A 55239-nucleotide genomic window follows, 5' to 3' on the forward strand; every position below is an offset into this window, starting at 1 on the left:
GGGTTTTGGTCCGGAGTGGGGCGGATTGCGCTTTCGCTATTCCTCCCTGTGCCGTAGGCATGGGGAGGGGGACCGCCGAAGGCGGTGGGGGGGCGGCTGCGTTGCGTTATTGCCCCTCCGTCAGCCGCTTTGCGGCTGCCACCTCCCCATGGCCTTTCGGCCACAGGGAGGATTGGGTTTTGGAGGTTGGGGTGCGGCAGACTTCTAAGGCTGTGGTGAAGGTGGCGCGGGGGCTCAGGCGGGTTATGTCGCCGCCGGAGGTTTTGCTGTGGCAGCGGTTGCGCTTGCGGCCTTGTGGGGTGAAGTTTCGGCGGCAGCATCCGGTGGGGGCCTATGTGGCGGATTTTTATGCGCCCGACGCGCGGATGATCGTGGAGGTGGATGGATTGGCGCATGATCATCGGGCGGAGCGGGATGCGTTGCGCGATGACTGGCTCAGGGGGCAGGGGTTTGTTGTGGTTCGGGTGGCAGCGGTCGATGTGTTGAAAGATGTCGATGCTGTGATCGACGGGGTGGTTCGGTTGATTTTGGCGTCGCGTTAGGGGCCCCTCCACCACCGCTTCGCGGCGGTCCCCCTCCCCATCGCTACGCGACAGGGAGGATTGGCGTACTCAAATCCTCCCTGTGCCGAAGGAATGGGGAGGGGGACCACGAAGTGGTGGAGGGGCGGACTTCTACGCGCCGTTCGCGGCGCTGAGGATCGCCCGCACACTCGCCGTCGCGACGTCGGTGTCCAGCCCGCAGCCGAACAGGCTTTTCCCGTCCGCCGTGCGGCATTCGACGTACGCCGCGGCCTGCACATTGCTGCCCTGGCCGATTGCGTGTTCGCTGTAGTCGACGATGTCGAGCAGCGGGCCGCCGCTCTCGGCGAGCGCGGCGACGACGCTGCTCATCAGGCCGTTGCCGCGGCCGCTGACGCTGCGTTCGGTGCCGTCGATGGTGAGCTTGCCGGCGAAGATGCGGTCGGCGCCGCTGTGCGTTTCGGCCCAGTCGACGAGCTGGAAGCGCTTGCCGCTCTCGGCGAGATAGGTGCGCTCGAACGCCTGCCAGATGTCGTCGGCGCCGAGCTCGCGGCTCGTTTCGTCGGCGACGGCCTGGACGACGTGGCTGAAGCTTGCCTGCATCTTCTTGGGCAGTTTCAGGCCCTTGTCCTGTTCGAGCACCCAGGCGACGCCGCCCTTGCCCGACTGGCTGTTGACGCGGATCACCGCTTCGTAGCTGCGCCCCAAGTCGGCGGGGTCGATCGGGAGGTAGGGGACTTCCCACTTCTCGTCATTCTGGCGTTCGCGCGCGGCGAAGCCCTTCTTGATCGCGTCCTGATGGCTGCCCGAGAAAGCGGTGTAGACCAGCTCGCCGCCATAGGGATGGCGCGGGTGGACGGGCAGGTTGTTGCAATATTCGACCGTCTGGATGACCTCGTCGATGTTCGAGAAGTCGAGTTCGGGGTCGACGCCCTGCGTGTACATGTTGAGCGCGACGGTGACGAGGCAGGTGTTGCCGGTGCGCTCGCCGTTGCCGAACAGGCAGCCCTCGACGCGGTCGGCGCCCGCGAGCAGGCCGAGCTCGGCCGCCGCGACGCCGGTGCCGCGGTCGTTGTGGGTGTGCAGGGATATGATCGCGCGGTCGCGGTTCGGCAGGTTCTTGCCGAAATATTCGATCTGGTCGGCGTAGATGTTCGGCGTCGCCGCCTCGACCGTCGCGGGCAGGTTGAGGATGATCGGGTTTTCGGCGGTCGGCTGGAGAATGTCCATCACCGCCTCGCAGCAGGCGATGCTGAAATCGAGCTCGGCGGTCGAGAAGGTTTCGGGGCTGTATTCGAAGCGCCAGTTCGTTTGCGGGAGGCGCGCGGCATTGTCGCGGAGCTGCTTCGCGCCCTCGATCGCGATCGCCTTGATCTCGTCCATCTCCATGCCGAAGACGATCTTGCGCCACGCGGGGCTGACCGCGTTGTAGACGTGGACGATCGCGGTCTTGGCGCCCGCGAGGCTGTCGAAGCTGGTGCGGATCAGGTCGGCGCGGCTCTGCGTCAGCACCTGCGGCGTGACGTCGTCGGGGATGCGGCCCGAGCGGACAAGGTTCTGGATATAGTCGAAATCGGTCGCGCCGCTGGCGGGGAAGCCGACCTCGATCTCCTTGAACCCGCTCTTGACGAGCAGGTCGAAGAAGCGGGTCTTCTTTTCGGCATCCATCGGGTCGATCAGCGACTGGTTGCCGTCGCGCAGATCGGTGGAAAGCCAGATCGGCGCCTGGGTGGTGACGCGGGAAGGCCATTCGCGGTTCGCCAGCGGAACCTGCGGGAAGGCCGAATATTTGACCGAGGGGTCGCGGAGCATGGTCATGGGTTTGGAACTTCTTCTGCTGTCGGTTGCTATGCTGTGTCGATCGGACCCTTGAGCGGGTGGCCGCGACTAGCGCGCAGCCAGTGTCACGCCCAAGGGCGTGTAAGTCGCAGAAGAAGAAGGGCGTTGCCGCGCATGGTCGATCCCATGATGCAAAATGCCCTGCGATGCAAGAGGGAGGAGCGGAAATTTCGGGGGGTGGATGCGACATCCACGTTCGTCGTTCCTGCGCAAGCGGAACCCGTTCTTCACCTTATCTTCGCGCCTTTGCGCCTTTGCGTGAGATTTTTCCGGTTTCACGCAAAGGCGCAAAGGCGCGAAGAAAGGGGGCTGGCGCGCGTGTCCGGCCGCCGGCTCGGATGCAGCGCTACCGCGCCGGTTCTTTGTTTCGCTGGGTTCCCGCTTTCGCGGGAATGACGAGGGGTTTGTGGCCTTATTGTTTCTCGAACGCCGCGTGGATTTCGAGTTCGACTTCGTCGCCGACCATCGGGACGCCGAAGCCGAGGCCGAAGTCGCTGCGGCGGATCGTGGCTTCGGCCTCGAAGCCGACGGTCTGCTTGCCGCCCATCGCGCCGGCGCCGTGGAAATCGACGTCGAGCGTCACCGGACGGGTGACGCCGTTGAGGGTGAGGTCGCCGGTGACCTTTGCCTCGTCGCCGTCGTCATCGAGGACGACGCGGGTCGAGACGAAGCGGGCGTCGGCGGCGGCGGGGCCGAAGAAATCAGGCTTGGCGCCGTCCTTGCCGGGGCGGAGCAGGTGGCCGGTGAGGCCCGCGCTCGCGGTCGTGACCTTGGCGATCGGGATCGTCACGTCGACCTTGGCCGCGGCGGGATCGGCGGGATCGAGGACGAGCGTGCCGGTGACGTCGCCGAAAATGCCGGTGTAGTTGCTGAAGCCGAGGTGATCGAGTTTCCAGACGACCATCGTGTGATTGGGATCGGCGGCGTAGGTGCCCGCGGTGACGCGGCTCCGGTCGGGGGCGCCGGGCGCGCTCGCGGGCGGCTGGGCGATGACGGCGGGCACCGCGATTGCGGCGAAAACGGGGGCGAGCACGATAGCGGCGAGGGGAGCGAAACGGCGCATGGGGGAACCTCCTGTTTGGGGGAGGCGCAGGCTAGGCGAACGACGGGGGCAGCGTCAATTCTGTGCGGCGGCGGCGGTGCCCTTTTTCGCGGCGCCCATCGCGCGGCGCTCGGCGAACCACTGGCGGAGCGCGGCGGCGGTGCAGCCGGTGTAGCCGTAGCTGCCGACCGGCGAGCAACTGTTCGGGCGGCTCGCGGCGGCGGCGCCGTAGCTATTGCCCTCGACCGCCGAAGCCCAGGAGCCGCCGCCGACCGAGGTATCTTCTTCCTTGTGGCGCAGCGCCTTGGGGACGCGATAGCGATCGGATTCGGGCTGCTGCGCGCAGACGACGATCTCGTCCTCCTTCGGTTCGGGGCAGGGTTCGTTGCCGTAGGTGTAGAGCACCGACACGCGTTCGGGGGGAGAGCCGGTCTGGGCCAGATCCTCGTCCTGCGCGTGCGCCGGCGCGGCGCCGGCCAGGGTGGGGGCGAGGAGGAGAAGCCAAAACGGGGCGGGTCTTTTCATCATGTGCATTCCCTGACGACCGTCCCCTGCGGGCCGGTATAGGCGGCGAAGATGAACCTCAGCCGAATTGGGGGCATCGGTAGACATTCCCGCTTCGTCATCCCGGGCTTGACCCGGGATCCCGCTTTTTCGGTGCCTGGCATATCCGGGTAGCGGGACCCCGGATCAAGTCCGGGGTGACGAGAGAAAATGGGGGCAGTGCTATCGGAGATCGTCGAGCGACGCTCCTATCGCTCCCCACACCTGCACCAGTTCGTCGGGCGTGATGCAATAGGGCGGCATGACGTAGACGGTGTTGCCGAGCGGGCGGAGGAGGACGCCGCGGTCGCGGTAAAATGCGATCAGGCGGGGAGCGAGGGTCGAGAGATAGCCCGAATCGGGAGCGACGATGTCGAAGGCGGCGATGGTGCCGAGGCGGCGCGGATCGGCGACGCGCGGGTCGGAGGCGAGCATGCCGAGGTGCGCGGCCTGCGCGTCGGCGAGGGCGTCGATGCGTTGCTGGACCGGCTCGTTGCGCCAGATGTCGAGATTGGCGACTGCGGCGGCGCAGGCGATCGGGTTCGCGGTGTAGCTCGACGAATGATAGAAGGTCTTCGCGCGGTCAGTCGAGAGATGCGCGGCGAAGATCGGTTCGCTGCACAAGGTCACCGCAAGCGGGATCGCGCCGCCGGTCAGCCCCTTCGACAGGCAGACGATATCGGGGATCACCCCCGCCTGATCGCAGGCGAAGCGCGTGCCGGTGCGGCCCCAGCCGGTCATCACCTCGTCGGCGATGAAGAGGACGCCATGGCGGGCGCAGATCGCGCGCATTTCGGCGAGCACCCATGCCGGATAGATCAGCATCCCGCCCGCGCCGAGGATCAAAGGCTCGACGATGAAGGCGGCCGGCTTTTCAGCGCAGGCGGCTTCGAGCGCGTCGAGCGCGGCCTGTTCCATGCCTTCGTGCGGGAAGGGAATGGTGCCGACGTCGAACAGCAAAGGCTGCCACGCGCGGTTGTAGACGCCGCGCTCGCCGACCGACATCGCGCCGATCGTGTCGCCGTGATAGCTGTGCTCCATCACCAGGATGCGGCTGCGCGCCTCGCCGATGTTGAACCAGTAGCCGAGCGCCATCTTGAGCGCGACCTCGACGCTGGTCGAGCCCGAGTCCGAGAAGAAGACGCGGGTGAGCGGATCGGGGGTGATGCGGATCAGTTCGGCGGCGAGCGTTTCGGCGGGTTCGTGGGTCCAGCCCGCGAAGATGAGCTGGTCGAGCTTTTCCGACTGGTCGCGGATCGCGGCCATGATGCGCGGGTGGGCGTGGCCGTGGGTCGTGACCCACCAGCTCGAGATGGCGTCGATCCAGGATCGGCCGTCGGCGCCATAGAGCCGCGCGCCCTCGCCGCGGGCGATCAGCGGGATCGGATCGCCGAGGCCGTGCTGAGTGAAAGGGTGCCAGATGGGGGAGGTCGCGCTGTCGGTCATGATGCGCCCCTACACAAGTTCGCGGCGCGGGCGAAGACTGGACGAAGACCGGGCGTCCGATTGCGCCGGTTTGCACCATCCGGCGTATCGCGGACACGGCGGGCCGGATCGCCGCTTCCCTTTTCCCGGAGCCTGACCCTAGGCCGGATGAAGGGGGGATGAGGATGCAGGAGCGAGGTTCATGGGCGCCCTTCCGGCCGGCAACGGAAACATATCGCGCGACGCATCTCCGCACGGCGCATCTCCGCACGGAGGGGCGGCGACCGCCGCCGATCTCGCGCTGGGTCTTCAGCTCTGCCGCGCGGGCCTGTTGTCGCTGACGCGGCTGCAACTCGCGGTCGAACGCGGCGACCGGCCGCGCGTGATGGAGGCGGTCGACGATCTGCACGCGCTCGATGTCAGCATCGGACGCACGGTCGACGCGCTGCCGGTCGCGCCCGCCGACGAGCGGCTGGCGGCGGTCGCGCGGCGCCTTCAGGAAGAGAAGATGGCGCTGGCTTTCGAGAAACTGGCGCTTGCAAGCGGCGTCAGCGGGCCGGCGCTGTCGTCGGGACCGTCGCGGCGCGGCGGGAGCGGTGCGGCACGGGACGCCGAAGCCGTTGCCGATTGGCCGGTTCGGGAGCGCCGGATGGCCGGACGATGGGCGGGCCATGCGCTGCGGGCTGCGGTTTTCCTTGCGGTTGCTGCGGGGACAGTCGGGGTGCTGGTGGCGGCGCTTTAAGAGGGCCGAGCGGTGTGATTCAGATTTCGAGCGCTTTCGCTTTGCTCCAGGGGCGGCTGAAACCTGAATCCCCATAATCCCTACTATGGTGGAATCAAAGTAACTGTCATCACCGTCACCCCGGGCTTGACCCGGGGTCCCGCTTCCTTTCGCGCACGGAGCGAAGAAAAGCGGGATCCCGGGTCAAGCCCGGGATGACGAAATCAATGAACCGAACTTCGGATTCAGCGACTGGCGCGGCGCGGCCGTTCAGGCCGATATCGGGAAGGTCGGCCAGGTGCCCGTGATCGCCGTCCCGTCGAACAGCAGGATATCGCCGAATTGCAGGAAGACGGCCTCGCTCTGGTTGGGGCGGAAGAAGACGCGGTCGTCGGGTTTCAGCGCGACATGGGTCGATCCGGTCAGCATCTCCTGATTGCTCGACCGGCCGTAGAGGTTGCTGAACTGCAATCCCGGCGGCGACACCGGGGTCGCGAGCCAGTGGCCGCCGTAGATGAAGAAGGCGCGCGCGGCATTGGGGTCCAGGAAGGTCAGCGGCCCGGTCAGCCATTCGTTGCCGGGCAGTTCCATGCGCTTCGCCTTGATCACCGGCGTGGCGATGAAGCTGGCGGGGACGTGGCGGGCCAGCGAGGGGAGGTCGAAATCGGCGGGCTTGACGAAGGCCGATCCCACCGACACCTCGTTCGCGGCGGTGCCCTGTGCATGGCGCGCATAGGTCGGGCTGCCCGCGCCGTTGAGCGTCAGCGTCGCGGGATCGACGCCGAGCTTCTCGCGCAGCACGCCGGTCGCGGTGCGATAGAGCGCCTGCGACGCGGCATAGGCCTCGTCGGGATCGCTCATCTTGGGGACATGGGCGTCATAGCCCATCAGGCCGCTCACGGTGACATGCGGGAAGGTGCGGGCGAGGTCGACCGCCGCCGCGAGCGATTGGCCGTCGGCGAAGCCGCCGCGATGGAGACCGACGTCGATCTCCATATTGGCGCGCAGCTTCGCGCCGCGTGCCGCGGCAATGTCGGCATATTGCTTCAGCCGCGCGGGCGTGTCGATCAGCCACTGGATGCGGCCCGCCGCCTCGGCGCCGAGCTTGTCGACGATTTCGGCATATTCCATCGCGGGCAGCGGCTTGCCGAGCAGCAGGTCGGCGCCCTGCCGCGCGGCCATGATGTCGAGCATCGCGCCGTTGAACACCATGAAGCGGTTCGTCGCCATGCCGCGCGCGACATGGTCGATCAGCCCGGTCGCGGGCAGCGACTTGACGACGACGCGCAGCGGCAGATTGGCGGGCTTCAGCGTCGCGCGCGCCGCGGCGATGTTGCGGTCGAGCCGCGCCTGGTCGATCACGAGCACCGGATGCGCGATCCCCGCCTTGCGGAGCGCCGCCGTCAGCGCGAGGAAATAGGCGTCGTGGGCGCCGCCATGATCGCTCTTGCGCGAGGCGAGCACCGCCGCGCCGCCGACGACCGCGAGCCCGCCGCCGACCATCGCCGCTCGGCGGGTCCAGCGTTTCGTCCGTCCAGTGTCAGCCATCGAGGAAGATTCCCTTCAGATAATCGTTGAGCATCCGCCCTTCGGGGTCGAGCGCGCGGCGCACCTCGCCCGCGTCCTTCCAGCGCGGATAGAGCGCCGCAAGGTCGCGCGCCTTCAGGCTGTGGAGCTTGCCCCAGTGTGGGCGGCCGCCGTGGCGGCGGAAGATCGGCTCGACGATGCTGAAGAAGAAATCATGGTCCTCGCGGTAATAGGCGTGGACCGCGATCGACCCGCTCTCGCGCTGGTAGAAGGGCGACAGCCAGGCGTCATCGGGTGCGATCACGCGCACCTCGATCGGGAAGAAGACGTCCTTGCGATGCTCCTCGATCGCGGCGATGACGTCGCGCAGCGCCGGAATCTGCGCCTCGATCGGCAGATGATATTCGCATTCGTTGAAGCGCACCGGCCGCTCGTTCGACAGCAGTTTCCAGCCTTCGTCGACCATCTCCTCGGGCGGAACCTTCGCCATCTCCTCGGCCGCGAGCTTGCGGCGCAGCGAGGGGGCGAATTCGAACCAGTCGCGAAGCTGTTTGAGGCCCATCAGCGTTTCGGTGTCGGCGTCGGGGCCGCGCGGCTTGACCGGCCGGTCGGTGATGTCGTTGGTGATCACCGCCGAGTGGCCGGTGAAGGGCAGGACATAGAACTCGACGTTGCGGTGCTTCTGGCGCAGCGCCGGCCAATCCTCCAGAACCTCGTCGGTGGGGCGCACTTCGGTGCGCTTGAGGATGCGGTGAAGCGGCTGGTTCTGGAGCGTGACCTGCGTCACGACGCCGAAAGCGCCGAGCCCGACGCGCGCGGCGTTGAACACCTCCGGGCGATTGGCGGCGTCGCAGTCGATGATCTCGCCCGACGGAGTCGCGATCCGCATCGCGACGACCGACCCGTGCACGGCCTGGATGCCGCGTCCGGTGCCGTGCGTCGCGGTTCCGATCGCGCCCGCGATCGATTGCTTGTTGATGTCGGGGAGGTTGATCATCTCCTGCCCGACCGCCGCGAGCGCGGGGCCGAGGTCGGCGAGGCGGGTGCCGCCGCGCACCGTTGCCTGATTCTTCGCGGCGTCATGGCCGACCAGCCCCGCCATGCCGTCGAGCGTCACCAGCGTGCCGTCGGTCGGCACCAGCGCGGTGAAGCTGTGCCCCGATCCCACCGGGCGCACCGGCGCGGGGGCTCTCGTCAGGATGGAGAGCAATTCCTCTTCGCTTTTCGGCGCGCCGCGCTTTTCGGGATAGCTGTGCGCGATGCCCGACCAGTTCGACCAGAGCAGGTGCCCCTTGGCGTCCTGCGTTGCCAGCGCCGCGGGCTCGCGGTCGCGCAGCCAGTTGCGTCCCGCCAGACCGCCGGCGCCGATCGCGCCGATCCCGATGACGCTGCCCCCCGCGATCAGCGCGCGCCGCGTTACCTTGCCCATCAGTTCCTCCCCGCCATGAAGCGAATAAGCGCCTTATAATCATCGGGCGTGCACGAAAAACACTGCCCGCCCGCCGGCATTCCACCCAGGCCCTGGACCGCGCTGGCGAGCAGCGCCTCCTCGCCCTTCGCCCAGCGCTTGTCCCACTGGGTGCGGTCGCCGGTGAGCGGCGCGCCGGTGTCGGCGACCGTATGGCACGACTTGCACGCCTGGTCGTAGAGGCCCGCGATGCGCGCGTCGGCGGGCTTCAGCGCCGCGCTCTCCTCGGGCGTCAGCGGCTTGGCCGGCGGCGGCTCCGACTGGCACGCCGCCAGCAGGAGTGCCGCAGGCAGAAAGCGGAGCGCGCCCTTGAATTTCGACATTTTTACATCCCCAGGCCTGTTATAGCTATTACTATATTATAGTATTTGCTATAGCGGTGCAACGCTCATTCCGATCCGGGTAAGGCGATGTGCTAGGCAGGATGGGGCGAATGAGGATGGAAGCATGGTGACGAAATTGAAGCCGAAGGATGTGCCGCCGGGCAAGCGCAAGCGATCCACCCGCGAGAAGCTGCTCGATACCGCGGGCGAGCTGCTTGCGGAGTTCGGCATCGACCGCGTCACGACGAACCTGATCTGCGAGCGCGCCGGGGTCACGCCGCCCGCGCTCTATTATTATTTCGCCGACAAATATGAGGTCGTCGTCGCGCTCGGCAAAAGGCTGATGGACCGCCAGAACGAAGCGCTCGAACGCTGGCTCGACCGGCATCTGGACGGCGGCATCCGCGCCTATGCCGAAAACACGCTGGAATTGTTGCGCGAAACCGCCGAGATCACCGAAGCCGAACCGGGCGGCATCTGGATCGAGCGCGCGCTCCATTCGAGCCCGCGCCTCGAACATGTCCGGATCGAATCGCACCGCTATGTCACCGACAAGCTGACCGATGTCTATGCGGCGATGCTGCCCGGATATCCGCGCGAGCGCATCTGGCTGCGAATGCGGATGCTGGTCGAGTTCGGCTATGTCGCCACCGAATTGCTGCACGCGGAAAGCGGCCTGGAGCGGGAGGCCATATTGGCCGAGACGGCGCAGATGCAAAGGCTTGCGACGCTTGAGCTGCTGCCCCTAACGGAAATCGGCTGAATCAAAGCCTGCGGCGAAGGCCTCGGCGAGTCCCGCGGGCGTCAGCGGATCGACGATGGGCAGGCGGCCGAGACGGCGGACGCCGCCGAGCTGGGCGACGATCGCCTCGCTGTCCTCGACCGCGTCGCCGAGGAAGGCGATGCCGTGGATCGCGGCGCCCCGGCGCCTGAGCGCCTCGATCGTCAGCAGGCTGTGGTTGATCGTGCCGAGCCCGGTGCGCGCGCAGACGATGACCGGGATCTGCCAGCGCGCGAACAGGTCGGCGTAGAGCAATGTGCGCGTGACGGGGACGAGGACGCCGCCGGCCCCCTCGACGATCAAGGCGCCATCGGGGGGCGTCAGGGCGTCGGGGTCGATGGTCACGCCGTCGATTTCGGCGGCGAGGTGCGGCGAGGCGGGGGTGACGAGGCGGTAGGCTTCGGGGCGCACGGAAACGCCCGCGAGGCGCGCGACGATTTCGCTGTCGGTCTCCTCTTCGAGGCCCGACTGGATCGGCTTCCAATAGGGGACGCCGAGCGCGCCCGCGAGCGCGGCGGCGAAGATCGTCTTGCCGATGCCGGTGTCGGTGCCGGTGACGACGAAGCGGGTCATGCCTCTGCCATCGCGGTGGCGAGCGCGCCGGTCATCGCATCGATCTCGCGTGGCCCGACGTTGAGGGTGATCGCGATGCGGAGGCGCGCGCTACCCTCCGGCACCGTCGGCGGGCGGATACCACGAACGTCGAAGCCCGCGGCCTGGAGCGCGGCGGCGATCCGCATCGTGCGGCCGTTGTCGCCGATGACGACCGGGATGATCTGGCTACCGCTGGCGGGAAGGCCGAGCGCGGCGAGGCGGGTTTCGGCATGGCGAATGAGGCCGTGGAGCCGCGCGGCGCGTTCGGGCTCGTTCGCGACGATTTCGAGCGCCTGGCGGACGAGCCACGCCGTCAGCGGCGACGGCGCGGTCGAGAAGATGAAGGGGCGGCCGCGGTTGACGATGAAGTCGCGGACGATCGCCGGGCCGCAGAGCAGCGCGCCTTCGCAGCCGAGCGCCTTGCCGCAGGTGTGGAGGGTGATCAGATTGTCGCGGCGGCCGAGGTCGTGCGCGAGGCCCTGCCCCGCGGGGCCGTAGACCCCGGTGGCATGGGCTTCGTCGACGACGAGCACCGCGTCGTGGCGGTCGGCGACCGCGGCGAGATCGGCTAGCGGGGCGCGGTCGCCGTCCATCGAATAGAGGCTTTCGACCGCGATCCACGGCGTCCCGCTGCCGCCGCCGCGCCGCCAGCGTGCGATGATGTCGTCGAATGCCTGCGCGTCGTTGTGGCGCGCATCGACGCGCCCGGCGCGGCCGAGCTTCATCCCGTCGTGCGCGCTCGCGTGGATCAGTTCGTCATGGACGACGAGGTCGCCGCGCTGCGGCAACGTCGCGAACAGCGCGGCGTTGGCGGCGAAGCCGGTCGGGAAGAAGAGCGCCGCTTCGCTGCCGTAATGGCGCGCGGCATGGGCTTCGAGCGCCTCATGCTCCTCATGATTGCCGCGCAGCAGGCGCGAGCCGCCCGAGCCCGCGGGAAGCCCGCGCTGAAGCCCCGCCGCCAGCGCTTCGCCCAGCGCGTAGGAGCCGGCGAGCGCGAGATAGTCGTTCGAGGCGAAATCGGCGCCGGTGCGGGGCGCGAGCGCGCGGCGGCGATCGGCGGCGGCGAGCGCGTCGAGGTCCTTGCGGTGGGTATGAAAGGGGGAGATGGTCATTCTGCGTCCCTGTCCGTCATTGCGAGCGAAGCGAAGCAATCCAGAGCGGTTTGCGCGACTCTGGATTGCTTCGCTTCGCTCGCAATGACGAGTTTACCGGTTGAGCCCGTTGCTTCCCAAAGCCTGCCGCTCTTCGGCGGTCAGCCGGTGCGGCGGAGCGATGGGTTCGAGCGTTTGCGGATCGAAGAGCGCGGCGCGGCGGCGGTCGCCCGAGACGATGTCCTTGATCGCCCGCACGGCGAAACGCGACATCAGCGTGCCCATGCGCATCTTGCGCAGGCTGCTGGTGTCTCCGACCGCATCCTGAAGGAAAAGATGCCCGCCCGGCGGACCGAGCAACCGTTCGTGCGCCGCGGCGTCGCAGGCGGCGAGTTGAACCGTGATGAAGGGCAGCTTGCCGTTCGCATAGCTGTTGAACAGCGGCATCCGGCAGCATCCGGCATACCAGCGCAGCGTCGGCTGATCGGTCAGATGGACGCAGGCGAGCCGGTCGCGGCCCGACGCCAGCCGCATCCGCGCGCATCGCGTCTGATACAGCGCGGTGCCGCCCTGTGCATCGAGCACCCGCGCGTGGCCGAGATAATGGACGAGGTTTTGGCAATCGGTGCAATGACATATGACGTGATCGCCCTCGGCTCCGATGGTCAGCGTTCCGGAAACGGCGCCGCATTCGCAGGCGAAGGGGAGGTCGGACGGCATGGTCCGATCCTAGCCCCTTGCCCGCGATTGCGGAAGCCGGTGATCGCACGCGACGAACTTCCGATCCTCCCTGTGCCGCAGGCATGGGGAGGTGGCAGCGCCCTTCGACTGCCTTGGCAGGCGCTCAGGATAAACTGCGCCTTTGGCGAAGCGCTGACGGAGGGGCGATGACGCGACGTCGCGGCCCCTCCACCACCGCTTCGCGGCGGTCCCCCTCCCCACGGCTTCGCCGCAGGGAGGATTATTCGGTCAGTTGACCGCCTTGTCGACCAGCTTGTTCTTGGCGATCCACGGCATCATCGCACGCAGCGCGGCGCCGGTCTGTTCGATCGGGTGCGCGGCGGCGGCCTTGCGGCTCGCCTTCAGCTCGGGCTGGCCGGCCTGGTTGTCGAGGACGAAATCCTTGACGAAGCGGCCCGAGGTGATGTCGGCGAGGACGCGCTTCATTTCGGCCTTGGTTTCGTCGGTGATGATGCGCGGGCCGGTCTTGATGTCGCCGTACTCGGCGGTGTTCGAGATCGAATAGCGCATGTTCGCGATGCCGCCTTCATAGAGGAGGTCGACGATCAACTTGGTTTCGTGGAGGCACTCGAAATAGGCCATTTCGGGGGCATAGCCCGCCTCGACCAGCGTTTCGAAACCCGCCTGGATGAGGTGGGTGACGCCGCCGCAGAGCACGGCCTGTTCGCCGAACAGGTCGGTCTCGCACTCTTCCTTGAAGGTGGTCTCGATGATGCCGCTGCGGCCGCCGCCGACGGCGCTGGCGTAGGAGAGGGCGAGCGCCTTGGCGTGGCCGTTGCCGCTGTTGCCACTGGCTTCCTGCGCGACCGCGATCAGGCAGGGGACGCCGCCGCCGCGCTGATATTCGCTGCGCACGGTGTGGCCGGGGCCCTTCGGCGCGACCATGAAGACGTCGATGTCGGGACGCGCCTCGATCAGGCCGAAATGGATGTTGAGGCCGTGCGCGAAGGCGAGCGCGGCGCCGGGCTTCAGATTGTCGGCGAGGTCGTCATAATAGATTTTCGCCTGATGCTCGTCGGGGGCGGCGATCATGATGACGTCGGCCCATTCGGCGGCTTCCTTGTTCGACAGCACCTTGAAGCCCGCGCCTTCGGCCTTCTTCGCGGTCGCCGAACCGGGACGGAGCGCGATCGCGACCTCGCGCACGCCGCTGTCGCGGAGGTTCTGCGCATGGGCGTGGCCCTGGCTGCCATAGCCGAGGATGGCGACCTTCTTGTTCTTGATCAGATCCTGGTCGGCGTCGCGATCGTAGTAAACCTGCATGTCTTTCTTCCCTATTCTTCTTTCGTCACCCCGGACTTGATCCGGGGTCCCGCTTTCCACCGTTGCTGAGCGGGACCCCGGATCAAGTCCGGGGTGGCGACGATTGAAACCCGATACCTAAACTCTAAAGCGCCTCCGCGCCGCGGGCGATGGCGACGACGCCGGTGCGGCCGACCTCGACGAGGCCGCATTCGCGCATCAAGGCGATGAAGCGGTCGACCTTGTCGCTGTTGCCGGTGATCTCGAAGATGAAGCTGGTCAGCGTCGTGTCGACGACCTTGGCGCGGAAGACGTCGGCCATGCGCAGCGCCTCGATGCGCTTGTCGCCGGTGCCCGCGACCTTCACCAGCGCGATCTCGCGCTCGACATGCGCTTCGTGGTCGGCAAGGTCGACGACCTTGTGCACGGGAACGAGGCGGTCGAGCTGCGCGATGATCTGGTCGATGATCGGCGGCGGGCCCGAAGTGACAATGGTGATGCGCGACAGCGCATGGTCGGCGGTGATGTCCGCCACCGTCAGGCTTTCGATATTATAGCCGCGCGCGGTGAACAGGCCGGTGATCTTGGCGAGCACCCCGGCTTCGTTGTCGACGGTGACGGCGAGCACATGGCGTTCGCCCGCTTCGGTGGTGATTTTCATGATTCCTCCCCGGAACGGGGAGGGGGACCACCGAAGGTGGTGGAGGGGCACCCTCGCCCAAATGCTGCTTCATGGGGCACGTGCCCCTCCACCATGCTTCGCATGGTCCCCCTCCCCCGGTGGGGGAGGATCGCTTCGTTTTTCATCATCACACCAGCGCTTTCGCTTCGTCGTCCATCGTGCCGGTGACGTCGCTCGGCTGGAGGATCATGTCGGTGTGCGCCGCTCCCGACGGGATCATCGGGAAGCAATTGGCGAGCTTCGCGACGCGGCAGTCGACGATCACCGGACCCGGCGTGTCGAGCATCGTCTGGATGCCGTCCTCGAGCTCGCCAAGCGTGTCGATGCGCAGGCCCGTCCAGCCATAGGCCTCGGCCAGCTTGACGAAATCGGGCAGGCTGTCCGAATAGCTGTTCGAATAGCGGCTTTCATAGGTCAGTTCCTGCCACTGGCGGACCATCCCCATCCATTCATTGTTGAGGATGAAGATCTTCACCGGCAGGCGATATTGCGCCGCGGTGCCCATCTCCTGAATGTTCATCTGGAGCGAGGCCTCGCCCGCGATGCAGACGACGAGGCGATTGGGGTTGCCGATCTGCGCGCCGACCGCGGCGGGGAAGCCGTAACCCATCGTGCCGAGCCCGCCCGAGGTGAGCCAGCGGTTGGGGGCCGAGAAGCCGAAATGCTGCGCCGCCCACATCTGGTGCTGGCCGACCTCTGTCGTGATGATCGGGTCGCGGCCGCGCGTCGCGTCGAACAAGGCCCTGACCGCGCGCTGCGGCATGATCTCGGCGGCAGCGTCCTTCTTTTCGGGGAAGTCGAGGCAGCGCGCCGCGCGCCAGCCGTCGATGCGGCGCCACCATTCGCCATAGTCGCGCGCCTTGTGGCCCTTGTCGGCCCACGCCGCGACCAGCGCGTCGAGCGCGCGCCCGGCGTCGCCGGCGATCGCGAGGTCGACGGGGACGATCTTGTTGATCGAGCTGCGGTCGATGTCGATGTGGATCTTCTTCGCCTCGGGCGCGAAGGCGTCGAGGCGGCCGGTCACCCGGTCGTCGAAGCGCGCGCCGACCGCGATGATCAGGTCGGCGCGGTTCATCGCCATGTTCGATTCGTACGTGCCGTGCATCCCGAGCATCCCGAGCCACTTCGGATCGTCGGCGGGGAAGGCGCCGAGCCCCATCAAGGTCGAGGTGATCGGCGCGCCGGTGAGCGACACGAGCTGGCGCAGCGCCGCGCTCGCGCCCGGCCCTGCGTTGATCACGCCGCCGCCGGTGTAGAAGACCGGGCGCTCGGCCGCGGCGATCATGTCGATCGCGGCGGCGATCGCGCCCGCGTCGGGCTCGATCTGGGGGCGATAGCTGGCGTGCTGGATGATCTCGGGCACCGAATAGGTGCCGGTCGCGACCTGCACATTCTTCGGAATGTCGATCACCACCGGGCCGGGACGGCCGTGGGTCGCGATGTGAAACGCCTCGTGCAGGATCGGGCCGAGCCGGTCGGGGTCCATCACCAGATAATTATGCTTGGTGCAGTGGCGCGTGATGCCGACGGTGTCGCATTCCTGAAAGGCGTCGGTGCCGATCAAGGTCGTCGGCACCTGGCCGGTCAGCACGATCATCGGGATCGAATCCATCAGCGCGTCGGTGATCCCGGTGACCGCGTTGGTCGCGCCGGGCCCCGAGGTGACGAGCACGACGCCGGGCTTGCCGGTCGAGCGCGCATAGCCCTCCGCCGCGTGGGTCGCCGCCTGTTCGTGGCGGACGAGGATGTGCTTGATCGTCGGGTGCTTGTAGAGCGCGTCATAGATGGGAAGGACCGCGCCGCCCGGATAGCCGAACACCGTGTCGACCCCGAGGTCGACCAGCGCCTGAACCACCATGTCGGCACCGCTCATTTCCGTCACGACGAAACTCCTTTCAACAGCCGTAAGGCAGCGCTTGTGCGCTGCAACAGGGCTGCGGGCAATAGGTGCATGATTCTATCTTGTCAACAATCTATCACGTAATATTATTGCTATTTTATTGATAGAATCGATGTTTAATGATTCTTCGTGACGCGGCCAATCGGGGGGGGGCTGGTGGCGGAACCACGTATATTGGCGCTTCGCATATTGGCGGGTCGCGGCCTGCGCCTGCGCGAGTGCTTCGTCCCTGCTGATCGCGCCCGCCAGATGGGCCGCGATCTGCGGCACGCCGATCGCGCGCATTGCGGGCAGATCGGGGTCGAGGCCGCGCGCGAGCAGCGCTTCGACTTCGGCGACCGCACCCCGTTCGAACATCTGGACGAGGCGCGCGTCGCAGCGGGCGCGCAGGTCGTCGCGCGGCGGGAGGAGGATCATCGGGGTGAGGGCGATGTCGTCGGCGATGCCGCCTTCGCGCGCGCGCTGCCAGTCGGCGAGGGGGCGACCGGTCGAGCGGACGACTTCGAGCGCGCGGGCGACGCGGGTGGCGTCGGCGGGGTGGAGCCGTGCGGCGGCTTCGGGGTCGGCTGCCGTAAGCGCGGCATGCGCCTCTGCCACCGGGAGGGCACGAACCTGCTCGCGGATTTCGGGGTCGATTGTGGGCACCGGAGCGATGCCGAACAGCAGGGTGCGGATGTAGAGGCCGGTGCCGCCGACGAGGATGGGGGTGTCGCCCGCGGCGTGCGCGCGCGCGATCTCGCCGCGCGCTTCGGCGGCCCAGCGCGCGGCGTTGCACGCCTCGGCACCATCGACATGACCGAAGAGGCGGTGCGGCACGCCCGCCATCTCGGCCGCCGTCGGGCGCGCCGACAGGATGGCGAGGTCGGCGTAGACCTGGCTCGCGTCGGCGTTGATCACCACCGCGCGTCCGCAGGCTTTTGCGAGCGCGACCGCCAAAGCGCTCTTGCCGCTGGCCGTGGGTCCGGCGATAAGTGCGACGGGCGGCCGCCCGCGAACGGAAGAGACAGAAGGAGAAGCCATGTTCGTTGCCACGCTGATAGCAGCCGGAAAGCTCACCGACGAGGTGGTTCGCGAAGCGATCGACCGGCTCGACATGACGGGGCACGATGTCGGCGCGCCGCACTGGATCGACGAGCATGATGCGGCCGACATTTTCTTTCAGGGCAGCCTGGTCAGCGCGCGCGCCGAACTGGCGAAGATGGACCATGGCGCGCTCGACATCGTCGTCCAGCCGTTCGGCGACCGCACCAAGAAGCTGATCATCGCCGACATGGATTCGACGATGATCGGCTGCGAATGCATCGACGAACTGGCCGATTACGCCGGGATCAAGGATCAGGTCGCGGCGATTACCCAAAGGGCGATGCGCGGCGAGGTCGATTTCCGCGGCGCGCTGACCGAGCGCGTCGCGCTGCTGCGCGGGCTGGGCGAGGATGTGCTGACCCAATGCCGGATGGAGCGCGTCCGCCTGACCCGCGGCGCGCGCACGCTGGTCCAGACGATGAAGGCGCATGGCGCGCATTCGGTGCTGGTGACGGGCGGCTTCACCGCCTTCGCGGGGCCGGTGGGCGAAGCGATCGGGTTCGACCGGATCGTCGCCAATGAATTGCGGATCGAGGGCGGCAAGCTGACCGGCACGGTGAACGAGCCGATCGTCGACAAGGATGCGAAGCTCGAGACGCTGAAGAGCGAGGCGGCGAAGCAAGGCCTGCCGCTCGCCGAGACGCTGGCGGTCGGCGACGGCGCGAACGACATTCCGATGCTGACCGCGGCCGGGCTGGGCATCGGCTATTACCCGCACGCCGCGGCGGCCGAAGCCGCCGACGCGGTGGTCCGCCACCACGACCTGACCGCGCTGCTCTGGGCGCAGGGCTATCCGCGGCGGAGTTGGGTGCTGGGGTAGGACTGGAGCGGCAGGTTTCGAGCGGTAGTGGACTTACCTTGCATCGTCATCCCGGACTTGATCCGGGATCCATTCTCTCAGCGCCGGATGAATGGATCCCGGATCAAGTCCGGGATGACGAGAGTCTGAAAATCGCGCTCAGCATCTCCTAACTTTGTCATCCCCGCGAAAGCGGGGACCCAGAGCGTGCGTCGGCTAACCCCACACTGGGTTCCCGCTTTCGCGGGAATGACGAAGGGGGGGAAAGGGCAACTCCCCCACCCCGAAGCTGACGGTGTGGGTACCCTCTATTATTGGCTCACCACCAGGCACGCCTGGCCGCCCTTGCGGACCGCGGCGCAGAGGCTTTCGGCGTCGGCCTTGCTCGCGAAGCCGGCGGTCTGGAGACGGGTGACGGTGCCGGCCTTGGCATAAACGGGCGTGCGCCCGGCGACGGCTGGATAGGATTTTTCGAGGCTTTTCCAAAGGCTGCGCGCGTTCGCTTCGACCCCGAAAGCGCCGAACTGGGCGCGCCATGGGCTGGTGCCGGCGTGGACGGCGACGGCGGCCTTGACGGGTTTCGGTTCGGGTTTCGGCTCGGGCTTGGGCGGCAGCTTGCCGCTTTCGGGCGGCGCGGCATAGGTTGTGCCGGGGGCGCCGCCCTTGGCTGCGGTAGCGGCGGCGGTCGCTTCGCTGGCGGCGGTCGCGGCGGCGACGGCGGCCGGGGTCGAGAGCGTCGGTGCGGGTTTGGCCGGGGCGATCACCGGCGGCGGCGTGTAGGTGGCGCCGGGGGTCGAGACGGGTAGGCTCGCGGTTTTGATCGGCGACGGAGCGGGCTTTGCGGGCTCGGGCGCGGCGGCGTTGACCGTGGCGAGGCGTGCGCGCGCTTCGTCCTTTTCGATCGCAGGCAGCATGGCGAGCCCCGCCTGCCGCTGGTCGAGCGGGATCAGATTGTCGAGCTGGACGAGCCGCGCCGAGGCGATGCCGAGCCCCGCGTCGCTCGCGCGCTTGGTCAGCGCATAGGCGCGCGGCCAGTCCTTCGTGGCATAGTCGCCGTTGAACATCGCGGTGCCGAGGACATATTGCGCGCGCGGTTCGCCGCGCGCCGCCGACGCCTTGATATAGGGCATCGCCTCGTCGCGCTTGTTCGCGGTGAAGAGGATGAGGCCGAGATTGTCCTCGGCCTGAAGATGGCCCTGCTTCGCGGCGCGGCGATACCAGCTTTCGGCCTGGCCGAGGTCGGCGGGAACGCCGCGACCGAGCTTGTAGGCCTGGCCGAGGTTGAATTCGGCGTCGGCGTCGCCCGCGACGGCGAGCGGGCGCCATTCGGCGACCGCCTGCTGATAGTCGCCCGCCTGCCAGGCCTCGACACCGGCCTTGACGTCGGCGTGCGCGGGCGCGGCGAGCGCGAGGAGCGGCAGGGCCAGGAACGCGGCGGCGCGGAAAGAAGGCATGTCGATTCTCCAATGACTTGCGGCGCGCGACGGGCGCCGGCAGTCCCCGGGACGGTGCCCTACCCATAAAGGGCTAACAGCGCGTTAGCATCATCCAGGGGCAAACCGACTCCGTGCCGGATCGGGACACAATGGTATCAACGGTCCGTTTACCATGGATGTGCGTGGATCGTTCACCTTCTTTTTATCATCGTTAACTCAATTTTAGCGCCCCGCATGGCATCCCGTCGCCGATTTCAGATTGTCGAGGGGGACATCAGTGCGCGTTTTGGCATTGGCTTCACAGAAAGGCGGGTCGGGCAAGACCACCCTGTCGGGGCACCTGGCGGTGCAGGCGCAGCTTGCCGGCGCCGGGCCGGTCGTGCTGATCGATATCGACCCGCAAGGCTCGCTCGCCGACTGGTGGAACGAGCGCGAAACCGACCTTCCGGCCTTTGCGCAGACCACCGTCGCGCGGCTCGCCTCCGACCTCGAGATCCTGCGCCAGCAGGGCTTCAAGCTGGCGGTCATCGACACCCCGCCCGCGATCACCATGGCGATCCAGAGCGTTATCGGCGTCGCCGAGCTGATCATCGTCCCGACGCGGCCGAGCCCACATGACCTGCGCGCCGTCGGCGCCACCGTTGACCTGTGCGAACGCGCGGGCAAGCCGCTGGTGTTCGTCGTCAACGGCGCCACCCCCAAGGCGAAGATCACCAGCGAGGCCGCGGTCGCGCTGTCGCAGCACGGCACCGTGGCGCCGATCACGCTGCACCATCGCACCGACTATGCCGCGTCGATGATCGACGGCCGCACGGTGATGGAGGTCGATCCCAACGGCCGCTCGGCCGAGGAAATCCGCCAGCTCTGGACCTATGTCAACGACCGGCTCGAAAAGAATTTCCGCCGCACCATCTTCTCCTCGCCGATGCCCGCGCAGCCGGGTTACGGCACGGTCCGCCCAATGGGCGGTGGCTTCGGCCGCCGCATCGCCGGCCAGTAAGGGGAGCGGAATGATGGGCGAACCCAAACCTCTCGCTTCGCTGTCCGCCGGACTGCTCGCCCGCAAGGGCGGCGCGCGTCCCGCGATGCGCCGCGCCCCGCTGGGCATGGGCGCCGCCGCGCCGATGACCGGTGAAGGCTATGACGACCTTGGCTGGAACGACATGGGCTATGACGTCGATCCCGATCAGAATGCCGCCGCCGAACCCGCGCGCATGGTCGACCTGAAGCCGCTGCTCGCCGGATCGGTGCTGACGCATAATGCGGAGGCCGAACATGCGGTCGAGGAGTCGGCGGGTCACGAACTGACCGATGCGCTCGCCGCCGGGTTCGAGCCCGAAGCGGCGCCGGAAGCGATCGACGTGCCCGAAATCGTGCGCCAGCAGGAATCCTTGCTCGACCGCGTCGCTGCGGTGGCGCGCAAGGTCGAGACGCGGCCCGCGCCGAAAGCGAAGAAGGAGCGCGCGCCGCGCGCGCTGCGGGCGCGCGAGAAGGCGGCCTTCACGCTGCGCCTCGACGCCGAGCGCCACCTGCGCCTGCGCCTCGCGAGCGCGGTGACGAACCGATCGTCGCAGGTCATCCTGACCGACCTGCTCGACGAATATCTGGCCTCGCTGCCCGAGATCGACGCGATGGCGAGCCGCTTGCCGGCGGCGCGGCCCGCGCGCCGGACACAGGCGTCCTGAACGAGATGGGGGGACTTTCGATGAACCGCAAATTGCTGAGGAACCTCGCGGTTTCGGGCTTCGCGCTGAGCGTCGTCACCGGATGCAGCGGGATGGCGAAGATGGCGAACGCCGCGCCCGAATCGAACCGCGCGCCCGCGCCCGCCGCGAAAGCCGCCGACAAGGCACGCGACGCGCTCGAGGCCGGCAAGCCGACCAAGGCGGTGGCGCTCGCCGAAGCCGCGGTCGCCGCGAGCCCGCGCGACGCGACCTATCGCGCGCTGCTCGGCCAGGCCTATCTGGGCGACGGGCGCTTTTCGTCGGCGACCTCGGCGCTGAGCGATGCGATGGAGCTGGGGGCGAAGGACGGCAACACCGTCATCGCGCTGACTCTCGCCTATATCGCGCAGGGCAAGAATGATCAGGCAAACGACCTGCTGAAGCGCAATTTCAACGTCGTTCCGGCGTCGGACATGGGGCTCGCGCTGGCGCTGACCGGCGACAGTAATTCGGCGATCTATATGCTGACCGAAGCCGCGCGGGCGCCCGACGCCACCGCGCGGACGCGGCAGAATCTGGCGCTCGCGTTCGCACTGTCGGGCCGCTGGGCACAGGCGCGCGTCCTCGCCGCGCAGGACCTGTCGCTCGACAAGGTCGAGGCGCGGATGCTCGAATGGTCGAAGCTCGCCGAACAGCCCGATGCCGGGATGCGCGTCGCCAGCCTGCTCGGCACCGCGGCGCGGGCCGATGCCGGTATGCCGGTGCGCCTGGCGCTGAGCAATTACAGCGGTACCGAAATGGCGGCGGCCGATGCGCCCGTCGAACTGGCAAGCGCCGACGCGCTCTCGCCCGTCGCCGACCCGGCGCCGGTCGCGGCCTTTGCGCCGCCGCCGCCCGTCGAGGCTGCCCCGGTTCTGGCCTCGACCGCGCCGAGCCCGATCCGCACCGTCGAACTGCCGATGCCGGCGCGCGACGAAAATGGCGTGGTGCCGGTCACCGAACTGCCGCAGCCGAAGCCGGCCGAGATCATCCTGGCCGACGCCAAACCCTATCGTGCCGCGCCGCGCGTCGCGGGCGACCATGTCGAGGCGATCCGCCCGGCGCAAAGGCAAGCGCTCGAACTGGCGACGAAGATCCTGCCGCGGGCGATGGCTTTCGACGCCAAAAAGCCCTCGGGCTGGGCGGTACAACTCGGCGCCTATGACAGCCTGGGCATCGCCAAGGAAAAATGGGGCGTGCTGAAGCAGCGGAGCGCGATGCTCGGCAATTATCCGGCGTCGAGCCACGCCGCGGTGGTGAACGGCCGCACCTTCTATCGCCTGACCGTCAACGGCCTTGCGACCCGCGCCGATGCGTCGAAGCTGTGCGGTGAACTCAAGGCCAAGGGGCAGGTGTGTTTCATCCGCCAGATGGGCGGCAGCGAAAGCATCCAGTGGGCGGCGGCGGCCAAGCCGGTGCGCATGGCGGCGCGCTGACCGAATTTGGGGGCCTCGCGCAAGCGAGGACAGGGGAGGGGCGCGGCTGCGGGGCCGCGCCCTTTTTCTTTTTGCGACAGGCAGTCGAAGGGCCACTCATCTATCGTCGCCCCGGGCTTGACCCGGGGCCCCGCTTTTTTCATTCATTGCCAATGGCGCGGGAAGGGCGAGGCGGCTGGGTCTACATCATGGCCGATCGGTATCGCGGCACGATGTATGTCGGTGTCACGGCGCAGTTGGCCGCGCGCATCCATCAACATCGAAAGGGCGAGGGCTCTGACTTTTGCGCGCGATATGGGCTGATCAGGCTCGTTTGGGCGGAGCGCGGTGACGACATCGTCGGTTGCATCGGATATGAGAAACGTCTCAAGCGCTGGCATCGCCAATGGAAATTCGACTTGATCGAACGCGCCAATCCTGACTGGCTCGATATGTTCGATACGCTGGCCTGAATCCGAAAGCGGGATCCCGGGTCAAGCCCGGGATGACGAAGGCAGGGAATGGGCTCCGAAAGATCAGCCGCCCGCCGTCACCGGTAACCGCGCCAGCGTCGCGACGAGTTGGGCCTGGCTGGTCGCGCCGGTCTTGCGGAAGATGCCCTTGAGCAGGAAGCGTGCGGCGTTGAGGCTGACGGCGCGGAGCGCGGCATAGTCCTGGAGCGTCTGCCCCGCCGCGAGCGCGACGGCGAGGCGCGCTTCGGCGGGGGTCAGGGCGAACCATTGCGCGACGCGGTCGATCTCGACCACCGGCGTCTCGCCCGGCGAACTGCCGAGCGTGACGACCAGCGCGGCGCCGAGCTGGACGCCGCCGATCTGTTCGGCCGACTGACGCGTGATGCGCGCAGCGAGCACCGGGCATTCGGCGCCGGACTCGTTCACGGCCTGAAAGGCGAGGCCCGCGGGCGCGGGGCCGGCGGCGAGGTCGAGCAGCTTCTTCTGGCTCGCGGTGTGGGTGAAGGCAAAGCGGTCGCCGCCAAGGCGGATGAAGCCCGCCTCTGCATAGCGCGCGGCGCGGCTGTTCATCGCGAGGATGTTGAGCTGTTCGTCGAGGCTGAAGATCGCGAAGGGTGCGGCGTCGGCGGCGGCGCGCGCGGCGCCCGCCGCAAGTTCGAGCGAGGCGATGCGGTCGCTGATCCGCATCGCGCGCTGGATATGCGGGGCGAGGATGCGCAGGCCGCGCTTCAGCTTCTCGGCATCGCGGTCGCCGGGGCCGGGGAGCATCAGTCCCAGCCGTTCACCGCCGCGCCGGTCGAGCAGCACCCCGATCAGCCGGTCGATGCCATAGGGTTTCAGGAAATTGCGAAAGAATTCGGACTCGTAGAATTCCTCGCGGGTCATGATGTCATAGCTGTCGACGACGCTGCCGTTCGCATAGCGCGGGAATTTGCGCGACCAGGGGTGGTTGCCGGCATAGACGGCGGTGTAGATTTCCTGGATGCCCGCGGCGAGCCCGGTCGCGGCAACGAAGCGCGCGCGCGGCGGGCTGGTGCTTTCCCACAGGATGAAAGCGGCCTCCCAGCGCAGCGGGCAGAGCGCGCCGGTGATGCGCGCGAGCGTGTCGTTCCAGCGTTCGGGATGCAGCACCGAATCATAGATGCGGCCGATCAACTCGTTCAGCACCTCCCATTCGGCGGCGGTGTCGGTATCGGGCGAAGGCTGTGGAACGGAATCGATCGGCACTGTCGTCCCCGGCTGAAAGGAGCGGCGGCGGGATTCGTCGAGGACGGCCCTTGGGCACCAAACAATGCGGCGGAAAAAAATGCAATGCTACCCGATCGGGTAGCGAAATTGTCTTGGTGATCGGCCAATCATCCGGGGCGACCCAAGCACGGGATGATCCACCATAATCGTTCCGTTTATCTTGAAGCCCGCCGGTTCGCCGACGGGCTTCTTTTTTGCCTATCGCGGTGCGGTCGCCGAACACCAGGTGAAGACGCGCTGATATTCCTCGCCGGGTTCGGCAATGAAGCTGCGCGGTCCTGTAACCTGCACGACGTCGGCCGCGTCGCCGAGCTTGTATCTGCCGCCGCCGAGATTCTTGACCGGCTTGATGGCATAATCACCGTCGATGTCCTGCCAATAAGCCGGCGTGATCACGATGCCGTCGTTCGCCGTTGCGCCCGCGCACTTCGTTCCGATGACGTAAAAGCCGAGCGGGACGGGGAGGCCCGCGACCATCTTCGGCTGGCCCCCGGGCGCCGCAGGGGCGGGAGCCGTCATCGCGGCCTGTTCCTCCCGGTCGCGTTCCTCCGGGCTCTTGCACGGCTTGCCGTCGTCGAACCAGCCGCCGTCGCCCGAATAATCCTTGCCCGACCAGCGCGCGCGGTGGAAGCAGAAGCCGGGACCGCCGATCTCGATATCGGGCCACGGCGAGCCCTTGCGCGGGACGAACATCGGAATGCCCGAGCTGTTGATCAACGGCTTCCAGCCGCTGCCGGTCCAGCTCACGATCGCAAATCCCCGCTCCGTGTTACCATAGCAATAAAGGCCGGAGTCGCTGACGACGACTTCGGGATTGCCGTCGCCGTTGAGGTCGCGGATCGACGGTTCGCTTGCAAACTGGCTGTCGTCGATTCCGGCGCTGCAGCCTTCCTTTGCCGAATCCGCATCGGCCGCCCAGACCTTGCCGAACTTCTTGAAGCCGGCCGTCTTCATGATCGCGTCATAGTCGCTTGCGGCAAGGCTGCTGGCCCGCATCGGCAGCGTCCAACCGGCGGGACCGCTCGCCGGTTTCGCCGCGACCGTGGCCGGAGCGCCGGGGGCGCCGTCGGTTGTCGCGGCATCGGCAGAAGCCGCTCCCTGATCGCCCGGTCCCGAACAGGCAGCGAGTGCCGCCGCAAGCATGCCGCTCAGGACGAGGCGGGAGAATTGGGTCGAAAAGCGCATGAGATTTCCCCTCGAATATCCAACGGCGCCGATTTAGGCGGTTGGGATGGGGCGTGTCTTCATGGAGTTCTCAAGAACTTCTAAAGCGTGGGATTGTGGAGGATCCATCCGTCCCTCGTCACCCCGGACTTGATCCGGGGTCCCGCTCTACACCGCTTGAAAGCGGGACCCCGGATCAAGTCCGGGGTGACGGAGAAAATGAAAATCCCTATGCACCCGATCAGCGTGCCCGATCAGCGGATGCGCTGGCCGCCCTTCCACAGCATCGTCGCGCGGCCCTGAACCGGCATGCCGTCGAAGGGGGTATTGCCTGCATAGGCCGCCATCTTCTTCGCATCGACCTGCCACGGCGTGCCCTCGTCGATCAGGATCAGGTCGGCTTCCAGTCCCGGCTCGAGGCGGCCGGCGTCGAGGCCGAGCAGCTTGGCCGGGTTGGCGGCGAGGAGGTCGAAGAGGCGGGCGGGGGTGACATGGCCGTCGCGGACGAGCTGAAGGCCCATCGCGAGCAGGGTCTCGGCCCCCGCCATGCCGGGCGCGGCCTCGGCGAAGGGAAGGCGCTTGTCCTCCGGCCCGCGCGGGTCGTGGCCCGAGGCGAGGACGTCGATCGTGCCGTCGGCGACGGCGGCGAGGCAGGCGTGGCGGTCGTCCTCGCTGCGCAGCGGCGGCGACAGGCGCGCGAAGGTGCGGAAATCGCCGATCGCGGTGTCGGAGAGGAAGAGATGCGCCGGGGTGATGCCACAGGTGACGCATAGGCCGCGGGCCTTGGCGTCGCGGATCAGGTCCAGCCCGCGCGCGGTGGTGACCTGGCGGAAATGGATCGCGGCGCCGGTTTCCTCGGCGAGCATCAGGTCGCGCGCGATCGCCATCGCCTCCGCGATCGCGGGCGCCGAAGCGAGGCCGAGCCGGGTCGCCATCTCGCCATCGGTCGCGACGGCGCCGACAGTCAGCCCTTCGTCCTCGGCATGGGCGATGACGGTGAGGCCGAGCGCGGCGGCGTAAGCGAGGACGCGGCGCATCACGCCCGCGTCGGCGATGCGCGCGCGGCCGGTGGCGACGGCGCGCGCGCCCGCCTGTTTCATCAGCCCGATCTCGGCGAGCTCCTGGCCCGCGAGTCCCTTGGTCGCGGCGGCGAGCGGGTGAACCCAAAGGTCGGGCTTGCCGCCCTTCGCCGCTCGTTCGACCAGCCCGGCGCCGTCGAGCGGGCCGCTGTCGGGCATCAGCGCGGCGCGGGTGATGCCGCCGAAATGAAAGGCGGGCTTGTCGGTCGCGAAGACGCCGAGGTCGATGATGCCGGGGGCGAGCCACTGGCCCCTGGCATCGATGGTTTCCGTGCCTTCTGGCGCTTCACTCGGGTTCAGCGCGGCGATGCGGCCGTCCACGACGAGCAGGCTTGCGCTTTCGCCGCCTAGCAGGCGCGCGTTTGCGATCAGGAGCGGGGTCAGTTCCATCCCGGCACTCCCCGCTTGCGGCGCGTCAGGATGTCGAGGCACGCCATGCGCACCGCGACGCCCATTTCGACCTGCTCGGTGATCGTCGAGCGCGCGGGATCGTCGGCGACGCTGCTGTCGATCTCGACCCCGCGGTTCATCGGGCCGGGGTGCATGACGATCGCGTCGGGCTTCGCGCGTTCGAGGCGCTTCGGGGTCAGGCCGTAGAGCGCGTGATATTCGCGCGGGCTGGGGAGGTAGGCCCCGTCCATGCGCTCGTTCTGGAGGCGGAGCATCATCACGACGTCGGCATCCTTCAGCCCTTCGTCCATGTCGGAGAAGGGGAGGACGTGCATCCGTTCGATCGCGGGCGGGATCAGCGTCGGCGGCGCGACGACGCGCACCTCGTTGCCGAGCAGGGTGAGCGCGAGGATGTTCGAGCGTGCGACGCGGCTGTGCAGCACGTCGCCGCAGATCGCGACGGTCAGCCCCTCGACCTTGCCCTTGCGGCGGCGGATGGTGAGCGCGTCGAGCAACGCCTGCGTCGGATGCTCGTGGCGGCCGTCGCCCGCGTTGAGGACCGGGCAGTCGACCTTGTCGGCGATGAGCTGCACCGCGCCCGAGCTCGCATGGCGGATGACGATCGCGTCGGCGCGCATCGCGTTCAGCGTCATCGCGGTGTCGATCAGCGTCTCGCCCTTCTTCACGCTCGACTGCGCGGCGTGCATGTTGACGACGTCGGCGCCGAGGCGCTTTCCGGCGATCTCGAACGACAGCAAGGTGCGGGTCGAATTTTCGAAAAAGGCGTTGATGATGGTGAGCCCGGCGAGGCGATCGTCGTGCTTGGCGGCGCCGCTGCGGTTCATTTCGACCCACTGTTCGGCGGCGTCGAGGACGTAGGAGATTTCCCACGGGGTGAGCTGGGCGATGCCGGTGAGGTGGCGATGGCGAAAGGCATCGCCGCCGGGCGGATAGTCGCTGGCGGGTCGGATCGTTGCGCTTGTCATTAAAGCCGAGCCTCTACGCAGGAGTTGCGATAATCGCAAGCATGATCCTCCCCGGAACGGGGAGGGGGACCGCCGAAGGCGGTGGAGGGGCACAGGAGGTTTGCGCAGCGCCTGATCGCGCGCAGGATTCGGCCGCACCTGCCCCTCCACCACCCTGCGGGTGGTCCCCCTCCCCGTTCCGGGGAGGATCAGCGCGTCATCGCGTCGATCGCGCCTTGCAGGATGAAGGCCGCCGCCGCGCTGTCGACCCGCTCGGCGCGCTTGGCGCGGCTGACGTCGGCGGCGATCATCGCGCGTTCGACGGCAGCGGTCGACCAGCGCTCGTCCCAGAGCAGGACGGGCAGGCCGAGCGGGGAGAGGTTGCGCGCGAAGGCGCGGGTGCTCTGGGTCCGCGGGCTGTCGGTGCCGTCCATGTTGAGCGGAAGCCCGACGACGAGGCCGACGACCGATTGCGCCGCGATCAATGTCTTCAGCGCTTCGAGATCGACCGAGAATTTCTTGCGGAGGATCGTCTTGTCGGGGCTCGCGAAGCTCCACCCGGCGTCGCAGAGCGCGACGCCGATCGTCTTGGTTCCGACGTCGAGCCCCGCGAGGCGGCCGCCGTTCGGCAGCGCGGCGGCGAAATCGGGGGCGAGGGTGGTGATCATCAAAACCTCTCTAACCGTTCGTGTCGAGCGAAGTCGAGACGCCCATCGGCAGCGCACGCCTTTGGGGTGTCTCGACTTCGCTCGACACGAACGGATTGGAGGCCATGGGCGAGAGCGGGACCCCGGATCAAGTCCGGGGTGACGAGGGAGGAGAAGGGGGCGCCGCTGCCGCAACCGGCGCCGCCGGGGGCGGCACCGGCGAGGGCTTGCCTTCATAGGTCGCCAGACGCCGCAGCGCGTCGGCGCGGACGTTCGCCCAGAAGAGGGTGATGTCGTAAACGTGGTAATTATTGCCCGGGAGCACATAGCCCGCGACGACATAATTCTTTGCCGCGTCGGCGTCGCCGATCAGCAGAAAGCCGCGATCGGCGTCGCACTGGGCACCAACCTTGCCCGCGATCAGCGTCCCCGCCTTGAACCCCGCGCTCGGCTTCAGCGTGCCGATATTGGCGTCGGGGCCGGCGGTGGTGTCGGGAATGCCGGTGAGCGGATTGGTGCAGAGCATCCGCGTCCCCGCGCGCGGGCGGCCGTCGAAGCCGATCGTGCCGTCATAGGCGCCGGTGACCATCGCCGTGTCGGCGGGCTCGGCGAAGGTCGCCCAGCTCAGGATGCAGCCCTTCTGCTCGGGCGTCTGGCAGGCGGGAAGGCCGAGCGCTTCCATGTCGGTGTCGAGGCTGATCGGCCAGCCGATCACATAGGCCGCGACGATCCGCTTCGCGAGCGGGGTGCCCGCGATCCGGTTCTTGATCAGCATTTCGATATGCAGCGCGCCCTGACTGTGCCCCGCGAGGATGATCGGCTTGTTCTTCGGGATCGAAGCGACGAAGGCGTCGAACGCCTGCTCGACGTCGCGATAGGCGGCGTCGATCGCCTTGCCCGCGGTGACGCGATCCTCGGCGAGGAAGGCGCCGAGCGTCGCCTGGCGGTAGCGCGGCGCCCACACTTGACCCGCGTCGCCGAACGCGCTCGCCATGCCCTGCATGAACAATTTGGCGCGGTAATTGGCGTCGGCATCGTCGAGCGGGGCATTCCAGCTCGCCTTGCTGTAATAGCTCGTCGGGTGGACGAAGAAGATCGCGGCGTCGCCCCTGGGAAAGGCCGCTTCGGCGGCGTCGGCGGGGGCCGCGGCCTTGGCGGGCGGGATCAGTTTGCCGGAGGCGTCCTTTGCCGGAGCGGTTTCGTCGGTCGCGGGCGGGCGCCAGTCTGACGGGTCGGCGTCGAGGCCGGGGCGCGCGAACCACATTTTGGGATCGTCATAGGTGTTCGGCGCGGCGACGGTCTGTTCGACGAATTCGGTGCTCGGCACGAAGGCGACGCGGCCGAACCAGCCGGGATTGAGCTGATAGGCGATCCCGACCCCGAGGATGAGGAGAATGATCGCGGCGATGGCATAGAGGAATTTGCGGGCCAAAGGGGGGCTCCATGGGAGAGGATTTGAGCGCTATCTAGCTATTCGCGACCGCGCCTTCAAATGCCCCGTCATATTGACTTCGTTTCCATGGCGATGGGGCGTGTTTCGACTCCGTCACCCCGGACTTGATCCGGGGCCCCGCTTTCCCCGCGTTGCTGAGCGGGACCCCGGATCAAGTACGGGGTGACGAAGAAAACGAGATTGCACTCTACTCTTCAAACTGCGTCGCTGTTCCGAAACAAGTTCAGCATGACGAATAGAAAAGGTAGACGTCGTGCATGACCGATGCGCCCGCAAGCCCGTCCGCTCCCGATTCGCCCCGTCTTTCGGCACGGCTCGACGACAGTGACCCGCCCTGGCCGCTGCGGCCGTGGATCATGGCGCTGGTCGGCACGGTCGAGGGGCTGATCTTTCATCTGCTGATCGACCGTTCTCAAAGCGCGCCGGGCCGCGACGCGCTCGCGGCGTTCGTCGCGGTTGCGACCGTCGTCTTCCTGCTCGGGGTCGAGCGGCGGCGCTGGCATTGGGCGGCGGGGTTCGCGCTGGCGTGGGGCGCCGTCATCGGGCTGATCGCCTGGCATTCGGCGGGCTATAATGTCGGCGGATCGCCGTTCGAATGGCCCTTCTGGTCGGGGATGCTCGCCGTGCTCGTCGCGACGCCGCTGTTCCAGACGCGGCGCGACGTCGCGCCCGACTGGCGTTTCTGGAAGTTGTGGGACATGCCCTATGCGCGGCTGCACAGCCACGCCTGGGCCGATGCGGTGATCGGCGCGGCGGGACTGGCGTTCGTCGGCGTGACCTTTTTGCTGATCGTGCTGATCGGGCAGATGTTCAAGCTGATCGGGATCAATCTGATCTTCGATCTGCTCAATGACGAATGGTTCGGTTGGATGCTTGCGGGCGCGGCGTTCGGCGGCGCGGTGGGGTTGCTCCGCGAACGCGACAAGCTGGTCGCGACCCTGCAGCGGCTGGTGATGATCGTGCTGGCGGTGCTGGCGCCGGTGCTGGCGGCCGCACTGCTGCTGTTCCTGCTCTCGCTGATCGGCACCGGGCTGACGCCGCTGTGGGAATCGGGCTTTTCGACCGCGGCGCTGATGATGGCGGCCGCCGCCTTCGCGGTGCTGCTCGCCAATGCGGCGGTCGGCAGTGGGCGCGACGAGCGCGCGAACAATCGCCTGCTGCACGTCGCGGCGGCGGCGCTGGTCGCCGCGGTGCTGCCGCTGGCGGCGATCGCCTTTTATTCGATGTCTCTGCGCGTGGGGCAATATGGCTGGACCCCCGAGCGTTTGTGGGGCGTGATCGCGGCGGCGATCGCGCTCGCCTATGGTGCGGCGGGGCTGTGGTCGGTGGTGCGCGGGCGGCGGGATTTCGACGATCTCTTGCGGCCGTTGCAGCAGAAACTGGCGATCGGGCTGATGCTGCTGGCGCTGATCCTGGCGCTGCCGGTCGTGGATTTCGGCGCGATCTCGACGCGCGACCAGCTTGCGCGGCTGAAGTCGGGGGCGGTGTCGGCGCAGCGGTTCGACTGGGCGGCGATGGCCTTCGATTTCGGGCCCGCCGGGCGCCGCGCGCTAGAGGCGCTGGCCCGATCGCCGCAACAGGACCGCGCCGGCCTGGCAAAAATGGCGCTCAAGGCGAAATATCGCAGCGCCGTGCCGGGGGCAGGGGGGCGGTATGGCGCCGACGTTGCCGTGGCCGCAAAGAAGATCGAGGACAAGCTGCGCGTCCTGCCGGTGGGGGCGGCGCTGGCGCCCGACGCCTATGCCGCGATCGACGAGAGCGGATATTGCCTGAGCCAGCCCTGCATCGCCTATCGGCTGGACGATAACCAGATCGTGGTGGCGCGGCTCGGCGATCATGTTACCCTGTTCCAGCGGATGCCCGCCACTCGCCAATGGCGCCAATATGACGAGCATCCGCCGAGCCTTGCGCCCGCCATGCTGGGGACCGCCGCGGATCTGGCGAAGGCGACGGTCGAGGTGCGCCCGGTGACGCGGCGCCAGTTGTTCGTGAACGGCAAGCCGCTGGGCGACGATTTCCCATAGCCATCGGCGCTGCCGCCGCTTGAAGCGCGCCGGACACAATGCTAGCGGCCCAGCTTCTCCCGATAAGGCGATAATGATGGCAATCGATCAGGCAACAGTCAGGAAAATAGCGTCGCTGGCGCGCATCGCGATCAGCGATGCCGAAGCCGCGGCGATGGAAGGCGAATTGAACGGCATCCTCGGCTGGGTCGAGCAACTCGGCGAGGTCGATGTGACCGGGGTCGAGCCGATGACGGCGGTGATTCCCAACACGCTGCGGCTGCGCGACGATGTCGTCGACGCCGATCCGCTGACCGGCGGCAACCGCCGCGACGATATTCTCGCGAACGCGCCTGCGCCGCAGCACGGCTTTTTCGGCGTTCCCAAGGTGATCGAATAATGACCGAGCTTACCAACCTGACCGTCGCGCAGATCCGCGACGGGCACCGCGCGGGCGATTTCAGCGCCGTCGAGGTCGCGGAGGCGTTCAACGCCAATGTCGCGGGCGCGAAGGCGCTCAACGCGTTCATCGTCGAGACGCCCGAGCTTGCACTGGCGGCGGCGAAGACGGCCGACGCCGGCCGCGCGGCTGGCGCGCTGAAGCCGCTGTCGGGCGTGCCGATCGGCATGAAGGATCTGTTCGCGACCAACGGCGTCCAGACGACCGCCGCGAGCCATATGCTCGAAGGTTTCGTGCCGCGCTATGAATCGACCGTGTCGCAGAAATTGTGGGATGCGGGCGCGGGCATGCTGGGGAAGCTGAACCTCGACCAGTTCGCGATGGGATCGTCGAACGAGACCTCATACTTCGGCAATGTGATCAGCCCGTGGCGGCGCAACGATGGCGGTAATGCCGCGCTCGCGCCGGGCGGGTCGTCGGGCGGCAGTTCGTCGGCGATCGCGGCGCGGCTCTGCCCCGCGGCGACGGGGACCGACACCGGCGGCTCGATCCGCCAGCCTGCGGCCTTTACCGGCATTTCGGGGATCAAGCCGACCTATGGCCGCTGCTCGCGCTGGGGCATCGTCGCCTTCGCGAGCTCGCTCGACCAGGCGGGACCGATGGCGCGCGACGTGCGCGACTGCGCGATCATGCTCGAAAATATGGCGGGCTTCGATCCCAAGGATGCGACAAGTCTCGATTTGCCCGTGCCGAATTGGGAAGCGGCTTTGTCAAGCGATCTCAAGGGCAAGACGGTCGGTATTCCCAAGGAGTATCGGCTGGAGGGCATCGACCCCGACATCGACGCGATGTGGGATGCCGGGATCGCGATGCTGAAGGATGCGGGGGCCGAGGTCGTCGAAATCAGCCTGCCGCACACCAAATATGCGCTGCCCGCTTACTATATCATCGCGCCCGCCGAAGCCTCGTCGAACCTCGCGCGCTACGACGGCGTGCGTTATGGTTTGCGCGATCTGCCGCAGGGCGCGGGACTGCAGGACATGTACGCCGCGACGCGCGCCGACGGCTTCGGGCCCGAGGTCAAGCGCCGGATCATGATCGGCACCTATGTGCTGTCGGCGGGCTTCTACGACGCTTATTACACGCAGGCGCAGAAGGTGCGGACGCTGATCGCGCGCGATTTCGAACAGGCATTTGCAAGCTGCGACGTGATCCTCGCGCCGACCGCGCCCTCGGCGGCGTTCGGGCTGGGCGAAAAGACCGCCGATCCGCTGGCGATGTACCTCAACGACGTATTCGCGGTGCCCGCGAGCCTCGCGGGGCTGCCCGCGATGTCGGTCCCCGCGGCGCTGAACCGCGAAGGGCTGCCGCTTGGGTTGCAGATCATCGGCAAGGCCTTCGACGAGCAGGGCGTGCTGAACGCGGGGCTGGCGATCGAGGAACGCGCCGGGTTCACGGCGCGGGCGGAGAAATGGTGGTGAGCGAAACCATCAACAACGACGAACTGGCGGCATTCGTCACATCGACGTTGAACGCGATTGCCAGCGGCGTTGGCGCTGCGACTTCGGACAGTCACGAATTCGATATCCCCGACCAAATTGAGTTCGAAGTTGCTGTTAAAGCCACGAAGAACTCGGAAGTCGGCGGCGGGCTTCGAATTCAGGTTTTTAGTGCTGAGAGCAAGAAGGGCTCGCAGGACGAAGCAATTAGCAAGATCACCTTCGCAGTGTCCACGTCCAGCAAGCGAAACCGTGGACCGATGCCGAAGCGTGACACAAGTTGGATGGCATAATGACTGAATACCGCATCAAGGGCGAAACCGGCGAGTGGGAGGTCGTGATCGGCCTCGAGGTCCATGCGCAGGTGACCTCCAACGCCAAGCTGTTCTCGGGCGCCGCGACGGCGTTCGGGGCGGAGCCGAACACGCAGGTGTCGCTCGTCGACGCCGCGATGCCCGGCATGCTGCCGGTGCCGAACCGCGAGTGCATCCGTCAGGCGGTGCGCACGGGGATGGCGATCGAGGCCGAGATCAACACATGGTCGCGGTTCGACCGCAAGAATTATTTCTATGCCGATCTGCCGCAGGGCTATCAGATTTCGCAGCTTTATCATCCGCTTGTCGGCGAAGGTTCGCTGATGATCGAGGCCGATGAAAAGGCGGGTCTGCCCGAAGCGAAGCGCATCGGGATCGAGCGCATCCATGTCGAGCAGGATGCCGGCAAGCTGATGCACGACCAGCATCCGACGATGTCGTACGTCGATCTCAACCGCTCGGGCGTCGCGCTGATGGAGATCGTCTCGCGCCCCGACATGCGTTCGCCCGCCGAGGCGGGGGCCTATGTGCGCAAGCTGCGCTCGATCCTGCGCTATGTCGGCTCATGCGACGGCAATATGGAGGAAGGCTCGATGCGCGCCGACGTCAACGTCAGCGTGCGGAGGCCCGGCGACGAGTTCGGGACGCGCACCGAGACGAAGAACGTCAATTCGGTGCGCTTCGTGATGGCGGTGATCGAGGGCGAGGCGAAGCGCCAGGTCGAGTTGATCGAAAGCGGCGGCACGGTGGTGCAGGAAACGCGCCTCTACGACCCCGATCGCAACGAGACGCGCTCGATGCGGTCGAAGGAAGATGCGCATGATTACCGCTACTTCCCCGATCCCGACCTGCTGCCGCTGATCCTCGACGACGCGTTTCTGGCGGAATGCCGCGAGTCCTTGCCCGAACTGCCCGACGCCAAGCGCGCGCGCTATCTGGCGGCGGGGATTTCGCCGTATAACGCCGACGTGCTGACCGCCGAGGTCGAGGCGGCACGCTGGTTCGACGCTTTGCTCGAAGCGGGCGCGAAGCCGGTCGCGGCGGCGAACTGGGTGACGAGCGAGTTGTTCGGCGCGCTCAACCGGCTCGGCAAGGACATTTCGGAATCGCCGGTCAGCCCGGCGCAGGCCGCCGAGCTGCTCGGCCTCGTCGCCGACGGCACGATTTCGGGGACGATCGCCAAGCAGGTGTTCGAGAAGATGCTCGAAAGCGGGGACGGCGCCGCGGCGATCGTCGATCGCGAAGGCCTCAAGCAGACGAGCGACACCGGCGCGATCGAGGCCGAGATCGCCAAGGTGCTCGCTGCCAATGCCGACAAGGTCGAGCAGTATAAGGGCGGCAAGGAAGCCTTGTTCGGCTTTTTCGTCGGGCAGACGATGAAGGCGATGCAGGGCAAGGCCAACCCGCAGGTCGTCAACGAGCTGCTGAAGAAAGCGCTCGGCTGAGAATAGCGGGTCAAGGCGCTGCGAGTGAAAGGAAATAAATGGCAGCGATCGCGCTTGCGTCGCGGTCGCCCTTGTTGCAGCTCCGATTCCTGACGGGGGTTGGGGAGGCGCCGATTCGTATTCGGCCGTGCCCCCGCAGTGGGGGGGCGCACGATGACTATCAGGAAAATGGTGCTGAGCGTGGCGATGGTCGCCATGCTGGCGGAAACCGCGGCTGCGCAGGAAGCGAAGATCGATCCGATGACGGTCGTTCCCGATCCGGCGACGGTGGCGACGCCGAAACTCGACTTTGCGGAAACGCCCGAGGACGCGGCCGATTACGATAAATATTTCTATTTTCATCGCGACGGAACGAGCTTTGAGGAGGCGCTCGCCGACCTGCGCGATTGCGACGGCTTCGCGCGCGGCCTGTCGAGCGGCTATCGCTATCAGGAAGCGCCCTATCCCTACACCTATACTGCCGCCGGCGTGGCGGGCGGGCTGATCGCTAACGCGATGATGAGCGCGATCTTCGGCTCGGCCGAAAAGCGGCGGCTGCGCCGCGTCAACATGCGCCGCTGCATGGGGTACAAGGATTATGCCCGCTTCGGCCTGCAAAAGGATCTGTGGCAGGAATTCAATTTCGAGGAGGGTTTTTCGGCCGAGGAGGAAGGCAAGCGCCAGGCGATGCTGGCGCAGCAGGCGAAGGTCGCGTCGGGCCCGCGCCCTGCGGCGAAGGAGCTCGGGCTGTGAGCGCGCTTCGTTCGCTGGCGATGCTCGCCGTCGCCCTCGCCGCCATCACGCCGGTCTGGGCCGACGAACCCGAGGAAAAATGGCAGACGCGGGCCGTCGCCGACAAGCCCGCGCCGCTGACGCTCGACCCGGCGAAGGCTTATATCCTGATCAAGGCCGACTCCGTGATCATGCCGACGCTGATGCAGCTGCCCAGCGAGGAACAGGCGGCGGCGCACGCGCGGCGGCGCGCCGAGGCGCTGACCAAGGAACATGGCAAATGGGTCAAGCGGCATGCCGGCTGGGAAGCCGAGATGAAGCGCTGGACAAAGGGAATGAAGAAACCCGAGGAACCCGTCGAACCGACCGAGGCCAATTTCGGATTTCCCGAATATGAGCGCGTTCATTCGGTGATGCTCGGGCCGCAGAACCGGTTCAGCAAGGAAGGGGGCTCGGTCTATCTTCAGGAAGTGCCGCCGGGCGAATATCTCTTCTATGGTCAGGCGAACGTCTGCGCCTGCCTGGGGACGGTTTCTTTCGAGGCGCCGGCCGGCAAGATCGTTCCCGTCGAATTGCGGCTGTCGCTGGTCGACGCGATTCGGGCCGCGCCCAAGGAGAACCGGCCGAAGACCTCGCTCGACCTGCCCGCCGGGACCAGTCAGTTCCTGCTTCGCGCGGCGGAGGTCGGCGACCCGCGTCTGCCCGCCGACGCGATCGTAAGCCCGGCGTTCAAGCCGGCCGGAACGCGGCCCAACTGGGCCGGGGCCGAAGTCGACCGGGTGATGCCGATGCCGGGCATTTTCCGGTACGTGCGGGGGCAGCAGGTCGACGATTCCGCGCCGCCGGCGGCTGTGGCTGCTTCCGCCGATCCGGGCGGGTTGCCCGCCTCCGGTCATCGCTAACACACTGGAATTGCAATCGGAACGAGGTGCCGAAGAGATGATGCGAAACAGGTTTTCGGCCGGTGCGCTGCTGGTTCTTGCCGCCATGGGTGCGGCGCCTGCCGCCGCGGGCGGGAGGGCGCCCGCGGTGAACGACGGCTACGACTGGACGATGCGCGTCGACGACGAGGAGCGGGCGCAAAGTGCCGTCCTGGCCTATGAAGTCGCCGATACCGACGACCAGCCGCTGGCGTTCGCCTGCGAGGAAGGCGGAAACCGGATTTTTGCGAGCATCACCGGCGGCGATCCCGAACTGAGCGCGATCGAACTGACCTCGGGCGACGCCCGCCTGCAGCTCAAGGGCACCGCCGACGCCGAGGAAATGCCCTATTTCTCGTCCGAGGAGATTGCGGGCGGTTCGCCGCTCATCCGCGCGTTCGCCGCCAACGGCTGGCTACGCCTGACCGCGTCGGGCGAAACGACCGACATGGCGGCGACGGCGAAGGGCCGGGACGCGATCACGCGGTTCGTGCGGTTCTGCACCGAATAGAGCCGGCCTTTCGCGGGGCGGTCAGTCGGCGCGTTTCCAGACCGTCTGTCCTTCCTTGACCGTCTCCAGCACCTTGATGGCGCGGATCGCGTCGACCGGCGTCGTCAGCGGGTTCCGGTCGAGGATGACGAAGTCGGCGAGCAGCCCGGCCTTGATCCGGCCTTTGCGATTCTCCTCGAACGCCTGCCACGCCGGGCCGGTGGTGAGCGCCTGTAGGCCTTCGTAGGCGCCCAGCCGCTCGTCGGGGCCGCTGACGACGCCGGTCGGGGAGACGCGCGCCATCGAGGTCCAGAGCATGAAGCGCGTGTCGAGCGGCGTGACGCTATAGTCGCTGTGGTTCGACGGGATCAGCCCCGCCGCGCGTGCTGACTTCAGCGGGCTGATGAAATCGACGACCTCCTTCGGGAAATTGGTGCGGTGGACGTCGGCCCAAAACCAGGCGTGGTTCGAGAAATAGGAGGGGCCGACCCCGATGCGCTTGTAATCGGCAAGCTGGTCGCGGCGCTGGAATTGCGAGTGGATGACGATCGGGCGGCGGTCGTCGGCGGCCTTGATCCCGGCGGCGTCGAAGCCCCTGATCGCCATATCGATCGCCGCGTCGCCGTTGGCGTGGACGAAGATCTGCCAGCCGCGATCGGTGACCTTTTTGGCGAGGTCGTCGAACGCCGCCTGATCCATCGCCGGGGCGCCGTGCCACGGGTGGCTGCCGTCGGGGGCGCCGCGTGCATAGTCGCGGGTGAAATAGCCGGTGCGTGCCTGCACCGACCCGTCGAGGATGACCTTGATCCCCTGCAATTTCACATGGCCGTCATATTGGCCGAAGCGGATGTCGGGCCGCGCGAGCAGCGCGTCGAGCCCGGTGTAGAGCGGCAGCAGCGCGAGGTCGATCTTGAGGTGCTGGCGCGCCGCGGGGCCGGTGAAGAAGGCGAGGTCGGCGGGCATCGTCGCGCCGTCCTGTGCATGGGTATAACCCTCCGCGAAATAGCGCTGCTGCGCCGCGTCGAGCCGCGCGAGCTTTTGTTCGGGCGAGAGCTGGGGCATCGCGGCGAGCATCAGGAAGGTCGACTTTTCGAGCAGGACGCCGTTCAGATGCCCGTCGGCATCGCGCAGCATCATCCCGCCCGGCGGCGGCTGGCTGGCGTCGGTGAGCTTCGCGGCGGCGAGCGCGGCGCTGTTCGCGACCAGCGCGTGGAGCGACTGGTGGAGCACGACGATCTTGCGGTCCGCCGCCACCGCGTCGAGCTCGGCGCGGGTGATGTGGCGCTTTTCGGCGAGCTTTTCATGATCATATTGCCAGACGATCACCCAGCCGTCCTTCGGGATCGCCTTGCGCGCGATATAATCGCGGATGACGCCTTGCAGCGAAGGGATGTCGGTGACGGGCGGCAGCGCCTTGTCCCAGAGGTCGAGCCCGTCGGCCATCTGCATCGCGACCGCGAAGTGCGAATGGGCATCGACGAAGCCGGGGAGCATCGTCGCGCCCTTCAGGTCGTGGATCGCCGCGTCCTTGCCCGCGGCGGTGCGCGCGGCCTTTTCGTCGCCCGCGAAGGCGATCCGGCCGTCCTTCGCGACGACCGCCTCGACCATGTGCGGCGAATCGCCGTCCATCGTGATGATCGTCCCGCCGCGATAGAGCGTCGCCTCCTCGGCGGTGGCGGGCGCGGCGATCAGCAGCAGCGCCGCGAGCGTGGCGATGGATTTCATATGTCTCTCCCTCGCCGGAACCGTGGCGGGGAAGGGGGGAGGAGGTCAAGTCTCTCTTTGCAACTCTTTTGCGGGTCCCATATTCTCCGTCACTCCGGATCAAGACCGGGGTGACGAGAAAAAGGGCGCGTGTCTCAAATCTGCTGCGGTGGCACTTCGCTCGGGCCGCGGCCGGGTTGATCGGTGTCGCCGCCGCCCGGACCTCCGGGGATTTCCTGCGGCTGGCCCGCAGGGTCTTCGAGCGGGGTCGGCTGGACCGGCTTTTCGGGGGGCGACTGCGGTTCGATCGTGTCGGGCTTCGGTTTCGGAAGCGGGTCGGGGGCGGCGGTCATGGCGATTCTCCTTGGCCTGATCAACGAACCGGCGCGGCGCATGTTCCGGCCCGCGGACATAGCGCAAGGTCCGCCCTTGCCCTTGGCCGCGCGTCTGCTATAGCCCCGCGCGGCCCGCACGGGCGTGCGCGGCAGCGCGCGATTTCGTGCATCCGGCCGAAAGCTCTCAGCGGGCGTGGCGGAATTGGTAGACGCGCTGGTTTTAGGTACCAGTATCGCAAGATGTGGGGGTTCGAGTCCCTTCGCCCGCACCACGCTCCGCGAGCTTTGACCGGACATAGGGGAACGCCGCCTTTCGGGCGGGGTTCATCGATACGAGATTTTGAGCAAGGATAAGACCAAGGCAATGAAGACCGTCGAAACGCTGAACGAAGGCCTGAAGCGCGAATATCGCCTGACCATCACCGCGAAGGATATCGACGCGCGCGTCGATGACGAAGTGAAGGCGATCGCGCCGACCGTGCGGATGCCCGGCTTCCGCCCCGGCAAGGTGCCGCCGAACCTGATCCGCAAGATGCACGGCGACGCGCTGAACGCCGACGCGCTCAACAAGGCGATCGACCAGGGCGTCAAGGATCTGATGGCGCAGGAAAAGCTGCGCCCCGCGCTGCAGCCCGGCGTGACGCTTGCCGACGGCTATGAGCGCGGCAAGGATGCCGAGCTGACCGTCGCGCTCGAAGTGCTGCCCGACATCGCGACCCCGTCGATCGACGGGCTGAAGCTCGAACGGCTGACCGTCCCCGCCGACGACAAGGCGGTGATGGCGAAGATCGAGGAATTCGCGGCGCAGATGAAGCGTTTCGAGGACGCGCCGAAGACCAAGAAGGCCGCCCAGGGCGACCAGGTCATCATCGACTTCGCGGGCAGCGTCGACGGCGTCGCCTTCGACGGCGGCACGGGCGAGGACATGGCGGTCGAGATTGGCTCGGGCCAGCTTATCCCCGGCTTCGAGGACCAGCTCGTCGGCGTCAAGACCGGCGACGAAAAGGTGCTGAAGGTGACCTTCCCGGACGAATATCCGGTCGATAATCTGAAGGGCAAGCCCGCCGAATTCGCCGTGACGGTGAAGGAAGTGAAGGTTCCGGCCGCGTCGAAGATCGACGACGAGTTCGCGAAGTCGCTCGGCCTTGAAAGCCTCGACAAGCTCAAGGAGCTGATGAAGGATCAGGTCGAGCAGGAACTGAACGGCCTGACCCGTACCTATATGAAGCGCAAGCTGCTCGACCAGCTCGCCGCTGCCCATGATTTTGACGTGCCGCCGACGATGGTCGAGGCCGAGTTCGGCCAGATCTGGCAGCAGCTCGAGCATGAAGCGAGCCACGAGGAAGACCCCGAGGCGGCGAAGGCCGAGCTCGAAAAGGATCGCGACGAATATCACGCGATCGCGGTGCGCCGCGTCCGCCTGGGCCTGCTCCTGTCGGAAATCGGCCAGGCGCACGGCGTGCAGGTGTCGAACCAGGAAATGCAGCGGCTGATCATGCAGGCGGCGCAGCAATATCGTCCCGAGGATCGCCAGCGCTTCGTCGAATATGTCCAGCAGGACGCGCTCGCCGCCGCGCAGCTTCGCGCTCCGCTCTATGAAGACAAGGTCGTCGACTTCCTGTTCGAAAAGGCCGAGATCAGCGACCGCGAAGTGACGCGCGAGGAGATCGAGGCGGCGATCGAGGCCGACGACGATGGCCACGTCCACGGCCCCGGCTGCGGTCACGACCATGACCACGACCACAAGCCCGCCAAGAAGGCGGCGGCGAAGAAGCCCGCCGCCAAGAAGGACGCGGTAAAGGAAGAGGCCAAGGCCGAGAAGGCCCCGGCGAAGAAGGCGGCCGCGGCAAAGGCCGAAGACAAGCCCGCGGCGAAGAAGGCCGCACCGGCCAAGGCTGCGGACGAGAAACCGGCTGCGAAGAAGGCTCCGGCCAAGAAGGCGGCGGCGAAGAAATAAGCCTCTTCACTTTGCAAGAGATCAAAGGCCGGGTGGAGAATGCTCCGCCCGGCCTTTTTCTGTCTCACGCAAAGGCGCGAAGGCGCAAAGACAAGCGTTTACCAACCCCCGTTCGTGCTGAGCTTGTCGAAGCACCGTTCTCTCTAGGGCGGATCGACATTCAGCCCTGGCGGCCTGCAAATGGCGGCTTTCCGCGCTTCCGGTGCTCACGTGCAAAAGCACGCTGCGCTCCGGGTCGCGGAAAACCACCATTTTCGGCTCGCCATCTTCTGAATGTCGATCCGCCCTAGTCCCCTGAATCTGAAGTTCGGTTCATTGATTTCGTCATCCCGGGCTTGACCCGGGATCCCGCTTTTCTTCGCTCCGTGCGCGAAAGGGAGCGGGACCCCGGGTCAAGCCCGGGGTGACGGTGATGACAGTTACTTTGATTCCACCAGACTAGTGTCTGAAGGAAAGAACGGCCCTTCGACAAGCTCAGGGCGAACGGAATTTATAGGACCTTTTTCTCTGCGCCTTCGCGCCTTTGCGTGAGATCCGTCATTGCGAGCGCAGCGAAGCAATCCAGAGCCTGCGTAAACCGCCCTGGATTGCTTCGCTGCGCTTGCAATGACGAGGACGGGAAAAGGCCCGCCTAAATCACGTCCATATTGTAGCAATGCCAGCTGAAGATCGCCGCCGAGCCGCGATGCGGGCGCCACGGCTCGGCCAGCTCGCGCGCCTGCTTTTCGCTCGGCCGGGCGCCGAGGCCGAGAATGCGGCCGACCGCTTCCTGCACCGCCAGGTCGCCCGCGGGCCAGATGTCGGGGCGTCCTTCGGCGAAGAGCAGGTAGATTTCGGCCGACCAGCGGCCGATGCCCTTGACCTGGGTGAGCAAGGCGATCGCTTCCTCGTCGTCGGCGGGGAGGGCGTCGAAATCGAGCGCGCCGTCGAGCACGAGCTGTGCGAGACTCTTGCTATAGCCCTGCTTCTGCCCCGACAGGCCGCAGGCGCGCAGCGCGTCGAACTCGGCGGCGGCCATCACCTCTGCGGGGCATCCCTCGCCGAACGCGGCCTCCAGCTTGTTCCAGATCGAATTGGCGGCGGCGACGCTGACCTGCTGGCCGACGATGGTGCGGAGCAGGGTGGTATAGCCGCGCTCGCGGATGCGCGGCGGCGGATAGCCCGCGTTGCCGAGCGCGCGCGCGAAATTGGCGTCGATCGCGGCGATCGCATCGATTCCCGCATTCAACTGCTCCTGACCGAAGCTCATCGCGATATTCTCCTTTTGTTCGCATCGCTTCCGTAGCAGCGCTTGATTTGGCGCGCAACGCGCGACATAGGCCATCCGAATCAAACCATATGGGGACGAGCATGGCCAAGCTGATTGTGGTGACGCGCGACGGAAGCGAACATGAGATCGAAGGCGACACCAGCCTGACCGTGATGGAGAATATCCGCGACGCGGGCTTCGACGAACTGCTCGCGCTGTGCGGCGGCTGCTGCTCGTGCGCGACCTGCCATGTCCATGTCGAGGACGGCAACAAGGATGGGCTGCCGGCGATGAGCGAGGACGAGAACGACCTGCTCGATTCGACCACCGACCGCGACGAAAATTCGCGCCTGTCGTGCCAGATCCCGTTCAGCGACGCGCTCGACGGGCTGCGCGTGCGGATCGCGGCTGAGGATTGAATGCAGTATATCGTCATTGCGAGGAGCGTAGCGACGAAGCAATCTCCAGCTATCGGCCGCCAATCAAGGTCGATAGCTGGAGATTGCTTCGCTGCGCTCGCAATGACGCGGTTTAGCTGCCAGATGTCGCGACCGCGTAGAGCGCGATCGCCGCTGCGTTCGAGATATTGAGGCTCTCCATCCGCGGCGAGATCGGCAGCTTCGCCAGCACGTCGCAATGCTCCATGACATTGTGGCGCATTCCGTCGCCCTCCGATCCCAGCACCAGCGCGACCTTGCTGCCGTCGAGTGTCTGCCCAAGCGTCGTATCGGTGTCGCCCATCAGGCCGATGCGCCAATATTGCGCCTCGGCGATCTCCTCCAGCGCGCGCGACAGGTTGACGACGCGCACCCACGGCACGCTTTCGAGCGCGCCCGAGGCCGAGCGCGCGATGACGCCGCTTTCGGGCGGGCTGTGGCGATCCTGCGTGACGATCGCGGCGGCGTCGAAGGCGGCGGCCGAGCGCAGCACCGCGCCGATATTGTGCGGGTCGGTGACCTGATCGAGCACGATCAGCGGCCGCGTGCTGCCGGCATCGCTTTCCGCCTGCAGCAGGTCGCCGAGATAGACCTCCTCGAGCGGATCGACCTCGATCACCAGCCCCTGATGCGGCGCGTCGCGCGCGACGAGCCGCGCAAGGTCGGCGACGTCGGCGTAGCTGATCGGAATCACCGGTGGCAGGTCGAGTTGCCCCAGCGCTTCGCGGGTGCCCCAGATGCGCTTGACGCGGCGTTCGGGGTTGGCGAGCGCGGCCAGAACGGCGTGGCGACCCCAGAAGCGAATGGCCTGTCCGCGCTGGCTTTGGCCCGCGGGACGACGATGGCGAGAAAATTGACGCATGATGGGGCGCCTTTCCCATGACTGCCATTGACAGGCAAGTCTCGTTTCGCCATTGGACCGCTTCCCAAAGCGGGCCCCATGGACAGGTGGCCGAGTGGTTAAAGGCAGCAGACTGTAAATCTGCCCGGGTTTCCGTACGCTGGTTCGAATCCAGCCCTGTCCACCACCCTCCCATCCGAGGGCATCCGCTGAAATCCCTAGAAATCGCAGAAAACCTAGCGTATTATCGCCAAATCCGTCCCCCTGCGTCCGGCATCGTTCGTGTGCAGCCGGAGCAAAGTGTGGGGGGAATGTGGGGGAAGATTATCTCACCCCCACACTTTGCCTCCTCAAAATGTGGGGGAAGAATCTGGAGGTAGCGCGATGGGGAAGCTCACAGCGATTGCGGTCAAGGCAGCTTTGGCGAATCCCGGCACGTATCAGGACGGCGAAGGGCTGTTTTTGAAAGTGGACAAGCGCGGCGGAGCCTCTTGGTTCCTGCGATTGCAGCGCGATGGCAAGCGGCATGATATAGGGCTGGGCAGCGCCAAGCTGCTGACGCTGGCGGAAGCCCGCGAGAAGTCGAGGGAGCTGCGTAAGGCGGTCAAGGTGGAACGGCGCGACGTTCTGGCCGAAAAGAAAGACGAGGCTGCCGCGAAGGTGACGTTCCGCGAGGCCGCGCGCCAATATCATGCCGAGAATAAGGCGGGCTGGAAAAGCCCCATCTATGCCCGTCAATGGCTCGCCAGTCTGGAAAACCACGCCTTCGCGAAACTGGGCGATATTCCGACCGGCGGGATCGGGTCGCCTGACATTATCGCGGTGTTGTCGCCGATCTGGCAGGAAATTCCCGAAACCGCGCGCCAGATCCGCAACCGGATTTGCGCAGTGCTCGATTATGCTCACGCGAAGGGCTGGCGTTCCAGCGAGGCCCCGTCGGGTAGCGGAAGCCTGAAAGCCGGGCGCGGCCTGCCTCGGCAGGTGAAGCAACGCGAAAACCGCAAGGCCATGCCCTATGTCGCGGTGCCCTCCTTCATGGTGGCGCTTGGGCGCAAACCGTCATTCGGACGGCTGGCGCTGGAACTGCTCATCCTGTCGGGCGTCCGCTCGCAGGAGGTGCGCCTTGCCACATGGGCCGAATTTGACCTTGAAAGCCGCCTCTGGACGATTCCCGCCGATCATATGAAACGGAGCAAGGGGCATATAGTCCCGCTCGCCGACGCGGCGCTGGCGGTGCTCGCGAAGGCGGCGGCGTTCAGGATGGGGGAGAGCGATGTCGTGTTCCCCGGCATGGCCGGCAAACCGATGTCAGACATGACGCTGCTGAAAGTGCTGCGCGACATGAGCGAGCCTTATCACGTCCACGGTTTCCGCTCCGCCTTTACCGATTGGGCGGCGAACGAGGGCTTTGCCGATGCCGTGGTGGAGGCTGCGCTTGCGCATAAGACGCCGGATGCGGTGCAGGCAGCCTATCGCCGCACGACCTACCTTGGCACCCCCGATAAGCCAGGAGCGCGCGTGACGCTGATGGCCGCTTGGGGGCGCTATTGTTCGAGCGGGGTGGCTGGCACGGGCAATGTAGTGCCGCTTCCCGGTAAGAAAGCGGGATAGTGCCCGTCTTCTCCTGCAACCACCGTTAGCGCAAGCCAAGGGCTTGCGGATTTTTCCATTTGCGCGCCTGACTAAGAGCTTTCGGCTTGGTCTGCCGGGGTTCGAGGGTTGTCGTCTGGCTGATTTTATATCGAAGAAGCATATTTCGATAAATGTCGAATTGAACTTGACAGAATGGGCGCAATCTCTCATTTCTACAAAAATTGAAATGAGGGATTGCCATGGACTCGACGTCCGCCATCGAAGCTCTAAGCGCGCTCGCGCAAGAGCATCGCCTCGCGCTGTTTCGTCTGCTTGTGCAGGCCGGGCAGCGTGGCATGGCGGCTGGAGCGATCGCCGAGGCGCTCGGCATTCCGAACAGTTCGCTCTCTTTCCACCTCGCCCAATTGCGCGGCGCGAAATTGATCGAACAGGAGCGCCAACACCGCACGATCATCTACCGGGCCAACTATCCCGCGATGAACGCGCTCGTGGCCTATCTAATGGAAAATTGCTGTGCTGCTTCCGGATGCGAGAGCGAGGCGGCGTGCGAAGATAGAATCAACGAGGAAAGGGAAAGCGCATGAAGCGACTACATGTCCATGTCGGGGTCGAGAATCTCGCAACCTCGATCCGTTTCTACAGCACCATGTTCGGGGCTGAACCGACCGTCCTCAAGCAGGATTATGCCAAGTGGATGCTTGAAGATCCGCGCGTCAATTTCGCGATTTCGATGGGTAATCACGCGCGCACTGGAATCGAGCATCTCGGCATCCAGGTCGACAGCTCCACCGAACTCGGGGAAGTCTATGGCCGGATCAAGGCGGCCGATCGCCCGGTGCTCGAGGAGGGCCGCACGACCTGTTGCTATGCCAAGTCCGAGAAGAGCTGGATTTCCGATCCCGATGGCGTCGTCTGGGAAGCCTTCTATACCGATGGCGAGGCGACGACTTATGGCGACAGCCCTGCGCTTGAAACGCTCGCGACGGCGTCGGCGACTGCCAAATGTTGCGCCCCTGCCGGAACGGCCTGAGCTGGACGCCGGCGCGGTGGGCGTTGCCCGCCGCGCATAAGCCTATGGCTCAATTCGATTGGACGGCGGTGCCCGCGGCAGCGTTAAAGTCCCGCGCGACCACAATCGAAACGGCGAGAGGAAATTTATGGACATCATGATGAGCGAGCTGTCGCGGCGGTCGATGCTCGGGCTGTTCTCGCTGGCGGCGGCGCTGCCGGTCGCCGGCTGCGCCTCGGTGGCGCGCGCCGCGCCCACAGCGGCAACCGTCCCTGACGCGTGGCAGACGCGCCGCGTTCGTTCGCAGACCGATGGCCTGGATATCGTTTATCACGAGGCGGGGCGCGGCAAGCCGCTCGTCATCGTCCATGGCGGCGGCAGCAATGCCGAACCCTATCGCAAGCTCGGCGACATGCTCGCGCCGCATTTCCGCGTCGCTCGCGTCGAACGCCGCAACTATGGCGTGAGCGGCACGCGCGCGTCACCGATCAGCTGGGAACAGGAGGTCGGCGACGTGAGCGCGGTGGTCGAGGCGCTCGGCGGCCGTTGCCACCTCTTCGGTCATTCAGCGGGCGCGCTCGTCTCGCTTCATGTCGCGCGAAGCCGCCCCGAACTCATCGATCGGCTCGCGCTCTACGAGCCGCCGCTGCTCGGCGGCGGCCCCGGGGTGGTCGCGGTCAAGGCGAAGTTCGATGCACTGATTGCCGAAGGGAAGAAGGACGAGGCGCTCATCCTCATCTACGGGCATTTCGTGGGGCTCCCCGAAGATGTCGTGCGCGCCTCGATCGGAACCCGCGGCCCCGACGTTTACGGCCTGCTGCCGGGCGCGTCGGCCGATCTCGAAGCACTGACGACGCTCGACACCGATCCCGCCGACTGGGCGGGGATCAAGCTCGAAACATTGTTCCTCGTTGGCGAGACGAGCGCCAAGCATCCGCTGCGCGACAGCAGTGCGGCGCTCGCGAAGGTGCTCGCGAACTGCCGCACGGTGACGCTGCCCGGACAGGGGCATAGCGCGCAGGTCTCGGCGCCCGACCTCATCGCGCAGGCGATCGGTCCCTATTTCCGGGCCGGTTGATGTCTGCCGCGGGGGAGGGGGCATCGGTCGTCGTGATCGGCGCGGGGCAGGCCGGCCTCGCGACGGGGCGGATGCTCCAGAAGGAGGGAATCGATTTCACCATTCTCGAAGCGGGACCGCGCGCCACCGGATCGTGGCCCGCCTATTATGATTCGCTGACCCTCTTCTCGCCGACGGCCTATTCGGGGCTGCCCGATCTCGCGATGCCCGGCGAGCCCGATGCCTACCCGCGCCGCGATGCGGTCGCGGCCTATCTCGAGGATTATGCGACGCACTTCGCGCTGCCCATTCGCTTCGGCGCGCGCGTCGCGGCGGTTTCCCCGATCGGGAACGGCGGGCTCACCGTTCGGCTCGGCGGCGGCGAGACGATGATGGCCGCCTCGGTCGTGGCTGCGACGGGGACATTCGGAGCGCCCCATATCCCCGTGATCGAGGGGGCGTCCAGCTTCGGCGGGACGGTCGTTCATTCGGCGGCGTATCGGCGGCCCACCGACTTTGCGGGACAGCGCGTGATCGTTGTCGGTGCCGCCAATTCGGCGGTGCAGATCGCGGCCGAGCTTGCGGGGCATGCGCGCGTGACGCTCGCGACGCGTGAGCCGATCCGTTACGCCCCCCAACGCCTCTTCGGCAAGGATGTGCATTTCTGGTTCAAATGGTTCGGTATCGATGCCACCAACCTCTTTTCGGACCAGGGGACGCCGGTTCTCGATGACGGTCGCTACCGGCTGGCGATCGCCGCGGGACGGCCCGAGCGGAAAGCGATGTTCAAGGCGATGACGGCAAATGGGGTAATCTGGGCCGACGGACGCGAGGAGGCGGTCGACGCGATCATTTTCGCGACCGGCTTTCGGCCCGATCTGCCTTTCCTGCCCGCCGGCGTCGCTTTCGATGGCGCGGGACGACTCCGTCAGCGCCGCGGCGCGTCGACCGCGCTGGACGGGCTCTATTTCGTCGGCCAGCCGGGGCTGACGCGCTTCGCCTCGGGCGTGCTTCGCGGCGTCGGGCATGACGCCGCGGGTGTGGTGCGGCGGATCGCGCGCCGCCTCCGCGCTTGAACGGCGCTCCACCAGCATTGCCCGCAGCGGAGCTCGCGCCGCGCGCGCAATGGACGCTCGCGGCGCTTCAGCTCATGTCGTGGGGCTCCTTCTTCTATGCCTTCTCGGTCCTCGCGCTGCCGATGGAGGTCGAACTCGGCTGGTCGCGGCCGGCGACCATGATGGCGATGTCGCTCGCGCTGGTCGTCGCGGGACTGCTCGCGCCCACGGTCGGACATGCGATCGACCGCGGCCATGGCCGGCGCGTCATGACGTGCGGCAGCATCCTCGGCGCCGCGATGCTGCTCATATGGTCCGCGAGCAGCGCGAAGCCGATCCTCTACGCGGCCTGGACCGGCCTCGGCGCGGCGCAGGCGATGACTTTCTACGACGCGGGATTTGCCGCGCTGACGCGGCGGCTCGGCGGCGGCGCGCCGCGCGCGATCATGCGCATGACGTTGCTCGGCGGTTTCGCGGGCACGGTCTTCATTCCGCTGACCGGGTGGCTCGCCGACACATGCGGCTGGCGGGGCGCGCTGATGATTCTCGCGGCGATCAACCTCCTCGCCGCCGCGCCGCTGCACTGGCTGGTTCTCGCGGGCGACCGGGTGGAGCCGGTGGCGGAAGGGCAGGCGACGCCGCGCGGTGCCTCGATGGGGGCGCTTCGCCAGCGCGCCTTCTGGATGCTCGTCGTAACGTTCTGCACCTGGTCGCTCGCTTTCGGATCGCTAACCTTCCATCTCCTGCCGCTGCTCGCCGAGCGCGGCGTATCCGACGCCGTCGGCATCGCGCTCCTCGCATCGGTCGGCCCGCTGCAGATCGCGGGACGCGTCGGTCTCATGCTCCATCGCGGCGCGATGCCCGCGCGCCTTCTCGGGCGGGCGCTCACGGTCATGCTCGTCGCGGCGGTCCTCATCCTCTACGCCGCCGGCGCGAATATCTGGCTGATCGCGGCCGGCGTTGCGCTTTACGGCGTTGCGAACGGCATGGTGACGATCCTGCGCGGCATCGCGGTCGCCGATTATCTCGGCGTCGCGGGCTTCGGGCGGAAGAGCGGCATGATCAGCGCGATCAATGGGTTCGCGCTGGCGCTCGCACCCTATTTGGCGGGGCTCCTGTGGACCGGCGGCGGCTATGGCCTCGTGCTCGCGGGTCTCGCCGCAGCGGCGGCGACCGGCGCGCTCGCCTTCTGGTCGCTGCCGGCGGCGGGATCGGCTGCCGAGCGCCCGGAAACCTCAGCCTCGCGGAATTAATCCCTCGAACAGGACATTGAGGAAATCCTCGGCCATTTCGGATGGCGGTGTGCGGGCGGGATCGATGGGCAAACGCGCGACACCGTTGAAGGCGGCGAACAGCAACCGGCTGGTCACCACCGGCTTGCAAGGACGCACCGATCCGTCGGCCACGCCTTCCTCGATCATCGCCGCGACCGCCTTGCCGAGCGCGAGCTGGGCCTTGCGCGTCGTCTCGCGCTCGTCTTCGGCCATCTCGCTGAAGTCGGTCAGCACGAAGCAGCGCCCGAAATCCTCGCTGACGATCGCGGCATAGCGGCGAAAGAAAGCCGCGATCCGGGCGCGGCCATCGGCTTCGCCGCGCGAATGACCGAGGGCTTCCATGAGCTCCTGGCGCGCGATGTCGCCGCATTCGGTGAGGAGCGCGTCCTTGCTCGGCGAATAATGATAGAGCGCCGCCCGCGTCATGCCGAGTTCGCGCGCGACATCCTCGAGCGTCGCCTGGCGGAAGCCGAGGTCGCTGAACACGCGCGCCGCGGTGCGCAGCACTTCGATCCGGCGGTCGCCGAAGCGATTGTTGGGCCGCCCGCGCGGCTTGGTGATGGTTCGTGTCGCCATGAAAGTCTCCGCTGTCCGACTTGTGGCCTTCGAACCCGCGGGTCAAGGCCGCGGACGGCAAGGCCGCCCGCGGCCTCTGCCTCAGATACTGACGCCGCCCCCGACGATCAGCGTCTGTCCGCTCACATAATTGCTCTCGGGGATGCAGAAGAGATAGACGCCGCCCGCTGCCTCCTCTGCGGTTCCCGCGCGCCCGAGCGGCACCATCGTGGGCAGCGCCGAGAGCGCCGCCTGCGGCACGCCGGCCTGCACTTCCTTGCCCTCGATCACGATCTTCGACTCGGGATCGTCGAGCGGTTTGGTAAGCCGCGTCTCGATGAAGCCGAAGGCGACGCAGTTGACGCACACCTTGTAACGGCCCCATTCCTTGCTCATCGTCTTCGTCATGCCGACGAGCGCCGACTTGGCCGACGAATAGTTGATCTGCCCGGCATTGCCGTGGGTGCCCGCCATCGACGAGATCAGCACCACCTTGCGGAAATTCTCCTCGCCCGCGGCGGCTTCCTGCTTCGCGAACAGGCGGATCGGCTCGGCAGCGGCGCGCAGGATGCGAAACGGCGCGACGACATGGACGTCGAGCATCTTCTGGAACTGGTCGTCACCCATCTTCTGAACCACGCCGTCGAGCGTGTAGCCGGCGTTCGAGACGATGATGTCGAGACCGTTGAAGGTCTTCACCGCGGTGTCGACGAAGCGGTCGCCGAAATCGGCGTCGGTGACGTTGCCGACGCAGGCGACGGCATCGCCGCCGAGCGCCTTGATCGCGGCCACCACCTCGGCCGCCGGCTCCTCGTCGAGATCGTTGACGACGATGCGTGCGCCATCGCGCGCGAGCTTGAGCGCGAGGGCGCGGCCGATGCCGCGGCCCGAGCCCGAAATAAGGGCAACCTTGCCCGCCAGTCTGCTCATGTTCTTCTCCATTCTAAATTGATCTGGTCAGTTGATCCGGATGACGGCTTCGCCATCGATCGTCGTGATGCCCTTGTCGGTCACCGTGCGCACCGCGAGCCGCGCGCAGCGGCGGCCCGCATCCTCGAAAATCTCGGTGACCTCACCGGTCGCGGTCACGGTCGCATAGAGCGGGGTGATCGCGGTGAAGCGGACGGTCCAGCTGAGGAGCCGCTCCTGTGGCACCCAATGGGTGATGAGCTGCGCGAGATAGGCCATCGAGAGCATGCCGTGGCCGAAGACATCGTCCATGCCAGCGGCTTTCGCGAAGTCGCTGTCGATATGGAGCGGCACATAGTCGTTCGACGCGCCCGCGAAGAGCGCGAGCGTCGCGCGGTTGATCGGTCCCTGGGTGTGCGCGGGGAGCGTGTCGCCGACGGCGAGCGCGGCGAGATCGGTGCTGTTGGTCATCGCTGAAGTTCCTCTCATCCGTTCCGCACGACGGTGACGACGCGCATTTCGGCGCAGAGCTCGCCGGCTTCATTTTCGGCTTTCGTGTCCTGGACGATGAACTCGAGCGCACCCCCCTTTTTCTCGTAGATGTCGCTCGTCGTCGTGGTCAGCGTGATCGTGTCGCCGGCGTGGATCGGACGGTGGTAGGTAAAGCTCTGCTCGCCATGGAGGATGCGGCGCATGTCGACCCCCATATCGCCGAGGATATTGCCGCGCGACGGTGGCGCGCCGAGCGCGAGGCTGAAGACGAAGGTCGGCGGCGCGGGGAGGGCGGGGTGGCCCGCGGCGCGGGCCGCCTTCTCGTCGAAATAGACGGGATTCGTCTCGCCGGTCGCATGCGCGAAGAATTTGAGCTGGCCCTTTTCGACGTCGATCTTGCGCGGATCGGAGGTGAAGCCCTTGAAGCTCTGGTCGATCATCGCCGCCTCCTATGCCTGGCCGAAGAGGGTGACGACGCAGGCGCCGCCGAGCCCGAGATTGTGCTGGAGCGCGTGGCGCGCGCCCTCGACCTGGCGTTTGTCGGCGCTTCCGCGAAGCTGGTGGGTGAGCTCGTAGCATTGCGCGAGCCCCGTCGCGCCGAGCGGGTGGCCCTTCGAGAGCAGGCCGCCCGACGGATTGGTCACGACCTTGCCACCATAGCTGTTGTCGCCGTCGTCGATGAACTTCTCGGCGCCGCCTTCGGGGCAGAGGCCGAGCGCCTCATAGGTGACGAGCTCGTTCGCGGTGAAACAGTCGTGGAGCTCGACGACCGCGATATCGTCCGGACCGATGCCAGCGGCTTCATAGACCTGCCGCGCGGCCTCTTTCGCCATGTCATAGCCGATGACCTTCATCATCGACCGTTCGAAACTCGTCTCGGTGTCGGTCGTCATCGCCTGCGCGACGATCTCGACGCGGGCGTCGAGGCCGTGCTTCGCGGCAAAGGTGGGCGAGACGAGCACCGCGGCGGCGGCGCCGCAGGTCGGCGGGCAGGCCTGGAGGCGGGTGAGCGGGCCGTAGAGCTTCGGCGACGCCATCACTTCCTCGAGGCTGATCGGATCGCGGAAGATGGCGAGCGGATTATTCGCCGCGTGGCGGCGCGCCTTGACCGAGATTTTCGCGAAAGTCTCGTCCTTCGCGCCATAGCGTTCCTGATAGTCGCGGCCGCCGCCGCCGAAAAGCTGCGCCGCCCAAGGCGCCTTCTCGTCCTCGCCCTGGATCGCATGGGTAACTTCGGTGAGCCGTTCCATTGGTGCTTTGCGGTCGTGGAAGACGTTGCCGAGCGCGCCGGGGAGCATCTGCTCGAAGCCGACGGCGAGCACGCAGTCGGCGCCGCCGAGCGCGATGAGTTGGCGCGCAAGATAGAGCGCGGTCGAGCCCGTCGAGCAGTTGTTGTTGACGTTGACGATCGGAATACCGGTGCAGCCGACGCGGTAGATTGCCGACTGGCCCGCGGTCGAATCGCCGTAGACATAGCCCGCATAGGCTTGCTGGACATGGCTATAGTCGAGGCCCGCATCGGCGAGCGCCATGTTGATCGCCTCTTCGGCCATGCTGTCCCAGTCGCCAGCCTGGCTCGGCTTCTGGAAGGGCACCATGCCGACTCCCGCCACGCGTGCTTTGATCGTCATTTCTCGTCTCCTTTTTGGCGCGCGCTACAGCGAGCGGGCGATCAGGGTTTTCATGATTTCGTTGGTGCCCGCGTAGATCCGAGCGACGCGCGCGTTGGTCCACATGCGCGCGATCGGGTATTCGGCCATATAGCCGTAACCGCCGTGGAGCTGCAGGCACTCGTCGGTGACGCGGCCCAGCGCCTCGCTCGTCCAATATTTGGCCATCGCGGCGGTCGCGGCATCGAGCTCGCCCGCAAGCAGGCGGACCATCATCTCGTCGATGAAGACGCGTGCGACCACGGCCTGCGTCTTGCACTCGGCGAGCTTGAACTGGGTGTTCTGGAAATCGGCGAGCGGCTTGCCGAAGGCGCTGCGCTGGCGGACATAATCGGTGGTGACCCGCACCGCCTCTTCCATCTCGACGACGCAGTTGAGCGCGACCGAGGTCCGCTCCCAGGCGAGCTGCGCCATAAGCTGATAGAAGCCGCGGCCTTCCTCGCCGCCGAGCAGATTGTCATGCGGAACGAAGACGTCGTCGAAGAAGAGTTCGGACGTATCCTGCGCGTGCATGCCGACCTTGTGAAGGTTGCGGCCGCGCCGAAAACCCTCGGCCTCGTCGGTCTCGACGACAAGCAGCGAGATGCCCTTGGCGCCCGCCGCCGCCGGGTCGGTCTTGGCGACCACGACGACAACGCCGCAATTCTGGCCGTTGCTGATAAAGGTCTTCTGGCCGTTGATCACATAGCCATCGTCGGTGCGGCGCGCGGTCGTGCGCACCGCCTGGAGATCCGAGCCCGTGCCGGGCTCGGTCATCGCCACCGCGCCGATCAACTCGCCGGTCGCCATCCGGGGCAGCCAGCGATGGCGCTGCGCTTCGGTGCCATAGGCGAGGATATAATGGGCGACGATCCCCGAGCTCACGCTGTTGCCGGTGCCGAAACCGCCCCAGAGGCCGGCGCGCACGATTTCCTGCGCGATGACTGCCTCATGCGCGAGCGTGCCGCCGCCGCCGCCATATTCGGCGGGGATGCTCGCGCAGAGCAGCCCCGCCGTCCCGGCGCGGCGCCAGGCGTCGCGATCGA

55 protein-coding genes and 2 tRNA genes (1 of these 57 cut by a window edge) are annotated in these 55239 nt (G+C 66.9%); 26 read left to right on the top strand and 31 right to left on the bottom strand.

Annotated elements, in window-relative coordinates; translation table 11 throughout:
• Positions 1-191 precede the first annotated feature (191 nt).
• A complete protein-coding gene (locus tag VHO04_RS17725) occupies positions 192-542 on the top strand; it encodes an endonuclease domain-containing protein (protein ID WP_329629531.1) in 351 nt (116 codons plus the stop codon).
• A gap of 132 nt (positions 543-674) precedes the next feature.
• Here the strand turns inward: VHO04_RS17725 and leuA are convergent, their stop codons facing one another.
• From leuA to VHO04_RS17745, 4 genes are all read right to left on the bottom strand, one after another.
• Positions 675-2333, bottom strand: coding sequence for a 2-isopropylmalate synthase (gene leuA, locus VHO04_RS17730; protein WP_329629623.1), 1659 nt, complete (start codon positions 2331-2333; stop codon positions 675-677).
• A gap of 439 nt (positions 2334-2772) precedes the next feature.
• The gene (locus tag VHO04_RS17735; RefSeq protein WP_329629532.1) at positions 2773-3423 is read right to left on the bottom strand and encodes a YceI family protein; all 651 of its coding nucleotides are present in this window, start codon (positions 3421-3423) and stop codon (positions 2773-2775) included.
• Between the two features lie 54 nt (positions 3424-3477).
• Positions 3478-3930: a hypothetical protein gene (locus VHO04_RS17740; protein ID WP_329629533.1), complete on the bottom strand. Its 453-nt coding sequence runs from the start codon at positions 3928-3930 to the stop codon at positions 3478-3480.
• Between the two features lie 198 nt (positions 3931-4128).
• Positions 4129-5391, bottom strand: a complete 1263-nt coding sequence (locus VHO04_RS17745; protein ID WP_329629534.1) for an adenosylmethionine--8-amino-7-oxononanoate transaminase — start codon at positions 5389-5391, stop codon at positions 4129-4131.
• Positions 5392-5572: 181 nt separating this feature from the next.
• On the opposite strand from VHO04_RS17745, the gene VHO04_RS17750 reads away from it, so the two are divergent.
• On the top strand, positions 5573-6112 hold the full coding sequence (locus tag VHO04_RS17750) for a hypothetical protein (protein ID WP_329629535.1): 540 nt from the start codon (positions 5573-5575) through the stop codon (positions 6110-6112).
• Positions 6113-6361: 249 nt separating this feature from the next.
• On the opposite strand, the gene VHO04_RS17755 is transcribed toward VHO04_RS17750, so the two are convergent.
• From VHO04_RS17755 to VHO04_RS17765, 3 genes are read right to left on the bottom strand one after another with little or no spacing between them, the layout of a single operon-like run.
• Positions 6362-7639, bottom strand: a complete 1278-nt coding sequence (locus VHO04_RS17755; RefSeq protein WP_329629536.1) for an alanine racemase — start codon at positions 7637-7639, stop codon at positions 6362-6364.
• Positions 7632-9047, bottom strand: a complete 1416-nt coding sequence (locus tag VHO04_RS17760; RefSeq protein WP_329629537.1) for a D-arabinono-1,4-lactone oxidase — start codon at positions 9045-9047, stop codon at positions 7632-7634. Before VHO04_RS17760 ends, VHO04_RS17755 begins: the two co-directional genes overlap by 8 nt.
• On the bottom strand, positions 9047-9409 hold the full coding sequence (locus VHO04_RS17765; protein ID WP_329629538.1) for a c-type cytochrome: 363 nt from the start codon (positions 9407-9409) through the stop codon (positions 9047-9049). The genes VHO04_RS17760 and VHO04_RS17765 overlap by 1 nt, the downstream gene beginning before the upstream one ends.
• Positions 9410-9533: 124 nt before the next feature.
• On the opposite strand from VHO04_RS17765, the gene VHO04_RS17770 reads away from it, so the two are divergent.
• Entirely contained in the window at positions 9534-10172 is a 639-nt protein-coding gene (locus VHO04_RS17770) for a TetR/AcrR family transcriptional regulator (protein WP_329629539.1), read from the top strand.
• Here the strand turns inward: VHO04_RS17770 and bioD are convergent.
• The 7 genes from bioD to miaA form a co-directional block, all read right to left on the bottom strand.
• Positions 10155-10763, bottom strand: a complete 609-nt coding sequence (bioD, locus tag VHO04_RS17775; RefSeq protein ID WP_329629540.1) for a dethiobiotin synthase — start codon at positions 10761-10763, stop codon at positions 10155-10157. The two genes, VHO04_RS17770 and bioD, sit on opposite strands and share 18 nt — an antisense overlap.
• Complete coding sequence (locus tag VHO04_RS17780) at positions 10760-11896, bottom strand: 8-amino-7-oxononanoate synthase (RefSeq protein ID WP_329629541.1); 1137 nt, start codon at positions 11894-11896, stop codon at positions 10760-10762. Before VHO04_RS17780 ends, bioD begins: the two co-directional genes overlap by 4 nt.
• Positions 11897-11989: 93 nt before the next feature.
• A complete protein-coding gene (locus VHO04_RS17785; protein WP_329629542.1) occupies positions 11990-12595 on the bottom strand; it encodes a DUF6151 family protein in 606 nt (201 codons plus the stop codon).
• Positions 12596-12844: 249 nt separating this feature from the next.
• Entirely contained in the window at positions 12845-13879 is a 1035-nt protein-coding gene (ilvC, locus tag VHO04_RS17790) for a ketol-acid reductoisomerase (RefSeq protein WP_329629543.1), read from the bottom strand.
• Positions 13880-14003: 124 nt separating this feature from the next.
• Positions 14004-14519, bottom strand: coding sequence for an acetolactate synthase small subunit (gene ilvN / locus VHO04_RS17795; protein ID WP_297665264.1), 516 nt, complete (start codon positions 14517-14519; stop codon positions 14004-14006).
• A 148-nt stretch (positions 14520-14667) separates the two neighbouring features.
• Entirely contained in the window at positions 14668-16422 is a 1755-nt protein-coding gene (ilvB, locus tag VHO04_RS17800; protein WP_329629544.1) for a biosynthetic-type acetolactate synthase large subunit, read from the bottom strand.
• Positions 16423-16497: 75 nt separating this feature from the next.
• Positions 16498-17460, bottom strand: coding sequence for a tRNA (adenosine(37)-N6)-dimethylallyltransferase MiaA (gene miaA, locus VHO04_RS17805; RefSeq protein ID WP_329629545.1), 963 nt, complete (start codon positions 17458-17460; stop codon positions 16498-16500).
• Between miaA and serB the strand changes: the two genes are divergently transcribed.
• The gene (gene serB / locus VHO04_RS17810; protein WP_329629546.1) at positions 17459-18343 is read left to right on the top strand and encodes a phosphoserine phosphatase SerB; all 885 of its coding nucleotides are present in this window, start codon (positions 17459-17461) and stop codon (positions 18341-18343) included. The two genes, miaA and serB, sit on opposite strands and share 2 nt — an antisense overlap.
• A 290-nt stretch (positions 18344-18633) precedes the next feature.
• Here the strand turns inward: serB and VHO04_RS17815 are convergent, their stop codons facing one another.
• A complete protein-coding gene (locus tag VHO04_RS17815; RefSeq protein ID WP_329629547.1) occupies positions 18634-19776 on the bottom strand; it encodes an SPOR domain-containing protein in 1143 nt (380 codons plus the stop codon).
• 259 nt (positions 19777-20035) lie between these two features.
• Here VHO04_RS17815 and VHO04_RS17820 point away from each other — a divergent pair, with 259 nt between their 5' ends.
• The 4 genes from VHO04_RS17820 (at position 20036) to VHO04_RS17835 (ending at position 23349) form a co-directional block, all read left to right on the top strand.
• A complete protein-coding gene (locus tag VHO04_RS17820) occupies positions 20036-20758 on the top strand; it encodes a ParA family protein (protein ID WP_257543179.1) in 723 nt (240 codons plus the stop codon).
• Between the two features lie 10 nt (positions 20759-20768).
• Complete coding sequence (locus VHO04_RS17825; RefSeq protein WP_414713136.1) at positions 20769-21443, top strand: hypothetical protein; 675 nt, start codon at positions 20769-20771, stop codon at positions 21441-21443.
• A gap of 20 nt (positions 21444-21463) precedes the next feature.
• A complete protein-coding gene (locus VHO04_RS17830) occupies positions 21464-22897 on the top strand; it encodes an SPOR domain-containing protein (RefSeq protein WP_329629548.1) in 1434 nt (477 codons plus the stop codon).
• 152 nt (positions 22898-23049) lie between these two features.
• A complete protein-coding gene (locus tag VHO04_RS17835; RefSeq protein WP_329629549.1) occupies positions 23050-23349 on the top strand; it encodes a GIY-YIG nuclease family protein in 300 nt (99 codons plus the stop codon).
• A gap of 63 nt (positions 23350-23412) precedes the next feature.
• Here VHO04_RS17835 and VHO04_RS17840 read toward each other — a convergent pair whose 3' ends face one another.
• The 6 genes from VHO04_RS17840 to VHO04_RS17865 all read right to left on the bottom strand — a co-directional run bounded on the left by VHO04_RS17840 (position 23413) and on the right by VHO04_RS17865 (position 30274).
• Positions 23413-24576 carry a helix-turn-helix transcriptional regulator gene (locus VHO04_RS17840; RefSeq protein ID WP_329629550.1) on the bottom strand — a complete coding sequence of 388 codons (1164 nt, stop codon included), beginning with the start codon at positions 24574-24576 and terminating at the stop codon, positions 23413-23415.
• Between the two features lie 219 nt (positions 24577-24795).
• Entirely contained in the window at positions 24796-25782 is a 987-nt protein-coding gene (locus VHO04_RS17845; protein ID WP_329629551.1) for a hypothetical protein, read from the bottom strand.
• Positions 25783-26015: 233 nt separating this feature from the next.
• Positions 26016-27230, bottom strand: a complete 1215-nt coding sequence (locus VHO04_RS17850) for a dihydroorotase (RefSeq protein ID WP_329629552.1) — start codon at positions 27228-27230, stop codon at positions 26016-26018.
• Positions 27221-28216, bottom strand: a complete 996-nt coding sequence (locus VHO04_RS17855; protein WP_329629553.1) for an aspartate carbamoyltransferase catalytic subunit — start codon at positions 28214-28216, stop codon at positions 27221-27223. Before VHO04_RS17855 ends, VHO04_RS17850 begins: the two co-directional genes overlap by 10 nt.
• Positions 28217-28404: 188 nt before the next feature.
• The gene (gene ruvX / locus VHO04_RS17860; protein WP_329629554.1) at positions 28405-28863 is read right to left on the bottom strand and encodes a Holliday junction resolvase RuvX; all 459 of its coding nucleotides are present in this window, start codon (positions 28861-28863) and stop codon (positions 28405-28407) included.
• A 127-nt stretch (positions 28864-28990) separates the two neighbouring features.
• Positions 28991-30274: a DUF3089 domain-containing protein gene (locus VHO04_RS17865; protein WP_329629555.1), complete on the bottom strand. Its 1284-nt coding sequence runs from the start codon at positions 30272-30274 to the stop codon at positions 28991-28993.
• 278 nt (positions 30275-30552) lie between these two features.
• Between VHO04_RS17865 and VHO04_RS17870 the strand changes: the two genes are divergently transcribed.
• The 8 genes from VHO04_RS17870 (at position 30553) to VHO04_RS17905 (ending at position 38098) form a co-directional block, all read left to right on the top strand.
• Positions 30553-32319, top strand: coding sequence for a DUF4153 domain-containing protein (locus tag VHO04_RS17870; RefSeq protein ID WP_329629556.1), 1767 nt, complete (start codon positions 30553-30555; stop codon positions 32317-32319).
• Between the two features lie 76 nt (positions 32320-32395).
• Complete coding sequence (gene gatC / locus VHO04_RS17875) at positions 32396-32698, top strand: Asp-tRNA(Asn)/Glu-tRNA(Gln) amidotransferase subunit GatC (protein ID WP_166939344.1); 303 nt, start codon at positions 32396-32398, stop codon at positions 32696-32698.
• The gene (gene gatA / locus VHO04_RS17880; RefSeq protein WP_329629557.1) at positions 32698-34179 is read left to right on the top strand and encodes an Asp-tRNA(Asn)/Glu-tRNA(Gln) amidotransferase subunit GatA; all 1482 of its coding nucleotides are present in this window, start codon (positions 32698-32700) and stop codon (positions 34177-34179) included. The genes gatC and gatA overlap by 1 nt, the downstream gene beginning before the upstream one ends.
• Complete coding sequence (locus VHO04_RS17885; RefSeq protein WP_329629558.1) at positions 34176-34490, top strand: trypco2 family protein; 315 nt, start codon at positions 34176-34178, stop codon at positions 34488-34490. The genes gatA and VHO04_RS17885 overlap by 4 nt, the downstream gene beginning before the upstream one ends.
• Positions 34490-35956 carry an Asp-tRNA(Asn)/Glu-tRNA(Gln) amidotransferase subunit GatB gene (gene gatB / locus VHO04_RS17890; RefSeq protein ID WP_329629559.1) on the top strand — a complete coding sequence of 489 codons (1467 nt, stop codon included), beginning with the start codon at positions 34490-34492 and terminating at the stop codon, positions 35954-35956. Before VHO04_RS17885 ends, gatB begins: the two co-directional genes overlap by 1 nt.
• Positions 35957-36109: 153 nt before the next feature.
• On the top strand, positions 36110-36688 hold the full coding sequence (locus tag VHO04_RS17895; RefSeq protein WP_329629560.1) for a hypothetical protein: 579 nt from the start codon (positions 36110-36112) through the stop codon (positions 36686-36688).
• On the top strand, positions 36685-37569 hold the full coding sequence (locus VHO04_RS17900) for a hypothetical protein (protein WP_329629561.1): 885 nt from the start codon (positions 36685-36687) through the stop codon (positions 37567-37569). Before VHO04_RS17895 ends, VHO04_RS17900 begins: the two co-directional genes overlap by 4 nt.
• Positions 37570-37606: 37 nt before the next feature.
• The gene (locus VHO04_RS17905) at positions 37607-38098 is read left to right on the top strand and encodes a hypothetical protein (protein ID WP_329629562.1); all 492 of its coding nucleotides are present in this window, start codon (positions 37607-37609) and stop codon (positions 38096-38098) included.
• Positions 38099-38119: 21 nt separating this feature from the next.
• Here VHO04_RS17905 and VHO04_RS17910 read toward each other — a convergent pair whose 3' ends face one another.
• Together VHO04_RS17910 and VHO04_RS17915 are read right to left on the bottom strand one after the other, a co-directional pair.
• Complete coding sequence (locus VHO04_RS17910) at positions 38120-39802, bottom strand: amidohydrolase (RefSeq protein ID WP_329629563.1); 1683 nt, start codon at positions 39800-39802, stop codon at positions 38120-38122.
• Between the two features lie 134 nt (positions 39803-39936).
• A complete protein-coding gene (locus VHO04_RS17915; RefSeq protein WP_329629564.1) occupies positions 39937-40134 on the bottom strand; it encodes a hypothetical protein in 198 nt (65 codons plus the stop codon).
• Between the two features lie 169 nt (positions 40135-40303).
• Here VHO04_RS17915 and VHO04_RS17920 point away from each other — a divergent pair.
• Positions 40304-40388 (top strand) — tRNA-Leu (locus VHO04_RS17920).
• A 92-nt stretch (positions 40389-40480) separates the two neighbouring features.
• Positions 40481-42073 carry a trigger factor gene (gene tig, locus VHO04_RS17925; RefSeq protein ID WP_329629565.1) on the top strand — a complete coding sequence of 531 codons (1593 nt, stop codon included), beginning with the start codon at positions 40481-40483 and terminating at the stop codon, positions 42071-42073.
• 631 nt (positions 42074-42704) lie between these two features.
• Here the strand turns inward: tig and VHO04_RS17930 are convergent.
• Entirely contained in the window at positions 42705-43322 is a 618-nt protein-coding gene (locus VHO04_RS17930) for a DNA-3-methyladenine glycosylase 2 family protein (RefSeq protein ID WP_329629566.1), read from the bottom strand.
• Between the two features lie 101 nt (positions 43323-43423).
• Here VHO04_RS17930 and VHO04_RS17935 point away from each other — a divergent pair, with 101 nt between their 5' ends.
• Positions 43424-43741: a 2Fe-2S iron-sulfur cluster-binding protein gene (locus tag VHO04_RS17935; protein WP_329629567.1), complete on the top strand. Its 318-nt coding sequence runs from the start codon at positions 43424-43426 to the stop codon at positions 43739-43741.
• 112 nt (positions 43742-43853) lie between these two features.
• Here the strand turns inward: VHO04_RS17935 and rlmB are convergent, their stop codons facing one another.
• A complete protein-coding gene (gene rlmB, locus VHO04_RS17940) occupies positions 43854-44621 on the bottom strand; it encodes a 23S rRNA (guanosine(2251)-2'-O)-methyltransferase RlmB (RefSeq protein WP_329629568.1) in 768 nt (255 codons plus the stop codon).
• A gap of 80 nt (positions 44622-44701) precedes the next feature.
• Between rlmB and VHO04_RS17945 the strand changes: the two genes are divergently transcribed.
• The 7 genes from VHO04_RS17945 to VHO04_RS17975 all read left to right on the top strand — a co-directional run bounded on the left by VHO04_RS17945 (position 44702) and on the right by VHO04_RS17975 (position 50567).
• Positions 44702-44787, top strand: a tRNA-Tyr gene (locus VHO04_RS17945).
• A gap of 95 nt (positions 44788-44882) precedes the next feature.
• Positions 44883-46211, top strand: coding sequence for a tyrosine-type recombinase/integrase (locus VHO04_RS17950; protein ID WP_329629569.1), 1329 nt, complete (start codon positions 44883-44885; stop codon positions 46209-46211).
• Between the two features lie 221 nt (positions 46212-46432).
• A complete protein-coding gene (locus VHO04_RS17955; RefSeq protein ID WP_329629570.1) occupies positions 46433-46777 on the top strand; it encodes a metalloregulator ArsR/SmtB family transcription factor in 345 nt (114 codons plus the stop codon).
• The gene (locus tag VHO04_RS17960) at positions 46774-47223 is read left to right on the top strand and encodes an ArsI/CadI family heavy metal resistance metalloenzyme (protein WP_329629571.1); all 450 of its coding nucleotides are present in this window, start codon (positions 46774-46776) and stop codon (positions 47221-47223) included. The genes VHO04_RS17955 and VHO04_RS17960 overlap by 4 nt, the downstream gene beginning before the upstream one ends.
• A 127-nt stretch (positions 47224-47350) precedes the next feature.
• Positions 47351-48280 carry an alpha/beta hydrolase gene (locus VHO04_RS17965; RefSeq protein WP_329629572.1) on the top strand — a complete coding sequence of 310 codons (930 nt, stop codon included), beginning with the start codon at positions 47351-47353 and terminating at the stop codon, positions 48278-48280.
• Entirely contained in the window at positions 48280-49335 is a 1056-nt protein-coding gene (locus VHO04_RS17970) for an NAD(P)/FAD-dependent oxidoreductase (RefSeq protein ID WP_329629573.1), read from the top strand. The genes VHO04_RS17965 and VHO04_RS17970 overlap by 1 nt, the downstream gene beginning before the upstream one ends.
• Before the next feature lie 17 nt (positions 49336-49352).
• The gene (locus VHO04_RS17975; RefSeq protein ID WP_329629574.1) at positions 49353-50567 is read left to right on the top strand and encodes an MFS transporter; all 1215 of its coding nucleotides are present in this window, start codon (positions 49353-49355) and stop codon (positions 50565-50567) included.
• Here VHO04_RS17975 and VHO04_RS17980 read toward each other — a convergent pair.
• From VHO04_RS17980 to VHO04_RS18005, 6 genes are all read right to left on the bottom strand, one after another.
• Entirely contained in the window at positions 50550-51164 is a 615-nt protein-coding gene (locus VHO04_RS17980) for a TetR/AcrR family transcriptional regulator (RefSeq protein WP_329629575.1), read from the bottom strand. The genes VHO04_RS17975 and VHO04_RS17980 overlap by 18 nt on opposite strands.
• Before the next feature lie 81 nt (positions 51165-51245).
• Positions 51246-52073, bottom strand: coding sequence for an SDR family NAD(P)-dependent oxidoreductase (locus VHO04_RS17985; RefSeq protein ID WP_329629576.1), 828 nt, complete (start codon positions 52071-52073; stop codon positions 51246-51248).
• A gap of 27 nt (positions 52074-52100) precedes the next feature.
• Complete coding sequence (locus VHO04_RS17990) at positions 52101-52523, bottom strand: MaoC/PaaZ C-terminal domain-containing protein (protein ID WP_329629577.1); 423 nt, start codon at positions 52521-52523, stop codon at positions 52101-52103.
• Between the two features lie 14 nt (positions 52524-52537).
• Entirely contained in the window at positions 52538-52984 is a 447-nt protein-coding gene (locus VHO04_RS17995) for a MaoC family dehydratase N-terminal domain-containing protein (RefSeq protein WP_329629578.1), read from the bottom strand.
• Positions 52985-52993: 9 nt separating this feature from the next.
• Entirely contained in the window at positions 52994-54175 is a 1182-nt protein-coding gene (locus tag VHO04_RS18000) for a lipid-transfer protein (RefSeq protein ID WP_329629579.1), read from the bottom strand.
• A 24-nt stretch (positions 54176-54199) separates the two neighbouring features.
• A protein-coding gene (locus VHO04_RS18005) for an acyl-CoA dehydrogenase family protein (RefSeq protein WP_329629580.1) crosses the window boundary here: on the bottom strand, positions 54200-55239 show its 3' portion. The gene runs 115 nt beyond the window's last position; the window shows 1040 of its 1155 coding nt (coding positions 116-1155); its start codon lies off the right edge, out of view — the gene reads right to left on this strand; its stop codon occupies positions 54200-54202.

Origin of the sequence: Sphingopyxis sp. (assembly GCF_036261875.1) — a bacterium.
GTDB lineage: Bacteria > Pseudomonadota > Alphaproteobacteria > Sphingomonadales > Sphingomonadaceae > Sphingopyxis.

Bases quoted from the DNA above. Each gene is read 5' to 3' on its own strand.
- VHO04_RS17930 (WP_329629566.1), bottom strand. From the start codon at position 43,322: ATGAGCTTCGGTCAGGAGCAGTTGAATGCGGGAATCGATGCGATCGCC.
- VHO04_RS17915 (WP_329629564.1), bottom strand. From the start codon at position 40,134: ATGACCGCCGCCCCCGACCCGCTTCCGAAACCGAAGCCCGACACGATC.
- VHO04_RS17755 (WP_329629536.1), bottom strand. From the start codon at position 7,639: ATGGCTGACACTGGACGGACGAAACGCTGGACCCGCCGAGCGGCGATG.
- VHO04_RS17985 (WP_329629576.1), bottom strand. From the start codon at position 52,073: ATGAGCAGACTGGCGGGCAAGGTTGCCCTTATTTCGGGCTCGGGCCGC.
- VHO04_RS17990 (WP_329629577.1), bottom strand. From the start codon at position 52,523: ATGACCAACAGCACCGATCTCGCCGCGCTCGCCGTCGGCGACACGCTC.
- VHO04_RS17870 (WP_329629556.1), top strand. From the start codon at position 30,553: ATGACCGATGCGCCCGCAAGCCCGTCCGCTCCCGATTCGCCCCGTCTT.
- gatC (WP_166939344.1), top strand. From the start codon at position 32,396: ATGGCAATCGATCAGGCAACAGTCAGGAAAATAGCGTCGCTGGCGCGC.
- ruvX (WP_329629554.1), bottom strand. From the start codon at position 28,863: ATGATCACCACCCTCGCCCCCGATTTCGCCGCCGCGCTGCCGAACGGC.
- VHO04_RS17995 (WP_329629578.1), bottom strand. From the start codon at position 52,984: ATGATCGACCAGAGCTTCAAGGGCTTCACCTCCGATCCGCGCAAGATC.
- VHO04_RS17970 (WP_329629573.1), top strand. From the start codon at position 48,280: ATGTCTGCCGCGGGGGAGGGGGCATCGGTCGTCGTGATCGGCGCGGGG.
- gatB (WP_329629559.1), top strand. From the start codon at position 34,490: ATGACTGAATACCGCATCAAGGGCGAAACCGGCGAGTGGGAGGTCGTG.
- bioD (WP_329629540.1), bottom strand. From the start codon at position 10,763: ATGACCCGCTTCGTCGTCACCGGCACCGACACCGGCATCGGCAAGACG.
- VHO04_RS17850 (WP_329629552.1), bottom strand. From the start codon at position 27,230: ATGGAACTGACCCCGCTCCTGATCGCAAACGCGCGCCTGCTAGGCGGC.
- VHO04_RS17935 (WP_329629567.1), top strand. From the start codon at position 43,424: ATGGCCAAGCTGATTGTGGTGACGCGCGACGGAAGCGAACATGAGATC.
- VHO04_RS17740 (WP_329629533.1), bottom strand. From the start codon at position 3,930: ATGATGAAAAGACCCGCCCCGTTTTGGCTTCTCCTCCTCGCCCCCACC.
- miaA (WP_329629545.1), bottom strand. From the start codon at position 17,460: ATGGCTTCTCCTTCTGTCTCTTCCGTTCGCGGGCGGCCGCCCGTCGCA.
- VHO04_RS17765 (WP_329629538.1), bottom strand. From the start codon at position 9,409: ATGTCGAAATTCAAGGGCGCGCTCCGCTTTCTGCCTGCGGCACTCCTG.
- VHO04_RS17855 (WP_329629553.1), bottom strand. From the start codon at position 28,216: ATGACAAGCGCAACGATCCGACCCGCCAGCGACTATCCGCCCGGCGGC.
- VHO04_RS17965 (WP_329629572.1), top strand. From the start codon at position 47,351: ATGGACATCATGATGAGCGAGCTGTCGCGGCGGTCGATGCTCGGGCTG.
- VHO04_RS17980 (WP_329629575.1), bottom strand. From the start codon at position 51,164: ATGGCGACACGAACCATCACCAAGCCGCGCGGGCGGCCCAACAATCGC.
- VHO04_RS17760 (WP_329629537.1), bottom strand. From the start codon at position 9,047: ATGGGCAAGGTAACGCGGCGCGCGCTGATCGCGGGGGGCAGCGTCATC.
- ilvN (WP_297665264.1), bottom strand. From the start codon at position 14,519: ATGAAAATCACCACCGAAGCGGGCGAACGCCATGTGCTCGCCGTCACC.
- VHO04_RS17745 (WP_329629534.1), bottom strand. From the start codon at position 5,391: ATGACCGACAGCGCGACCTCCCCCATCTGGCACCCTTTCACTCAGCAC.
- tig (WP_329629565.1), top strand. From the start codon at position 40,481: ATGAAGACCGTCGAAACGCTGAACGAAGGCCTGAAGCGCGAATATCGC.
- VHO04_RS17815 (WP_329629547.1), bottom strand. From the start codon at position 19,776: ATGCCTTCTTTCCGCGCCGCCGCGTTCCTGGCCCTGCCGCTCCTCGCG.
- VHO04_RS18000 (WP_329629579.1), bottom strand. From the start codon at position 54,175: ATGACGATCAAAGCACGCGTGGCGGGAGTCGGCATGGTGCCCTTCCAG.
- VHO04_RS17905 (WP_329629562.1), top strand. From the start codon at position 37,607: ATGATGCGAAACAGGTTTTCGGCCGGTGCGCTGCTGGTTCTTGCCGCC.
- VHO04_RS17830 (WP_329629548.1), top strand. From the start codon at position 21,464: ATGAACCGCAAATTGCTGAGGAACCTCGCGGTTTCGGGCTTCGCGCTG.
- VHO04_RS17770 (WP_329629539.1), top strand. From the start codon at position 9,534: ATGGTGACGAAATTGAAGCCGAAGGATGTGCCGCCGGGCAAGCGCAAG.
- VHO04_RS17785 (WP_329629542.1), bottom strand. From the start codon at position 12,595: ATGCCGTCCGACCTCCCCTTCGCCTGCGAATGCGGCGCCGTTTCCGGA.
- VHO04_RS17960 (WP_329629571.1), top strand. From the start codon at position 46,774: ATGAAGCGACTACATGTCCATGTCGGGGTCGAGAATCTCGCAACCTCG.
- VHO04_RS17750 (WP_329629535.1), top strand. From the start codon at position 5,573: ATGGGCGCCCTTCCGGCCGGCAACGGAAACATATCGCGCGACGCATCT.
- VHO04_RS17845 (WP_329629551.1), bottom strand. From the start codon at position 25,782: ATGCGCTTTTCGACCCAATTCTCCCGCCTCGTCCTGAGCGGCATGCTT.
- ilvC (WP_329629543.1), bottom strand. From the start codon at position 13,879: ATGCAGGTTTACTACGATCGCGACGCCGACCAGGATCTGATCAAGAAC.
- VHO04_RS17955 (WP_329629570.1), top strand. From the start codon at position 46,433: ATGGACTCGACGTCCGCCATCGAAGCTCTAAGCGCGCTCGCGCAAGAG.
- VHO04_RS17825 (WP_414713136.1), top strand. From the start codon at position 20,769: ATGATGGGCGAACCCAAACCTCTCGCTTCGCTGTCCGCCGGACTGCTC.
- rlmB (WP_329629568.1), bottom strand. From the start codon at position 44,621: ATGCGTCAATTTTCTCGCCATCGTCGTCCCGCGGGCCAAAGCCAGCGC.
- leuA (WP_329629623.1), bottom strand. From the start codon at position 2,333: ATGCTCCGCGACCCCTCGGTCAAATATTCGGCCTTCCCGCAGGTTCCG.
- VHO04_RS17835 (WP_329629549.1), top strand. From the start codon at position 23,050: ATGGCGCGGGAAGGGCGAGGCGGCTGGGTCTACATCATGGCCGATCGG.
- serB (WP_329629546.1), top strand. From the start codon at position 17,459: ATGTTCGTTGCCACGCTGATAGCAGCCGGAAAGCTCACCGACGAGGTG.
- gatA (WP_329629557.1), top strand. From the start codon at position 32,698: ATGACCGAGCTTACCAACCTGACCGTCGCGCAGATCCGCGACGGGCAC.
- VHO04_RS17780 (WP_329629541.1), bottom strand. From the start codon at position 11,896: ATGACCATCTCCCCCTTTCATACCCACCGCAAGGACCTCGACGCGCTC.
- VHO04_RS17910 (WP_329629563.1), bottom strand. From the start codon at position 39,802: ATGAAATCCATCGCCACGCTCGCGGCGCTGCTGCTGATCGCCGCGCCC.
- VHO04_RS17895 (WP_329629560.1), top strand. From the start codon at position 36,110: ATGACTATCAGGAAAATGGTGCTGAGCGTGGCGATGGTCGCCATGCTG.
- VHO04_RS17735 (WP_329629532.1), bottom strand. From the start codon at position 3,423: ATGCGCCGTTTCGCTCCCCTCGCCGCTATCGTGCTCGCCCCCGTTTTC.